This window comes from Streptomyces sp. NPDC047042 (assembly GCF_040644035.1).
Classification (GTDB): Bacteria; Actinomycetota; Actinomycetes; order Streptomycetales; family Streptomycetaceae; genus Streptomyces.
Genome location: NZ_JBEYVP010000019.1, coordinates 169542 through 219073, shown reverse-complemented (window position 1 = coordinate 219073; position 49532 = coordinate 169542). Strand labels below are relative to the sequence as shown.

Sequence of the window (49532 nt, the reverse complement as noted above, 5' to 3'; positions counted from 1 at the left end):
ACGCGTGTCGAGCAGCGCACCGACTTCGACAAGCTGATCGTCGACGTCGAGACCAAGCAGGCGATGCGTCCCCGTGACGCCATGGCCTCCGCCGGTAAGACGCTCGTCGAGCTGTTCGGGCTCGCCCGTGAGCTCAACGTCGACGCCGAGGGCATCGACATGGGCCCGTCCCCGACCGACGCCGCGCTGGCCGCTGATCTGGCGCTGCCGATCGAGGAGCTCGAGCTCACCGTCCGGTCGTACAACTGCCTCAAGCGCGAGGGCATCCACTCCGTGGGTGAGCTCGTGGCTCGTTCCGAGGCCGATCTGCTCGACATCCGCAACTTCGGTGCGAAGTCGATCGACGAGGTCAAGGCCAAGCTCGCGACGATGGGGCTTGCGCTCAAGGACTCGCCTCCCGGGTTCGACCCGACCGCCGCGGCGGACGCCTTTGGCGCCGACGATGATGTTGACGCCGGGTTCGTGGAGACCGAGCAGTACTAAGCATTTTTGAGTTTGGGTGCGGGTGCGCTGTGGCTTGTCGCGCAGTTCCCCGCGCCCCTTCCGGGAGCGCCCCTTCGGGGCTTTTCCCGGATCTCCGACGGGTGATCGCCCGCTCGGACACTGACTCTGGTACCTGATACGGCCGGGGCAGACAACAAGGAGAAAGATCATGCCGAAGCCCGCCAAGGGTGCCCGTCTGGGCGGCAGTGCCGCGCACGAGAAGCTGCTTCTCGCGAACCTCGCGAAGTCGCTCTTCGAGCACGGCAAGATCACGACCACCGAGGCGAAGGCGCGCCGGCTTCGTCCGTACGCCGAGCGTCTGGTCACCAAGGCGAAGAAGGGCGACCTTCACAACCGCCGTCAGGTGCTCCAGGTCATCACGGACAAGAGCGTCGTCCACACGCTCTTCACCGAGATCGGCCCGCGCTACGAGAACCGCCCGGGTGGTTACACCCGTATCACCAAGATCGGTAACCGTCGTGGCGACAACGCGCCCATGGCTGTCATCGAGCTGGTGGAGGCCCTGACCGTGGCCCAGCAGGCCACCGGTGAGGCCGAGGCGGCCACCAAGCGTGCCGTCAAGGAGGACACCCTCAAGAAGGACGCCCCGGTCGAGACCGAGGCTGCCGATGAGGTTGTCGAGGACGCCAAGCCGGCCGACGAGGCCGCCGAAGAGTCCAAGGACGCGTAAGCGTCCACGAAAAGCGGGTCCGTTCCTTTTCAGGTGCGGGCCCGCTTTTGTGTTGTTGAGAGGATCTCCCTGTGAGTGATGACGTAGAGCCCGGGTTCGTGCGGGTGCGGCTGGACCTTTCCTATGACGGCACCGCGTTCTCCGGGTGGGCCAAGCAGGCCGGGGGGCGGCGGACCGTGCAGGGGGAGATCGAGGACGCCCTGCGGACGGTGACGCGGTCCGGGGAGACCAGGTACGAGCTGACCGTGGCCGGGCGTACCGATGCCGGGGTGCACGCCCGGGGGCAGGTCGCCCATGTCGATCTGCCCGTCGGGGTGTGGGCGGAGCACCAGGAGAAGCTGCTCAAGCGGCTTGCCGGGCGGCTCAGCAAGGACGTGCGGGTGTGGCGGGTCGCCGAGGCGCCTGTCGGGTTCAACGCCCGGTTCGCCGCCCTGTGGCGGCGCTATGTGTACCGGGTCGGTGATCGGCCCGGTGGGGTGGATCCGCTGCTGCGCAACCATGTGCTCTGGCACGACTGGGAGTTGGACGTCGCCGCGATGGACGCCGCCGCCAAGTCCCTGGTCGGGGAGCACGACTTCGCCGCGTACGCGAAGAAGCGCGAGGGTGCTTCGACGGTTCGGGAGATTTTCGACTTCGGGGTGCGCCGCCGGCTGGACGGCATCGTCGAGATCGAGGTCCGCGCCGATGCCTTCTGCCACAACCAGGTGCGGTCCATGGTCGGCGCGCTGCTGTTCGTGGGGGACGGGCACCGGGGCGTGGAGTGGCCGAGGAAGGTGCTCGACGCCCGGGTGCGCGACAGCGCCGTGCATGTCGTACGGCCGTACGGGCTGACCTTGGAGGAGGTCGCCTATCCGGCGGACGAGTTGCTGGCCGACCGGCAGCTGCAGGCTCGGCGCGTGCGGGGCGAGGTGCACTGACGGGGGAAACCGGGGATGCGCGTATCAGTGGACGGTCGGGCAGGCGGCGGCCGTGGCGGTGATGCGTACGGCCCTGGCGGGGATGCGCAGGCCGCACGACAGCCGTAGCTGGGCGGGCAGTTCGTTCTGGGCGCCGATGTGGGTGTGGCAGCCGACCACGACCTCGCGCAGGGTCGATTCGCCGCCGATGGTGGAGTCGTGGTCCACCACGGAGCCGTGGATCCGGGCGCCGGCGCCCACGGAGACGTTCCCGCCGATGATGGAGTGGTCGACGACGGCGTGCGCGCCGATGACGGCGTGCGGGCCGATCGTAGAACCCCCGGTGACCAGGGCGGTGGGGTCGACCTCGGCCGTGGGGTGGATCAGGGCCTCGGCCGGCCGGTCCACCAGGGGAGAGGTGGCCCTGCCGGTGACCAGGTCGGCGGAGCCGCGGACGAAGGCCAGCGGGGTGCCGAGGTCACGCCAGTAGTCGGTGGTCGTACGGCCGAACACGCGCCGCCCCGCTGCGACGAGCTGCGGGAACGTCTCCTGTTCGACGGAGACCTCACGGTCGGCCGGGATGGCGTCGAGGACCGACCTGCGGAAGACGTAGCAGCCGGCGTTGATCTGGTCGGTGACGCACTCCTCGGCCGTCTTCGGCTTCTCCAGGAAGGACAGCACCCTGCCCGCGTCGTCGGTGGGGACCAGACCGAAGGCGCGCGGATCGGCGACCCGGGTGAGGTGCAGCGTCACGTCCGCCGCCCGGGACTCGTGGTGCGCCAGGAGGTCGCGCAGGTCGACGCCGGACAGGATGTCGCCGTTGAGGACGAGGACCGGTGCGTCCGGCGCGTCGCCGCGCAGCAGGCGCCCGGCGTTGCGGATCGCCCCGCCGGTGCCGAGCGGCACGTCCTCCACGGCGTAGGAGATCTCCAGGTCCTGGGAGAAGTCCTTGAACTCCGCCTCGAAGAGGCCGGCGAGATACGAGGTGGCGAACACGACGTGTTCCACACCGGCGTGCATCAGCTTGGCGATCTGGTGCCGGATGAAGGAGGAGCCCGCGACGCCCAGCAGCGGCTTCGGGGTGTGGTTGGTGAGCGGGCGCAGACGTGTTCCCTTGCCGCCCACGAGGATGATGGCTTCCTGCATGACTGCCTCGCTCGGTCAGCTCGGGGCGGTGGGCCGGTCGCTGATGCGAACTCGGCTGTGGATGGGCGTGGTTGTCGATGACATGCCGTGGGAAGCTCCCCGTGAGATCGGTAGTGCGTCGAGGCGGTACGGATCTCCGCCGGGCACGCCGAAGAGTGCCCTGTCAGGGGCGGTCCGGGTTCCTTGTTTCCCCAACGCCGTCTTTGGCTGCTTCGGCTGCGGCAAGGTTCAGAAGCCCCCGGGCATCCGGAACCGCAAGTCGAAGGAACGTGATCCTTGCATATGCGAAGGAATCAGGGAACGGTTGTGAGGGTCATGTGCCTAAAATTTAACCGATTCACCCCTTGGGGTTCACCGACGCCGAAATGGCCGACGATCAGTGATCGTCGGCCATTTCGGAGGGTTTGTGCCGCTACTGGCTGGCGGCCGAGGCCTGGGCCTCGCCGCGGCGCCTGATCTGGCGGAAGGCGAACTCGGCCAGGTCGTCGCCCGTGGTGAAGACCGCCGTGCTCTTCGTCGTCACGTCCTTGCCGTTGGTGAAACCGGCGATCGTGAAGTAGGCGTAGCGGCCGTAGGAGTTGGTCGTCGAGCGGCAGATCGCCGCGCGGCAGAAGGTGGGGACACCGCCGCCGGACAGGGACTCGACGATGCTCTTCTTGTCCACCGTGGCCTTGACCTTCGTGGCCTGCGCCTCGGTGTCGAAGACGGCCACGCCGACCGTCACCGCGACGCCGTCCTTGCTGTAGGTGACGCGCAGGAAGCGCGTGCACCTGTTGTCCTTGAGGATCTTCGAAAGGCTGTTCTTCGCGGCCGACGCACAGTTCGTCGTGTCCGCGGTGGGGCCCTTCTTGTAGAGGCGATCGCCCATCGTCAGCTGCGTACCCGGGAAGAGGTCGTCCGGGGCCAGGGGCGCCGTGTCCTTCTTCACATCGGATATGAAGTCCTTGGGGTCCAGCGGCGGCGGCGCGCTGGTCGGCGCGAACGACGGCGCCGCCGAGGAGGTGTCGCTGGGGATGTCCGCGGTGGCGGGCAGGCCGGAGGTCGGCCGGTTGGTGGCCTTGTCGCCGCCGTCCGCGTTGACCATGGCCATGGCCACTGCCGTGCCGACGCCGACGGTGGCCACTGCGGCCCCGACGATCAGCAGGAGTCTGCGGCGTCTGTTACGGGTCTCGGACGCCTCGGCGAGCGCGGCCCAGTCGGGAGCCTGGCCGCCGACCTGACCGCCCCACGGCTGCTGCGGAGCCCGGCCGGCCTGGTCGTCCCACGGCTGCTGCGGGGTATTCGGTTTCCAGGGATCCCACTGAGGTCCCCCCTGCCCAAAGCTCATGGGCGCATCTTAGACGCCGTGCAACCCGTGTGCCGATGCCTCTCAGGCCCGTATCACCGGCCCCGGGAGCAACAGGGTCGGGGTTCAGGGTGGTTTCTCACACGCCGGCCCGGACTGTCCTCCGCGTTCCCGCGCCCGGCGTTCCCCGGACTCGTTTTGACCCGTCCGGTGCGGCGCGGGTAGCCTGGACCCTTGTTATGCGTATCGGCTTGGTCGTTCTCACGCGAGAGGCCCTTACGTAGGTTCCCTGGAGCAGTTACCAGTGGGCGGCATACGGGCATCGGTCCCGGCGACTGTCGTCCCCAGCTGCACGATCGCTTCAGTGATGCCATGTGTCAGGACCATTCCACTGAAGAAGCGAAGGCTACGAAGTGCGTACGTTCAGCCCTAAGCCCGGCGACATCACTCGCCAGTGGTACGTCATCGACGCCCAGGATGTCGTCCTGGGCCGTCTGGCCACCACTGCCGCGAACATCCTGCGGGGCAAGCACAAGCCGATTTTCGCGCCTCACGTCGATGCCGGTGACTTCGTCATCATCATCAACGCCGACAAGGTGCACCTCTCCGGCAACAAGAAGACCCAGAAGATGGCGTACCGCCACTCCGGCTACCCGGGTGGTCTGCGTTCCGTCCGCTACGACGAGCTTCTGGCGAAGAACCCCGAGAAGGCCGTCGAGAAGGCCATCAAGGGCATGATCCCCAAGAACACCCTGGGCCGTCAGGTGCTCTCCAAGCTGAAGGTCTACTCGGGCGACCAGCACCCCCACGCTGCGCAGCAGCCGGTGCCGTTCGAGATCACCCAGGTCGCGCAGTAGTTCCGGCCACCCCCTAAGACGTAGAGAATTCTGAGGAGAATCGTGGCCGAGACCACTGTCGAGCAGCCGCTCGACGAGAACGCCGATGTCGAGTTCGAGAACGCCGACATCGAGAGCTACACCACCGAGTCCGAGGTGCCCGTCGAGGGCGAGTACACCTCCGAGTCGCTCGCGGGCCGCTTCGGCGACCCGCAGCCGGCGGCCGGCCTGGGCCGTCGCAAGAACGCCATCGCCCGCGTCCGGATCGTCCCGGGCACCGGCAAGTGGAAGATCAACGGTCGCACCCTTGAGGACTACTTCCCCAACAAGGTGCACCAGCAGGAAGTCAACGAGCCCTTCAAGGTGCTCGAGCTCGAGGGCCGCTACGACGTCCTCGCCCGCATCGCGGGTGGCGGTGTCTCCGGCCAGGCCGGCGCCCTGCGCCTCGGTGTGGCCCGCGCGCTGAACGAGGCCGACGTGGACAACAACCGCGGCGCCCTCAAGAAGGCCGGCTTCCTCCGTCGTGACGACCGTGCGGTCGAGCGCAAGAAGGCCGGTCTCAAGAAGGCCCGCAAGGCTCCGCAGTACAGCAAGCGTTAATCGCTCGGCTGTTCCCGGACGTTTCGCACGTCTTGTACGTATCGCCCCGGCGGCACTTCAGTGCCGCCGGGGCGGTTCGTTTACCGGGGACAATTGCGTAGCACAGCCTTACGGCACATGTTTGAGGAACGCTTCCCTACAGCCTGGAAACAGGCACAGGGGATATACGTAGCCAGGTCCGGCATGGACACTCGGCACGAGCCGCACAACCCCAGCACCTTCGGAGGACACCAGTGGGACGACTCTTCGGCACGGACGGCGTGCGCGGTGTCGCCAACGCGGACCTGACAGCCGAAATGGCTCTCGGCCTGTCCGTCGCGGCGGCCCACGTACTCGCCGAGGCGGGTTCGTTCGAGGGCCACCGGCCGGTCGCCGTGGTCGGACGAGACCCACGTGCGTCGGGAGAGTTCCTGGAGGCCGCCGTGGTCGCGGGCCTCGCCAGTGCGGGCGTCGACGTCCTGCTGGTCGGCGTGCTGCCCACCCCGGCCGTCGCCTTCCTCACCGCGGAACTGGGCGCCGACCTCGGCGTGATGCTCTCCGCCAGCCACAACGCTATGCCCGACAACGGCGTCAAGTTCCTGGCCCGCGGCGGCCACAAACTCGACGACGAGCTGGAGGACCGGATCGAGTCCGTCTACGAGGAGCACCGCACCGGCGCTCCCTGGGACCGTCCGACCGGCCGGGGCGTGGGCCGCGTCCGCTCGTACGACGAGGGCTTCGAGCAGTACGTCGCCCATCTCGTCGGTGTCCTGCCGAACCGGCTGGACGGGCTGAAGGTGGTCCTCGACGAGGCGCACGGCGCAGCCAGCCTGGTCTCGCCCGAGGTGTTCACCCGGGCCGGCGCCGAGATCGTCACCATCGGCGCGGAGCCGGACGGCCTCAACATCAACGACGGCTACGGGTCCACCCACCTCGGCAAGCTCCAGGCCGCCGTCATCGAGCACGGCGCCGACCTCGGTATCGCCCACGACGGCGACGCCGACCGCTGCCTCGCCGTCGACCACACCGGTGCGGAGGTGGACGGCGACCAGATCATGGCCGTACTCGCGCTGGCGATGCGGGAACGGGGCGTGCTGCGCGCCGACACCGTCGTGGCGACGGTGATGTCCAACCTGGGCTTCAAGCTGGCGATGGAGCGGGAGGGGCTGTCCCTGGTCCAGACGGCGGTCGGGGACCGGTACGTCCTGGAGGAGATGAAGGAGCACGGGTACGCGCTCGGCGGCGAGCAGTCCGGGCACGTGATCATCTGGGACCACGCGACGACGGGCGACGGGACGCTGACGGGGTTGTTGTTGGCGGCCCGGGTTGCGCAGACGGGTCGTACGCTGCGGGAGCTTGCGGGGGTGATGGAGCGGTTGCCGCAGGTGCTGGTGAATGTGCCTGATGTCGATCGGACGCGGGTGGGGTCGTCTGCTGAGCTGGCGGCGGCTGTTGCCGAGGCCGAGCGGGAACTTGGGGTTACTGGGCGGGTGTTGTTGCGGCCTTCCGGGACCGAGCCGTTGGTTCGGGTGATGGTGGAGGCGGCGGATATTGATCAGGCTCGGTCTGTGGCTGGGCGGTTGGCGGATGTTGTGAAGTCCGCGTTGGGGTAGTTGCGGGGCCGGGTTGGGGGTGGGGGTGCTGTGCGTGGCGGGGTGCGGGTGCGTTGTGGCTTGTCGCGCCCACGCGGCGGAGCCGCAAATGTCAGAGCCCCGCGCCCCTATAGGGGCGCGGATTTCCTCTGGGTGCTCCACAGCCATTTCTGGGCCAGTAGTGTCAGGGTGGCGGCCAGGAGGATGCCTGCCAGGTTCAGGAGTAGTTGGACTGTGGAGCCCCAGGTCTGGGTGGTGTCGCCGTAGCTCAGGGCCACTGCCGCGTTCGCGGCGGCCGGGACCGTCGTGACCGAGATGGCCACGCCCACCAGGGCGCCCGACTTCGACGACGTCAGGGAGAGGGTGCCCGCGGCGCCCGCCAGGACCGCCACGACGAACGAGAACCAGTCGTAGGCGTACACGAAACCGGTGTTGGGGCGGTCCGCTTCCAACTGGGCCTTGGTGAACAGGCCGACGGCGTCCATGAAGAAGCTGAAGCCGACCGTCACCAGCATCGCCACCGCGAAGCCCACCAGCAGGGCGATCAGCGAGCGGGCCGCCAGTCTTCGGTGGCGTTGGACCAGGGCTGTGCTGAGGCCCGCCAGGGGGCCGAACTCCGGGCCTACCGCCATCGCGCCCACGATCAGGATCGCGTTGTCGAGGACCACACCGCAGGCCGCGATCATCGTGGCGAGCGTGAGGAAGGCGACGTAGGTGATCGACAGCGTCGACTCCTCGTGCGTCGACTCGGCCAGGTGCTCCCACAGGACCGCGTCCGCGCCCTCGCCGGGTGCCTCCTCCTCCGCCTTGTCGGCGCGCTTGGAGAGTGACAGGTCGATGTTCTCCACGGCGATCGAACCGGTCGCGTCCAGGCCCAACCGCCGCAGCCCGGCGATGAGTTCGTCGCCGGCCTCGCGGGCCACGTCGCACATCACCACGTCCCCGACGGGGTTGCGGGCGGCGCCGGGCAGGACGACGAGGTGGGTGGTGCCGACCGTCTTCTCGATCAGCTGGACCACGGCGTTCGTCGTGGCGGCCGGGGTGATGAGGCGTAGGTGGAGCATGGGAGCAGCGTACGACTACAGCTTGCGCAGGCTGAGTCGCTGCACCTTGTGATCGGGACCCTTGCGGATGATCAGGGTCGCGCGGCCCCGGGTGGGGGCCACGTTCTCCAGGAGGTTCACCTTGTTGATGGTGCGCCAGGTGGTGCGGGCGTAGTCGAGGGCCTCGTCCTCCGAGACCTGCGTGTACTTGCGGAAGTACGAGGACGGGTTCTGGAACGCCGTCTCGCGCAGCCGGCGGAACCGGTTGAGGTACCAGCGCTCGATGTCCTCGGGGCGGGCATCGACGTACACGCTGAAGTCGAAGTAGTCGGCGAGGCCGACGCGGGTGCGGCCGTCGCTGCCGGGGAGGGCGGGCTGCAGGACGTTCAGGCCCTCGACGATGAGGATGTCGGGGCGGCGGACCGTCAGCTTCTCGCCGGGGACGATGTCGTAGATGAGGTGGGAGTAGACGGGGGCCGTGACCTCGTCCTTGCCCGCCTTGATGTCCGCCACGAAGCGGGTGAGGGCCCGGCGGTCGTACGACTCGGGGAAACCTTTCCGCGACATCAGGCCACGGGACGTCAGCTCCGCGGTGGGGAGCAGGAAGCCGTCGGTGGTCACCAGTTCCACGCGTGGGTGTTCGGGCCAGCGGGAGAGCAGAGCCTGGAGGAGACGGGCGACCGTCGACTTGCCTACGGCGACGGAGCCCGCGACTCCTATGACGAACGGTGTGCCGGTCTGGGCGGCCTGCTCGCCGAGGAAGGTGTTGAGGGCTCCTCTCAGCCCGTCCGTGGCGCCGATGTAGAGGTTGAGGAGGCGGGAGAGCGGAAGGTAGATGTCCCGCACCTCGTCCAGGTCGATGACATCGCCCAGGCCGCGCAGCTTCTCGACCTCCTCGGCGGTGAGGGGCAGCGGCGTCTTGTCGCGCAGCGCACTCCACTCGGAACGGGTGAGGTCGACGTAGGGAGTCGCCTCCGGCCGCTGCCGGTGGGCGCTCCGGGGCATCGAGGAGACCGGAGAGATCACAGTCCATTGTTACGGGAGTGTGGACGGGGTGGGGGGTGGAGTGCGTCACGCCGGGGCGAGCTACGTCATGTCACGAGTGGGTGTCGAATGCGGGTTCGAAGATTTTTCTGTGAGGTGCCTACGTAAAGTGCGTGCAAAGCAGGCATCGCGAAGATCCAAAACGCCCTGAAGAGAAAGAGCTTTCCCCCTTGAGGAACACCGTCGTCCGCCGTACCGCCCTCGCCGCATCCGTCGCAGCGCTCGCCCTTCTGGGCACTGCCTGCGGCAGCTCCCCCGAACCCGCCCCGGCCGCCGGCGACGGTGGTGACAAGTCCGGCAAGGCCGGTGAGCAGACGACCGCCGGCAAGGCGCTCGGCGCCGCCGAGCTGGCGAAGGTCGCCCTCACCCAGGCGGACGTCAAGAGCGGGACTCTCAACGAGAAGGTGCCGGCGAAGGACAACCTCGCGCAGGACAAGGTGACCTCGGACAAGGCGGAGTGCGCGCCGCTCGCCCACCTCCAGTCCGGAACCTACGCCGGCAAGCCCGCGGCCACCGTGAAGCGCCTGTGGAAGGGCGACGCCGCGAAGCCCGCCGCCGGGGCGAGCGACGAGGAGCAGTTCCTCGCCACGATGAACGTGCCGCAGGCCATTCTCACGCTGGCCAGCTACGAGGACGGCGGCGCCGAGCAGGTCATGAAGGACCTGAACAACGCCGTCGACAAGTGCGCCGCCGGCTTCGCCTTCAACGTGACCGGGGAAAAGAACAACGCCCTGAAGGTGACGAAGACCGCGGCACCCGAGGGCGCGGACGAGGCGCTGGCCGTGACGCTGATCGTGGACGCGGGCCGGAAGGTGCCGATGAAGTCCGTCGTCGTCCGCAAGGGCTCCACCGTCCTCTTCGCCCCGGTCATCAACATCGCCTCGCTCTCCACCGGCAAGGAATACGCCTACCCCACCGAGATAGTCGCAGCGCAGCTCGCCAAGCTCGGCTGAGCGGGTCCCGCCGCCGGCGGGAATTTCCGATATCGGGCACGCGCTGCCGGGGTGCGGCGCGTGTTCGATCGTAGGCTGCGCGGTATGTGCGGAATCGTGGGTTACGTGGGGTCGCAGTCGGCTCTGGATGTCGTGATGGCCGGGCTGAAGCGGCTGGAGTACCGGGGGTACGACTCCGCCGGTGTGGCTGTGCTGGCGGACGGTGGGCTGGCCGGCGCCAAGAAGGCCGGGAAGCTCGTCAACCTGGAGAAGGAGCTCGTGGAGCGGCCGTTGCCCACCGGCGGTACGGGCATCGGGCACACCCGCTGGGCCACGCACGGCGCGCCGACCGACGCCAACGCCCACCCGCATCTCGACAACGCCGGGCGCGTGGCCGTGGTCCACAACGGGATCATCGAGAACTTCGCCTGTCTGCGGGCGGAGTTGGCCGAGCGCGGGCATGAACTCGCCTCCGAGACCGACACCGAGGTCGTCGCCCATCTGCTCGCCGAGGAGTTCTCCTCCTGCGCCGACCTGGCCGAGGCCATGCGGCTGGTGTGCCGGCGGCTGGAGGGCGCGTTCACGCTGGTCGCGGTGCACGCCGACGAGCCGGACGTGGTGGTCGGGGCGCGGCGGAACTCGCCGCTGGTGGTGGGCGTTGGAGAGGGCGAGGCCTTTCTCGCCTCGGACGTCGCCGCGTTCATCGCCCACACGCGGTCGGCGATCGAGCTGGGTCAGGACCAGGTGGTGGAGCTGCGCCGGGACGGGGTCACGGTGACGGGCTTCGACGGCAGTGCGGGGGACGCGCGGGCGTATCACGTCGACTGGGATGTGTCGGCCGCGGAAAAGGGGGGCTATGACTACTTCATGCTCAAGGAGATCGCCGAGCAGCCCAAGGCTGTCGCCGATACCCTGCTGGGGCGAATCGACGCGGCCGGCTCACTGACGCTGGACGAGGTGCGGATCCCCGCGAGCGCGTTGCGGGAGGTCGAGAAGGTCGTCGTCGTTGCCTGCGGTACGGCCTTCCATGCCGGGCTGATCGCCAAGTACGCCATCGAGCACTGGACTCGCATTCCGTGCGAGGTGGAGTTGGCGAGCGAGTTCCGGTACCGGGATCCGATCCTTGACGCTCGTACTCTCGTCATCGCCATCTCCCAGTCCGGCGAGACCATGGACACCCTGATGGCGCTGCGGCACGCCCGCGAGCAGGGGGCCAAGGTGCTGGCCGTCTGCAACACCAACGGTTCGACGATCCCGCGCGAGTCGGACGCGGTGCTGTACACGCATGCGGGGCCCGAGGTCGCCGTCGCCTCGACCAAGGCCTTTCTCACGCAGTTGGTGGCCTGTTATCTGGTCGCGCTGTATCTGGGGCAGGTGCGCGGTACGAAGTGGGGAGACGAGATCCGGGCCGTCGTGCGGGACCTGGCGGAGATCTCCGGTGAGGTCGAACGGGTGCTGGAGACCATGGAGCCCGTGCGTGAGCTGGCACGGTCGCTCGCCGACAAGAACACGGTGCTGTTCCTGGGGCGGCACGTGGGGTATCCGGTGGCGCTGGAGGGTGCGCTCAAGCTGAAGGAACTTGCTTACATGCACGCCGAGGGCTTTGCCGCCGGTGAGCTGAAGCACGGGCCGATCGCGTTGATCGAGGACGATGTGCCGGTGGTCGTCGTGGTGCCTTCGGCTCGGTCGCGGTCTGTCCTCCACGACAAGATCGTGTCCAACATTCAGGAGATCCGGGCGAGGGGGGCGCGGACGATCGTTGTCGCGGAGGAGGGGGATGAGGCGGTGGTGCCGTACGCGGATCATCTGATCCGCATTCCTGCCACGCCGACGTTGCTGCAGCCGCTCGTTGCCACTGTGCCTTTGCAGGTGTTCGCCTGTGAGTTGGCTACGGCGCGGGGTAATGAGGTGGATCAGCCTCGGAATTTGGCGAAGTCGGTGACAGTGGAGTAGGCGGGGGCGGTGGTCTTGCGGGTGCGGGTCCGTGGGGGCTGGTCGCGCAGTTCCCCGCGCCCCTGGGGGTGGGTTGGGGTGCGGGGAGTTGGTAAGTGACCGGATTCCACGGTTCATGGTGCCGCTCGTGCCATTGTGCTCGCCCGTTCTGTCAGGCGGGGGGACAGTAGCGTCGACTCCGGGGTGGGGCCGGTGTTGTTCAGTTTTCTCATCAGTAGGTCCACTGCCCGGGTTCCCACCTCCGCCGATGGGATGGCGACCGACGTGACCGGGACGGGCAGGTTCTCGGCCACGTCGTCCGGGCAGATCGCGGCGATGGAGAGGTCGCCGGGGACGCGTAGGCCGAGTTGTTCGAAGGCGTCGATCAGCGGTTCGAGGATCGCCTCGTTGTGGACGACCACCCCAGTCAACGCCGGATGCTCGCGCAGGAGTTGCTCCGCCACCACCCTGGCTGCCGCCGGGGTCGCCTCGCACGGGTGGACCGAGGACGACAGGCCGCCCCGGTCCGCCGCCGCTGTGAACCCCTGGACCACGCGCTGGGCGAACGCGGTCCGGCGTACGTAGACCTCGGGCGGGGAGCCGACCAGGGCGATCACCCGGTGGCCCAGGCCCGCTAGCCGTTCCACGCACAGCTCGCCCGCCGCCTTGAAGTCCAGGTCGATACAGGTCAGGCCGGCCGGGTCCGAGGGGAAGCCGATCAGGACCGACGGCAGGTCCAGTGAGCGCAGCAACGGCAGCCGCGGGTCGTCGAGTTGGACGTCCATCACGATCAGCGCGTCCACGAGAGCGGTGTCCGCCACGCGGTGCAGGCTGGCCTCGCCCTCCTCCTGGGTGAGGAGCAGGACGTCGTGGTCGTGCCTGCGCGCGGCCGTCACCACCGACACCGCGAACTGCATCGCGACCGGGACATGGATGCCGGTCCGCAACGGGATGACCAGTGCCAGTACGTTGGCTCTGTGGCTGGCCAGGGCCCTCGCGCCCGCGTGCGGGCGGTAGCCGAGTTCCTTGATGGAGCGTTCGATGCGCTGCCTGGTCTCTTCGGAGATCGGGCGCTTGCCGCTGAGGGCGTACGAGACCGTGCTCGGGGAGACCCCGGCATGCCGTGCCACATCGGTGATCTTCACCATCACTCGCCTCCCGAACCGAGCGATCCTGCCTCCGTTGATCCAAGTTCCAGGGTCAGGAACCCGGTGCCCGCCTTCGCGCGGACCTCGCGGTTGCCCGCGGCCAGTCCCCACGGCGCCGACGGGTCGCTGCACGACGCCCGCAGTGTGTCGCCCTCGCGGACGACCGTGAACGTCAAGTCACCTACGGGTACCGTCACTTGGGCGCCGCGCTCCAGGCCGTACGCGTGCAGGGTGACGTCGTCGGCGTACGCGTAGTCGGGGCGGTCGTCCACCGCGCCCACCGGGATCACCGACCCGGGGCGCACCAGCAGCGGCACGCTGTCGAAGCCGTGGCGCTCGCGTGTCCAGCGCGGGCCGGTGACCGTGCGGCCGGTCAGGAAGTGGGTCCACTCGCCCTCGGGGACGTAGTAGGAGACCTCGCCCTCGTCGCTGAACACGGGCGCGACCAGCAGGTCCGGGCCGAGCATGAACTGCCGTTCCAGATGGGCGCATCCGGGGTCGTCCGGGAACTCCAGGACCATCGCGCGCATCATCGGGACGCCCTCGGTGTGGGCCGTGCGGGCAGCCTCGTAGAGGTAGGGCATGAGGCGCAGCTTCAGGCGGGTGAACAGCCGCAGTACGTCCACGGACTCCTCGTCGAACAGCCACGGCACCCGGTAGCTGGAACTGCCGTGCAGACGGCTGTGGGAGGAGAGGAGGCCGAAGGCGATCCACCGTTTGAAGAGGGCCGGGCTCGGGGTGCCCTCGAAGCCGCCGATGTCGTGGCTCCAGTAGCCGAAGCCGGAGAGCCCGAGGGAGAGTCCGCCGCGCAGCGACTCCGCCATCGACTCGTAGGTGGCCTCGCAGTCGCCGCCCCAGTGGACCGGGAACTGCTGGCTGCCGGCCGTCGCCGACCGGGCGAACACGACCGCCTCGCCTTCGCCGCGGTGCTTGCGCAGCACGTCGAAGACGGTCTTGTTGTAGAGGTAGGTGTAGTAGTTGTGCATCCGCTCCGGGTCCGAGCCGTCGGCGTACTCGACGTCCAGTGGGACCCGTTCACCGAAGTCGGTCTTGAAACAGTCCACGCCCTGCGCGAGCAGCGCTTCCAGTTTCGAGGCGTACCAGTCGCGGGCGGCCGGGCTGGTGAAGTCGACCAGGGCCATGCCCGGCTGCCACAGGTCCCACTGCCAGACGCTGCCGTCCGGCCTGCGCAGCAGATGGCCGAGTGCCTTGCCCTCTGCGAAGAGCGGCGAGCGCTGGGCGATGTACGGGTTGATCCAGACGCTGATGTGCAGGCCCTTCGCCTTCAGCCGCTGGAGCATGCCCTCGGGGTCGGGGAACACCCTCGGGTCCCACTGGAAGTCGCACCAGTTGAACTCGCGCATCCAGAAACAGTCGAAGTGGAAGACGGACAGCGGCAGTTGGCGCTCTCGCATGCCCTCGATGAACGACGTCACCGTCTCCTCGTCGTAGGAGGTGGTGAAGGACGTCGACAGCCACAGGCCGAACGACCACGGCGGCGGGAGTGCCGGGCGGCCGGTCAGGGCCGTGTACTTGCGGAGGATGTCCTTGGGGGTCGGGCCGTGGATGACGTAGTACGTCAACTGCTGTGTCTCGGCGCTGAACTGGACCCGGGACACCGCCTCCGAGCCGACCTCGAAGGACACCCGGCCGGGGTGGTCGACGAAGACCCCGTAGCCCGCGTCCGTGAGGTAGAACGGGACGTTCTTGTAGGCCTGTTCGGTGGCCGTGCCGCCGTCGGCGTTCCACATGTCGACGACCTGGCCGTTCTTGACGAGCGGCCCGAAGCGCTCGCCGAGGCCGTACACGCTCGTCCCCACGCCCAGACCGAGCTGCTCGCGCAGATAGTGGGCGCCGGTCGTCGCGTCCCGCATGATGCCCATGCCCTTGGGGCCGCTGCTGGTGAGGACGCGGCCGTTCGCGAGGAAGTCGACGTGCCAGGGGCTGGTGCGGCCGAACCGGACGGAGAGGGTGCCGGAGGTGAGGGTGGCGTACTCCTCGTCGTACTCGGTGTGGGCCGTCAGGTCCTCCTTGCGCACCTCGAACTGGGGGCTCTGCGGCTGCTCGCCCTGGAAGTGCGTGAACGTGACGCCGATGACGTCGGGCATCGGGGCGTGGGCGCTGATCGTCACGACCGGTCCCTTCAGCAGGTCGCCGCGGTGGCGGATGGGCTGGGTCGGCGCGTGGATGTCCAACGTGCCGTCGGCGTCCGTCACATCGAGGGCCGCGACCGGGTGGGCGGCGGTGACGCCCTCGCGCAGCAGCCAGTAGCCGTCGGTGAACTTCACGTGGGGGTCCTTACTTGACGGCACCCACGGCGATGCCGCGAGTGAGAGTTCGCTGGAAGACGAGGAAGAAGACGAGGGCGGGCAACACACCGAGCAGGGCGGCCGCGTTGGTCATCGTGGCGTCCATCAGTCGCTGGCCCTGGAGGACACCGAGGGCCACCGACACCGTCTGGTTGTCGTTGGAGATCAGCATCACCAGCGGGAGCAGGAACTCGTTCCAGGTCCAGATGAAGAAGAAGACGAGGAGCACGCCGAGGGTGGGGCGGCTGACCGGGACGACGATCCGCCACAGCACCTGCCACTTGTTCGCGCCGTCGATGCGGGCGGCCTCGATGATCTCCCGGGGGAACTGGCCGAGCACGGAGGAGAGGAGATACGTGCCGAAGGCCGCCTGGATCACCGTGAAGACGATGATCACGCTCAACCGGGTGTCGTACAGGCCGACTTCCTTGCTCAGGTAGTACACCGGGTAGACCAGCGCCTCCTGCGGCAGCATGTTCGCGAGGACGAAGAAGGCCAGCACCCAGGTGCGGCCCCTGATCCGGCCGATGCCGATCGCGTACGCGTTCAGTACGGACAGGACGGCCGCGAGGACCGCCACCGACCCGCTGATCAGCAGGGAGTTGACGAGTTTCCGCCCGAAGTCGACCCGCTCCCAGAAGTCCTTGACGCCGTCGAGGTAGAGGCCTTCGGGGAGGCTGAGCGGGCCGTTCGCGGAGTACTCGCCGGGCGACTTCACCGCGTTGACGGCGACGATCAGGAACGGCACGACCATGAACAGGGCCGCGAGGACGAGAGCGATGAGCACCGGGTAGCGGCGCAGGGCGGTCGTCATGCCCGTACCCCCTTCGGAGAGTCCTCGGCGTCCTCGGCCCGGGTCTGGAGCTTCAGGCCGACGAGCGAGACGGCGAGGATGACCACCGTGAGGACGGTGGAGACGGCGGCGCCGTAGCCGACCTGGGTCTTCTCGAAGAACGTGGTGAAGGAGAAGTAGGAGGGCACGTTGGTCGCGCCGCCGGGGCCGCCCTTCGTCAGGACGTACACCGCGCCGAACACCTTCAGCGCGGCGATCGTGCACCAGGTCAGGACCACATAGGTCTCGGGGCGGATCTGCGGGAGCGTGATGTGCCGGAAGCGGCGCCACCAGCCGGCGCCGTCCAGTTCGGCGGCCTCGTAGAGCTGCGGGTCGACGCGTTGCAGGCCCGCCATGAAGACGACCAGCGGGAAGCCGAGCTGCACCCAGACCATCACGCCCATCACGCTGTAGAGCGCGATGTCCGGGTCGCCGAGCCAGTCCTGCTGCCAGGAGCCGAGACCGACGGCCTTCAGCAGCTCGTTGAGCGAGCCGTTGTCGGGCGCGAGGATCCAGCTCCAGACAATGCCCGCGACCGCGATCGGCAGCACCTGGGGAAGGTAGAAGCAGGCGCGCAGTACGGCTGCCCAGCGACTGCCGAAGTGCTTGCCGACGAAGTCGAACAGGGCGGCGGCCAGGACGAGTCCGAGCACGGTGGGTACGGCCGCCATCGCCACCACCATGAACAGGCTGTGCCGGAACGACGCCCAGAACTCCGAATCGTCCAGCAGATCACGGTAGTTGGCGAGCCCCGCCCACTCCGGGGAGCCCACACCCCGCCAGTCGGTGAAGGACACCCCGGTGTTCATCAGGAACGGCACGACGATCACCGCGAGAAAGGCGAGCGCCCCGGGGAGGAGGAAGAGGGCGTACGAGTCCTTGCGCCGACGCCCCGAACCCCCCTCATTGCGTGCTGAGTTGGCGACCCGGCCCTGCCTTCCGGCTCGCTCGGCGGTGGCCGTCATGTCTTCGGTACGCCCTTGTCGTAGGCCTCCTGCAACGCGTCGAGGACCGCGTCCGGCTTCTCGCTGCCCGTGATCAGCTTCTGGACCTCGGAGACGAGGACGTCGTAGAAGCCGGGGGCCGGCCAGTCGGGGTAGAAGGCGAGCCCATCCCTGCCGGAGAGGGTGTTGAAGTCGGCGATCAGCGACTTGGCCTGGGGGTCGGTGATGGCGGCCGGGTCGGCGGCCACCGGGACCCCGCCCTTGTTGCCGAGGATGTTCTGGATCTTCTCCGACATGGTGATGTCGATGAAGTCGTAGGCGAGTTCCTTGTTCCTGGCGCCCTTGGGCACGACCCACAGGTTGCCGCCCGAGCCGAGCGTGAGGCCGCTGTCGCGCCACAGGAACGTGCCCCAGTCGAACTTCGCCTCGCTCTTGAAGCGGCCGTACCACCAGCTGCCGGAGAACAGGATCGGGCTCTTGCCCTGGATGAAGGAGACCCCCGCGTCCTCCGCCTTCAGACCGCTGGAGTTCTTGCCGAAGTACCCCTTCTTCACCCAGTCGGCGAAGGTCTCGGCACCATAGGTCCAGGCGGTGTCGTGGAAGTCCGTCTTCCCCTTGTACAGCTCGTACTTGTCGACCCAGGCGCGGTCCGCCTTCGACAGGGCGAGCTGGTACAGGTACTGCTGGGCCGGGTACTCGGCGCCCGCGCTGGCCAGCGGGGTGATGCCCTCGCCGACGAACTTGTCCATCGCGGCGGTGAGTTCGGCGAACGAGGTCGGCTCGGCGATCCCGTGCTTCTTGAAGAGGTCCTTGTTGTAGAACACCATCGTGTACTCGGCGTAGTTGGGCACCCCGTACCAACTGCCGGAACCCATCACGCCGTTGGTGTCGTACTGGCTGGTGGTGCGGACACCGGCGCCGACCTTCTTGTCCCAGCCCCGCTTCGTCACCTCGGCGGTCAGGTCGGTGAGCAGGCCCTGGGTGGAGAGCAGTCCGGCCGTCGCGTTGCCCTTGTTGTACTCCATCAGGTCGGGCGCGTCGGAGGAGTTGAGGACCATCGGGGCGGTCTTCTGGATCTGTTCGAAGCCCTTCTCCTCGAACTCCACCGTGACGCCCGGATGCGTCGCCTTGAACTCCTCGACAGCCGCCTTCCAGGCCAGCCCCATCGCGCTGTCGGGGCCCTCGTAGTGCCACAGGCGCAGGGTCTTCCCGTCGGACGTCCCGCTGTCCGAGCCCCCGCAGGAGGCCACGAGCAGGGCCCCGGTCAGGGCTCCCACCAGGGCTGTCGCCGTCTTCGTCCTACGCCTGCCGTACCTTCTTGCCGTCAACATCCAGTGCCTCCGGGGGAGTCGGATGGATCTCGGTCACCGGTCGCGCGCCGGGGTCGTCGAACGGTTCGACGCGGGTCGTCGAAGCGCTTCGACGGGCGAAGGTATGTGTGGTGTGTGAACGAGTCAATGGGGTGCGCGTGAATTGACCCGCCGGGCGGCGGTGAGCGACAGCAGCAGCGCGCTCGTCGCCGCCGCGACCGGGACGCCGTACCCCGCCGTGGCCGACACCCGTTCCGCCACCCAGCCGCCGGCCGCCGAACCGGCCGCTATGCCGCCGAGGAGGCCGGTCACCGCGAGGGTCATGCCCTCGTTCAGGCGGCCCTCAGGAGTCCGCTGCTGGACCAGGGTCATGTTCGTGATCATCGTGGGTGCGGTGGCCGTCCCGGCGATCAGCAGGGCGCCCGCGAGAACGAGGAGTGAGCCGGTCAGGGCGGCGGCGAGCAGGGGCAGCGTCATCAGGGCCGTCATCGCGGCCAGGCACCAGGGGTGGCGCCGCTCGGCGGACCCGGCCGGGCGCAGCGACCCGTACAGCAGACCGGCCGCGCAGGATCCGGCCGCCTGGAGGGCCAGTACGGCACCGGCGGCGGCCCGGTGCCCCCGCTCGTCGGCGAAGGCGATCGTGACGACCTCCATCGACCCGAACACGGCGCCGGTGGCCAGACATACGGCGAGCAGTGGACGCATGCCGGGGGTGCGCGGCAACGAGGTGCTCCGCATGGGGACACCTTGCGTGTGAAGCCCTTCGACGCGGTGGGGTCGGGCGGGCGGCTCGGTCGAGCGCTGGGCGGTGAAGAGGAGAACGCCGGTCATCAGCAGGACGACCCCGACCAGTGTGCCCGCCTCCGGGAACAACGCCCCGCACAGGAAGGCCGCCAGGACCGGGCCCAGCATGAAACAGAGCTCGTCGGCGGCCTGTTCGAAGGAGTTGGCGGTGTGCAGCGCCTTCTCGTCGCCGTCCAGGAGATGGGCCCAGCGGGCGCGTGACATACCGCCCGTGTTGGGGGTCGTGGCGGTGGCGGCGTACGCGGCGAAGAGGGTCCAGTCGGGGGCGCCGAAGTGCGCGCAGAGCAGCAGGGCGAGGGAGCCGAGGGCGGCAAGTGCCGTGGCCGGTACGGCGATTCGGGCCTGGCCGTGCCGGTCCACGAGCCGTGCGGTCCAGGGCGCGACCACGGCTGTCGCGGCGAGGCCGGTCGCGGTGACGGCACCGGCCAGGGCGTACGAGCCGCGCGACCCGGCGATCATGATGACCGCGCTCACGCTGAACATGCCCATGGGGAGCCGGGCGATCAGGTTCCCGACGGTGAAGGCGCGGGCGCCGGGGTGGGCGAAGAGGCGGCGGTAGGGGCCGGGTGGGTGTTGGCTGGCGGGGGTGTGCCTGCGGGGTCGGGGGAGGGTGAAGCGGCGGCGGCTGGAGCCGGGTGCGTGACGGTCGGTTGGGGTGTGCCTGCGGGCGCGGGTACGGGGGCTGAAGTCGGCGATGACCAGGGTGTCCTGGGTGACGGCGAACAATGGCTGGGAGCCCGCTCGGAGTGGTGGCTGCGGCATGCGTCCACCGTCGTCCGGAGTCGATCACCAGGTCCAACACCTGTTCCGTGCCGATTGACGCATCCCGGTTGTAAGTTCGCCGGATGTCTGCCCCGAAACACCTCGACCCCCGTCTGCTGCGCGCCTTCGTCGCCGTCGCCGAGGAGCTGCACTTCACCCGGGCCGCCGCCCGTCTCTATGTGGCCCAGCAGGCGCTGAGCCGCGATATCCGGCGGCTGGAACGGGAGTTGGGCGCCGACCTCTTCGTACGGTCGACCCGGCAGGTGGCCCTGTCGGCCGAAGGTGAGCGCCTGCTGCCGTACGCCTGGCGGGTGTTGGCGGCCCACGACGAGTTGCTTGCCGCGTTCGGGGAGGCCCGGCCCCTGCTGGTGGACCTCAACTCGCCGGGGCTCGCGACCGGGCGGCGGGTGCTGCATCGGGCACGTGAACTCGCCCCCGAGTACGAGCTGATGGCCCGGTTCGAGAGCGGACTCACCTACGCGGCGGGCGAGTTGCTCGCGGGCCGGCTCGACGCGTCGTTCGGACGGTTCGCGGGCCTGGACCCGGTGCTACGGGCACAGCTCGACCAACAGCCCGTGCGCTACGAGCCGATGGCGGTCGTCCTGCCCGAGGACCACCGCTTGGCCGCGCTGACCGAGGTGCCGTTGGCCGGCCTCGCGGGGGAGACAGTCTACGCGGGGGCCGGAAACCCTCGTACCCCGGAGTGGACCGATCTCGCGCGCCGGCTTTTCGACGGGCGGGGGATCGAGATCGCGCCACCCGCGCCGCTCGCTGTCGGCGACGAGGAGTTCCAAAGGATCATGGCCAGGACGCGGACCCCGGTCCTCGCTGTCGTGGACTTCCCCGCCCTGCCCGGAACGGTGGTTCGACCGCTGGTGGACCCGGTTCCGCTGTCCCTCGTGTCGTTGGTGTGGCGGAAGGGTCTGGTCCACCCGGGATTCGACGCTCTTCGACGGGCGGCAGCCCAACTCGCGGACGAGGAGGGGTGGCTGCGGAGGCCTGTCGAGGGGTGGATTTCAGCCGTCGAGCACAACATCATTCAAGCTCACAAGTAACACATGGCAAACACTCGACCTTCACGTGCGCTACATTCGACTTCCCGGGTGCAGTGTGACAAATGGGGGCGCTCGGATCGGATGGGGGTCCGGTTCGAACATAAGTAGTACGAAAATCCCGGAATCGTACGCGCGCCCGAAAGGTTCCCGTGGGGGGATGTGCGTGCGAGTGAAAAAGTGGCGAGAAGACGCCCAGTCGGAGTGGTCCGACAGTGGTAACGGTGTCGGTTCCGAAGTCGGGGCCGTGTCCGGAACCCAGCAGCTTCCAGGAGTAACCCCGGGTAGCACCGGACCGGTGCCCCGGCAGCGTCATGCCGGAGCACCGGCACGCCCCGGAGGCAGAGGCGCCCACGCCCAGCCGCGCTCGAGCAGAGGCGGAGCCCTGCCGTCACCCAGTGCCCCTTGGGAGAACGAGGCGGAGGCCGGTCACACCCACGACCCGCACGAGGTGACGGTCCAGCTCGACGGAGTGGGCAGGCAGTTGGACGATCTCCTCGTCCGGCAGGCCAAGGAGGGCCAGGACGCCGACGGCATGGGTGCCGGTGACGGCCCCGTCTTCGTCGACGAGACCGGCCGCCGCAGCCGCCGATACCGCAGGATCGGCATCGTCGTGGGCATCTCCTGCGCCGTGTACGCCGTCGTCATCGTCGCCACCCTCCTCTCCGGCAACTCGGACGCGCCCTGGCTGCCCGTCCCCGGCCAGCAGGACGAACAGCCCGCCGGCCAGGTCGAGACGAGCCCGCTGCCCTCCGAGTCGGCCGAGCCGACGGACACGGCCGAGGCCACGCCGGGGGCCCCGGAGGCCTCGGTGAGCGCGGGGGTCACTCCTTCGTCGAAGGGGACTCCTGCCGCCGGCGCCGCCGCCACGCCGGGTGCGTCGCCCAGCGCGTCGAAGCCGGGTACGTCCGCCGAGCCCCAGCCCTCGGTCAGCGCCAGCAAGCCGGAACCGGGGACCACCACGCCCGAGCCGGAACCCGAGCCGTCCGTGTCGGTGTCCTCTTCGCCGGAGCCGAGCCCCACGGAGAGCAGCGCTCCCTCGTCCGAGCCGTCTCCCTCGGTGTCCCCGGCCGGGGACGGCGGCACGGTCGCCGGCGGTCCCAGCGACCCGACCCCGATCGCCGAGGGCCCGGCCGAACCGAGCGCCACGCTCGCGAGCGGCGACGGCTACGGCGACGGAGGCGGCGACCCGGCCACCTCACCGACGTCGGCGACTTCGCCAACGACGACGACCGCGACGGCGTAGCGGGCGCCCGACGAGCGCAGGCCGAGGCCGACCCGCTCGCTGCGCCCAGCAGGGGCCCAGCGGAAACCACATCCAGCAGGACCACATCCAGCCGAACCACATCCAGCAGAACGCCGAGCAGATCACCGTCTGCCTCTGTCGACTCCCGACTCGACTCTCGGCCCTCGACCGTCGACTCTCGACTGTCGAGCGCCGGCTGTCGACTGTCGACCCCGTTCTGATCTCCTCGTCTCCGGAGAACAACCTCTGATGGCATCCCGCTCCCGCCGCCACGGCGCCTCGAACGGCGCCGGGGGCGCCGTCCGGCGCCGACGGCTGCCCATGCGTCTGCTGCTCCCCTCGCTCATCCTGCTCGCCCTGATGGCGATGCTGATGCTGCGCGGGTACGTGCACAGCGAAATCCTCGCCGACCACCGCATCCAGCCCGAGGCCTCCGCCGACCGGGTACCGGAGAAGATCCTGGAGGGCGGTCCGGTCATCGACACCAGAAGCGGCCGGACCACCAGCCTGAACGTCCCCGACCACCGGCTCGTCCTCACGTTCGACGACGGCCCGGACCCCGAGTGGACCCCCAAGGTCCTCGACGTCCTCAAGAAGCACCACGCGCACGCGGTCTTCTTCGTCACCGGGACCATGGCCTCGCGCTACCCGGATCTCGTACAGCGCATGGTCGAAGAGGGCCACGAGGTGGGGCTGCACACCTTCAACCACCCCGATCTCTCCTTCCAGTCGAAGAAACGAATCGACTGGGAGCTGTCCCAGAACCAGCTGGCGCTCGCCGGTGCGGCGGGCATCCGTACCTCGCTGTTCCGGCCGCCGTACTCCTCCTTCGCCGACGCCATGGACGACAAGTCGTGGCCGGTCACGGAGTACATCGGCAAGCGCGGCTACATCACCGTCGTCAACAACACGGACAGCGAGGACTGGCGCAAGCCCGGCGTCGACGCGATCATCCGCCAGGCCACCCCCAAGGGCGGCAAGGGCGCGATCGTCCTCATGCACGACTCCGGCGGCGACCGCCATCAGACGGTCGAGGCCCTCGACCGCTTCCTGCCCGACATGAAGAAGAAGGGGTACGCGTTCCGCAACCTCACCGAGGCCCTCGACGCGCCCAGCGCGCACACGCCGGTCGCCGGCGTCGAGCTGGCCAAGGGCAAGGCGTGGACGTTCCTGGTGCAGGCCTCCGACGAGATCACCGGCGCGCTGGTCGTCGGCCTCGCGATCATCGGCGTGCTGGTGTTCACCCGGTTCGGCCTGATGCTGCTGCTGTCGGTCCTGCACGCCCGCCGCACCCGCCGCGCCGACTTCAGCTGGGGCCCGCCGATCACCGAGCCGGTGTCGGTGCTGGTGCCGGCGTACAACGAGGCCAAGTGCATCGAGGCCACCGTGCGTTCACTGATGCGGAGCGAGCATCCCATCGAGGTGATCGTCATCGACGACGGGTCCAGCGACGGCACGGCCCGCATCGTGGAGAACATGGCCCTGCCGAACGTACGCGTCGTGCGCCAGCTCAACGCGGGCAAGCCCGCCGCCCTCAACAGGGGTGTGGCGAACGCCCGTTACAACCTGATCGTGATGATGGACGGCGACACGGTCTTCGAGCCCGGTACCGTCCGCGAACTCGTCCAGCCCTTCGGCGACCCGCGCGTGGGCGCCGTCGCCGGCAACGCCAAGGTCGGCAACAAGGACTCCCTGATCGGCGCCTGGCAGCACATCGAGTACGTGATGGGCTTCAACCTGGACCGCCGGATGTACGACGTCCTGGGCTGCATGCCCACCATCCCCGGCGCGGTCGGCGCGTTCCGGCGCTCCGCCCTGAAGCGGGTCGGCGGGATGAGCGACGACACGCTCGCCGAGGACACCGACATCACGATGGCCCTGCACCGCGACGGCTGGCGGGTCGTGTACGCGGAGAACGCGCGCGCCTGGACCGAGGCCCCGGAGTCCGTCCAGCAGCTGTGGTCCCAGCGCTACCGCTGGTCGTACGGCACCATGCAGGCGATCTGGAAGCACCGCCGCGCAGTCGTCGAACGGGGCCCGTCGGGCCGCTTCGGCCGCGTCGGCCTCCCCTTCGTGTCCCTGTTCATGGTCGTCGCGCCGCTCCTCGCGCCCCTGATCGACGTGTTCCTGCTCTACGGGCTGGTGTTCGGCCCGACCGGGAAGACCGTCCTCGCCTGGCTGGGCGTACTCGCCATCCAACTGATCTGCGCGGCCTACGCGTTCCGCCTCGACCGGGAAAAGATGACCCACCTGATCTCGCTGCCCCTGCAACAGATCCTCTACCGCCAGCTCATGTACGTCGTGCTGCTGCAGTCCTGGATCACCGCGCTCACCGGCGGCCGGCTGCGCTGGCAGAAGCTCCGGCGCACCGGGGTCGTCGGTTCGGCGCCGGACGCCGTACCGGCCGCCCGGCGGAGCGGCGACAGGAGGCCGGTGGCATGACCCAGCGCCCCACGTCGGCCACGACGCCGACCGACGACCCGACGACCACGCCGGCGTACGGCGTTCCGCGGCAACCGGCAGCCGACGAGCCGCCTGCCGTGCTCGAGACGCCCACCGAGCCCGTCGAGCCCGTCGCGCCCGAGGCGTCCAAGGGCGCGAAGCCGGGCCGCGACCGCTACCTCGACCTGCTCCGCAGCATCGCCCTGGTCAGGGTCGTGGTGTATCACCTGTTCGGGTGGGCATGGCTGACGGTCGTGTTCCCGTCCATGGGCGTGATGTTCGCGCTCGCGGGCTCGCTGATGGCCCGCTCCCTGAAACGCCCGGCACTCGGGGTGATCCGGGGCCGGATCCGGCGCCTGCTGCCCCCGCTGTGGGTGTTCAGCGTGGTGGCGTTGACGCTGATGTTCCTCGGCGGCTGGGATCCGGCCAAGGATCCCGACCACGGCGGCACGTTCGGTCTGGTCGAACTCCTCAACTACGTGATCCCGATCGGCGCCCCGCCGTACCCGTGGAGCATCGGCTCCAAGTCGGGGGTGCTGGAGAACACATGGGCGGTGCAGGCGGCGGGCCCGCTCTGGTATCTGCGGGCCTATCTGTGGTTCGTGATCGCCTCGCCGCTGCTGCTGTGGGCGTTCCGCCGGGTTCCGTGGGTGACGCTGCTGGCGCCGCTGGCCCTGACGGCGGTCGTCGGTACGGGAGTTGTCACCATCCCCGGTGAGACGGGCAACGCGGTGACCGACTTCGCGGTGTACGGGGGCTGCTGGGTGCTGGGGTTCGCCCACCACGAGGGTCTGCTGAAGAAGATCCCGCGCTATGTCTCCGTGTCCTGCGCGGCCATGCTCATGGCCTTCGGCATCTGGTGGGCCTCGGGCCACAAGGGCCCCGACGGCTGGGACCTGAACGACATCCCGCTGGCCCAGGCGGCCTGGTCGTTCGGCTTCGTGGTGATCCTGCTCCAGTACTCCCCGTCGTGGCAGGAACTCCCGGGACGCCTGGCGAAGTGGGACAGGCTGGTCACGCTCTCCAACAACAGGGCGGTCACGATCTATCTCTGGCACAACCTGCTGATCATGGCGACGGTGCCACTGATCGACCGCCTGTACGAACTCCCGTTCATGACCGAGGGAATGGTGTCCGCGCTGGACACGACGTACAACGTGTGGATGTTTGTCCTGGTCTGGCCCCTGATCGGCCTGATGATCCTGACCGTGGGGTGGGTCGAGGATGTCGCGGCGAAGAGGGGGGCTCGGTTTTGGCCGGACGGGGCGGGGTCGGGGGGCGGACGCCGGAAGGGGTGAGGGGGCCCTCCGGGCGGGGCGGGTGGGGGCGGCGGGGCTGGGTTGGGGGTAGTTGGGGTGAGTTGGGGTGACTTGGGCTGGGCGGGGTTTGGGGTGAGTTGGGGTGACTTGGGCTGGGCGGGGTTTGGGGTGAGTTGGGCTGGGCTGGCCCGGCGGGTCGGGAGTCGGCGAGGCCGGGACTGCGAGGCGGGCCGGGAGGCCGCGAGTCGGGTGGGCTGCGGGGCCATGGGTCTGTGGGGCCGCGGGTTCGTGAGGCCGCAGGGCCAAGGCGGGCCGCATGGGCGCTGAACCTCAGCCCAGGACCAGCAGCACCGCCAGTGCGATGAGCAGCGAGTCGATCCGGTCCAGTAGGCCGCCGGAGCCCGGCAGCCAGTTGCCGGCGTCCTTTGCCTGGGCGCCCCGCTTGACCATGGACTCCAGGAGGTCTCCGGCCGGGCCGCCTACCGCCACCGCGATCGCCATCGGCCAGCTCAGCGCCGACAGTACGGCGAGCACGCCGACGCCGGCCGTCGCCCCGGCCAGCGTCCCGCTCCACCGCTTGGCCGGTGACAGTGGCGACAGACGCGGGCCGCCCAGCCTCCGGCCGGCGAAGTACGCGACGATGTCGGCGATCGAGACGGCCACGAACAACGCGAGCGCACTCGCCCCCAGCGGCACCAGCGCGGCCAGCACACTCAGCCAGGCCAGCCCGAGCAGGCCGGCGCCGAGCCGACGGAGTCCATGGTCGGCGTCACCGGTCAGGAGAGGCGGTGCGGCCACCGCGAGCGCCCCGACCGCGACAACTCGTAGCACCTGCCCGGGCGCCAGCCACGCGGCCAGCACCACGCCCGACACCGTCGCGGCCAGCACCAGCCGGTCCACCAGGCCCAGCTGCATCAGCCCGCCGAACTCCATCACCGCGACCACCCCGACCACGACGGCCAGGGCCGCGGTGCCCGGGTGGCCCCACCAGAACGCACCGGTGACCAGCGGCACCCCGACCGCCCAGGCGCACCACCTGACCATCAGCTCACGGCGCCGCGAAGCCACCACCGCGACACCGCCGAGCGCCAGCGCCCCACCGAGGTAGGGCGCCAGCGAGGCAACAGTGATCACCGGGCGGATCCGGCGGCAGGAACAGGCTCAGGCAGGGAAGCGGGTGGCGAGGCCGACGCACGCGGCCTCAGTACGTCCAGGGCGGCCCGGAACGCGGCCACGATGCGCGCGTTCTCGGCGGTGTCCCGCACCGCGACGCGCACGGTGCGTCCCTCGTACTCCGGCGACAACGGCGACAGATCGCGCAGATAGACGTCAAGCGTGCGGCACTCGTTCACCACCTGCGCGGCGCTCGGCCCGCCGGGCGGCAGGGTCACGGAGAGGAAGTTCGCCACGCCCTCCTCGACGACCAGGGTCCCGTCCACCCCGGCCAGGTCGGCGGCCAGTCGCCGGCGCAGCTCGTGGGTGCGCAGCCAGCGGTCGCTGTAGTACGCCGGGTCGCGCAGGGCGGCCACGGCGGCCAGCTGCGCGGGGAGGCTGACGGGCCAGGGCGGCGTCCATCGGCGCAGCTGCGCCGCGGTGACCGGCTCGGCCACCAGGTACGCGGCCCGCATGCCGGAGAGCGCGTACATCTTGGAGAGCGAGGTGCAGACCACCACCCGCGGGTCCGTGGCGGCGAGGCCGGCGAGCGACTCGCCCAGGTCCACATAACCGAGGTAGGCCTCGTCGATCCACCAGCGGGTCCGGGCCGGAGCGGCGGCGATCACCGCACGCAGCTCGGCGGCCGGCGCGTGACGTCCGGTCGGGTTGTTGGGGTTGACCACCACCACGAGGTCGTAGTGCTCGGCCCCGACGACAGCTGCCAGCCGGGCCGGATCGATCCGCCAGCCGTCCTCCCGACGCAACCGGAACCGGTCCACCCGGCAGCCGATCACCCGCTCGGTGACGTGGGCGTACTCGCCGTAGCCCGGGTCCATCAGCAGCACCCTGCTCTCCGGGGTCAGCCACCGCCCGAACGCCCGGAAGATCAGGTCGGACGATCCGGCGCCGACCGCGAGGGTCTCCTCCGGCAGCCCCCGGGACGCGGCGATCTCCGCCAGCAGACCCTCGGCACCGGTCGGCGGCGAGGTACGGGCCGCCCAGCCCGGATCCTCCGTGAGCGCCGCCCGTACCCCGGGGGCAGGCGGGAACCAGGCGTCCAGCACATCGGCCGCGACCACCTCCCGACGCCGCCCCAGGCTGCGGAAGTCCGTACCGATGGCGGTGAACGAGGCACCGCCGTGCTCGCAGCCGTCCGGCCGGGGCGCGAACGGCATATCCAGCCGCCAGTCCACGGCGGACCGCAACCGCTCCAGCGTGGTCCGGTAACGCTCCATCGTGGCCCTGGTCAGCTCGGCCACGCTCCCGGTCAGCACCTCGAACGTCACCGCCCCACTGCGGACGGTACGGCCGACCGGACGCAGGCCGGCGGCCAGATACATGTCGAGCAACTCGGTACGCCCCATGGCCACCACCTGCCGACCACCCCGGGAGGCGATCCAGCGCAGCGCCGCGTACATCAGCAGCGGAGCCGCCGCGGAGGCCCGCCAGCGCGGCTCGACGGTGAGGATCCGCACCTCGAACAGACCGCTGTCGTTCAGCAGGGGCAACTCGTCGCGGGTCAGGTACTTGTCCAGCCCGTACCGCCCCAGCCAGGGCGGAGTCAGACTGACGAAGCCGACACGATCCGCCCCGCGCGCCGCGACCAGATAGACGTTGTCCCCGTCCAGCCCGTCCCGAAGACGCCCGCTCGGATCCGGCCCATGCTGGCCCAACTCCCGCGCGTACACCCGGTGACGCAGCTCGTGGACCCACTCAAGATCCTCCGGTGTGGCAACGCGCACCTGCAGATCACGACGCATGAGCACCTCTCTCGACACGAACAGGACGCCCCATCGTCCGCAACCCGGCCCGGGCCCGTCAGGGCCGAGCGACTCAGGGGGTCTGAGTACGCGTACTCATGAGAGGCGCCCCGCCCGAGGTGACCCAGGGCACCCCCTTGTCGTCCGGGCCGTGCCCTCCCCGTGACCTTCGTCTGCGTAACCTCTCATCCCATCTCCTCGCGGGGTGAGAGCAAAGTTCCCTTCCGGTCACCCACAGCCACAGGGCGGAAACGCGCTCTATCTACCTTCGGGACTCATCACCGCTCAGCACTGCTCAGCACCGCAAAAAGAACCACCCGAGCCCCGGACCACCGTGGAGGCGTCATGACAGCCCCTAGTTCAGCCCCCGCACCCGGCAGGGGAGGCCGCTGGATCGAGCACTGGGATCCCGAGGACGAGGCCTTCTGGAACGCGACCGGGGAGAAGGTTGCCCGTCGCAACCTGTTCTTCTCCGTCCTCTCCGAGCACATCGGTTTCTCCATCTGGACGCTGTGGTCCGTGATGGTGCTGTTCATGGGGCCGGAGTACGGGCTCACCCCGGCGGACAAGTTCTTCATCGTGTCGATGGCCACGGCCGTCGGCGCCGTCGTCCGCGTCCCCTACACCTTCGCCGTCGCCCTCTTCGGTGGCCGTAACTGGACGATCGTCTCCGCGTCGCTGCTGCTCATCCCCACGATCGCGGCGTTCATCGTCATGAAGCCGGGGACGTCGTTCAACACCTTCCTGGTGTGCGCCATGCTCGCCGGCATCGGCGGCGGCAACTTCGCCTCCAGCATGACCAACATCAACGCCTTCTTCCCGCTCAGGAAGAAGGGGTGGGCTCTCGGGCTCAACGCCGGTGGCGGCAACATCGGTGTCCCGGTCGTGCAGCTCGTCGGCCTCGCCGTCATCGGTGCGAGCGGCGGACCGCGTGTGCTCCTGGGGATCTACATCCCGCTCATCCTCATCGCCGCCATCCTCGCCGCCGTCTACATGGACAACATCTCGTCCCTGAAGAACGACACCGGCGCCGCCAAGGAGGCGGTCAAGGACGCGCACACCTGGATCATGTCCTTCCTCTACATCGGAACGTTCGGCTCGTTCATCGGCTACGGCTTCGCGTTCGGTCTGGTCCTGCAGACCCAGTTCGGCCGTACGCCCCTGCAGGCCGCGTACGTCACCTTCATCGGCCCGCTGCTGGGCTCGCTGATCCGGCCCGTGGGCGGCGCGCTCGCCGACCGCTTCGGCGGAGCGAAGATCTCGCTGTGGAACTACGTCGCCATGGCCGCCGCCACCGCCTTCATCGTCGTCGCGTCGATGCAGAAGTCGCTGCCGCTGTTCACCACGGCCTTCATCGTCCTGTTCATCCTCAGCGGCCTCGGCAACGGCTCGACGTTCAAGATGATCCCCGGCATCTTCCAGGCCAAGGCCTTCGCCAAGGGACTCGAGGGTGAGGAGGCCGCCGCGTACGGCCGCAGGCTCTCCGGCGCCTCCATGGGAATCATCGGTGCGGTGGGCGCCCTCGGCGGCCTCGGCATCAACCTCGCCCTGCGCCAGTCCTTCCTCTCGGTGGGCTCCGGCACCGGTGCCTTCGTCGCCTTCCTCGCCTTCTACGGGGTCTGCTTCCTGGTCACCTGGGCCGTATACCTTCGCCGCCCGGCGACCGCACAGGCGCCCGAAGCCACCGCCTCCGAAGCGAAGCCGCAGCTCAACTACGCCGAGGTGTGACCCTCGCCCGAAAGGGCTTATGTAACACCAGCGACATGAAGCCGAACCGAGCCTGTCACGCGCCGTTGACAGGCTCGTTCGGCACGCTTGTACAAGAAGATGTGACCCGACTGCGGGACGAGAGCCATGTACGACGAACAGCAGCGACCGGAACGACCGGAGCACGGCCCACCGGACCACGGCCCCCTCGCGGGGTTCACCGTGGGCGTCACGGCCGCGCGTCGGGCCGACGAACTCGGGACCCTCCTCCAGCGGCGGGGCGCCTCCGTCATACACGCCCCCGCCCTGCGGATCGTGCAGCTCGCCGACGACAGCGAGCTCCTCGCGGCCACCAAGCAGCTGATCTCACAGGCGCCGGACATCGTCGTCGCCACCACCGCCATCGGCTTCCGGGGCTGGATCGAGGCCGCCGACGGCTGGGGGCTCGGCTCCGACCTGCTCGCCTGCCTCGGCGGCGTGGAACTGCTGGCCCGCGGGCCCAAGGTCAAGGGCTCCGTCCGGGCCGCCGGGCTCACGGAGGACTGGTCACCGTCCTCCGAGTCGATGGCCGAGGTGCTCGACCGGCTTCTCGAGGAGGGTGTCGAGGGGCGCCGTATCGCCATCCAGCTGCACGGGGAGCCGCTGCCCGGCTTCGTGGAGTCGCTGCGGGCCGCGGGCGCGGAGGTCGTCGGTGTGCCCGTCTACCGGTGGATGCCGCCGGAGGACATCGGTCCCGTCGACCGGCTCCTCGACGCCACCGTCTCGCGCGGTCTGGACGCGCTCACCTTCACCAGCGCCCCCGCCGCCGCGTCCCTGCTCTCCCGCGCCGAGGAACGCGGCCAGCTGCCCGAACTGCTCGCCGCCCTCAACCACGACGTCCTGCCCGCGTGCGTCGGCCCGGTCACCGCGCTGCCGCTGCAGGCCCACGGCGTCGACACGGTGTCCCCGGAACGCTTCCGGCTCGGCCCCCTCGTACAGCTCCTCTGCCAGGAACTCCCGGCCCGCGCGCGGGCGTTGCCCATCGCGGGGCACCGGGTCGAGATCCGTGGGCACGCCGTCCTGGTCGACGGCGTCCTGCGTCCCGTACCGCCCGCCGGCATGTCCCTGCTGCGGGCACTGTCCCGACAGCCGGGCTGGGTCGTCGCCCGCGCCGAACTGCTGCGCGCACTGCCCGGAGCCGGCCGTGACGAACACGCGGTGGAAACAGCGATGGCCCGCCTGCGTACAGCCCTGGGCGCCCCCAAACTGATCCAGACGGTCGTCAAACGCGGCTACCGCCTGGCCCTGGACCCGGCAGCCGACGCCAAGTACTCCGACGCGTAGGCCTCCGGCGGTTCGGGCGGGTCGAACAACTCGGGGTCGGGCTGTCGCTGACGGCGCGCCCGAGCCGACGGGGATGGTCGTCGGACGTGGCCATCTGCCGGCCCCGGGCCCGTCGCCCGACCGCCGGCGCGAGTCGTCCGGCACCGCCCTGACCGTAGGCGCGACAGCGCCACGGTCAGGGGCGCGGGGAACTGCGCGCCCAGCCACAACGAACCGGCAGCCGGTCCGCCGGGAACGAGCCGTGTCTCTCGGGGCTCGGGGCTCGGGGCTCGCGCCTCGCGCCTCGCGGCTCGCGCCTCGCGGCACAGGGCGCCCGGGACAGCGCCCTGCACGCGCACGCGTGCGTGTACCCGGCCCCCGTTCACTCGGACCCCGTGAACAACCGGCGCGGAGCGTGTTCGACCCTGCGCGAGGGGTTCCGGCTGTGCCTGTGGGCGGGCACTGTAGAGGGAACGGTTCCCTCGGCTAGGCGGTGACAGGCGCATGGCATCGCAGACGACCGTGGCCACAGCCTCGTACTCGTACGAACTGCGTTTCGACGCCGGGCGGATCTGCCTGGACCTGCTGGCGACCGCCCATCCCGACGAGCGGCTCGGCGCCGTCGAGCCGCTTCGGGCGTGGATCGCCGCGTCAGGGCTCGTCCCCGGGGGGACGGCGCTGCGTCATGTCGACGGTTCCTGGGTTCCGCGCTTCCGTGAACTGCGGGCGCTGACCGGCCGGTTGACCGGACAGCTGGTGCACAACCCGCCGGCCGCCGACCCCCGTTCCCTGGACCAGGCCCTGACCCGCCTCAACGAACTCGCCCGCCCCGCGCCCCCGGCGACCCGCGCCGTACGCGCCCCGGACGGCACGCTCGTACGGGAGTTGCACGGCCCGCCCGAGTGCGCGGCGCTGCTCGGCGCGGTCGCCCGGGACGCCGTGGAGCTGCTCACCGACCCCGACGCGCGCGCGTGCCTGCGTCAGTGCGAGGGTGACAACTGCCCGATCGTCTATCTCGACACCTCCCGGGGCAGGCGGCGCAGATGGTGTTCGAGCGAGATCTGCGGCAACCGGGAGCGGGTCGCGAGGCACCGGCGGCGGGCCGCACTGGCCCGCGCGTAGCGGTCGATGACCGTTCGCAGAGCGCGCATAGCGGGCCTGTGCGGCGGAATCGGGCGTATCAAGTGCCGTGGGTTCCAGTGACGTTGGTTACACGTGTGTTTCCCGTTTAATGGTTTCGGGCATCGGGCCGAACTTGCCAATGTGGCGGAAATGTAAAGCACTTGCGGCAGGAATGTGCTCTCTTGTCCCTCGCGTCGCGTCAAGCTAAAGAAAGTTGTGGTCGCGCCGTTGAACATCCCGCACACCGCTTCCGTACCTCGGGGGGAGCGACCGGCCGGGGGAACCCGGGACAGCGGAGGTGGGCGTGCGCAAGTATTCCGTCGTGGCCAATGAACAAGCACCGAGGGCCCGACATCGCATGTCCCAGCCCTCGGAACCCGACGAGGACCTGATGCGTGCGCTGTACCGAGAGCACGCGGGGCCCCTTCTGGCATACGTCCTCAGGCTGGTCGCGGGAGACCGGCAACGCGCCGAGGACGTCGTGCAGGAGACACTCATCCGTGCCTGGAAGAACGCCGGTCAGCTCAATCGAGCAACCGGTTCGGTACGCCCCTGGCTGGTGACGGTCGCCCGGCGCATCGTCATCGACGGTCACCGCAGCCGGCAGGCCCGGCCGCAGGAGGTGGACCCGTCGCCGCTGGAGGTCATCCCCGCGGAGGACGAGATCGACAAGGCGTTGTGGCTGATGACGTTGTCGGACGCGCTCGACGACCTGACCCCCGCCCACCGGGAGGTCCTGGTCGAGACCTACTTCAAGGGGCGTACCGTGAACGAAGCGGCCGAGACGCTGGGCATACCCAGCGGCACGGTGCGCTCACGGGTCTTCTATGCCCTGCGTTCGATGAAGCTCGCACTGGAGGAGCGGGGGGTGACGGCATGAGCATTTACGGGGGTTTCGGAGCGGGTAGTCCTGGTTCCATGCGAGGAATGCAGGGTTCCCAGGGTCCGAACGAACACGAAACCGTAGGCGCCTACGCCCTCGGCATCCTCGACGACGCGGAGGCCACGGCCTTCGAGGCACACCTCGCCGGCTGCGAGTGGTGCGCCCAGCAGCTCGACGAGCTGGCCGGGATGGAACCGATGCTGGCCGCCCTCGCGGACCTGCCCGGTGCCCAGGGAACTCCCGCCATCGGCGAGTCGCTGTCCGCCCGCCCGAGCCCACAGCTCGCGACGCGGCTGGTCGACGAGGTCGCGGAAAAGCGCGCGAGCAGGCGCCGGCGCAGCTTCTACATGGTGGCCGCCGCGGCAGCCCTCATCATCGGCGGCCCGACCGCGGTGTTCGCCACGACGGGCGGCGACACCACCAGCGAGGCCAAGCCCTCGCCGGCGGTGACGGTCAAGTCCGCGGGCAACGCCAAGGACGACTTCGCCACCATGACCGACCGGGTCTCCGCCACCGACCCCACCACCAAGGTCACCGCGACCGTGGCGATGGCGCCGAAGGCGTGGGGTGTCAGCGCGGTCCTGGAGCTGGGCGGCGTCAAGGGCCCGCTCAAGTGCTCCCTGATCGTCGTCGGCAAGGACGGCTCGCGCGAGACCATGTCCAACTGGTCCGTCCCGACGGCCGGTTACGGCATCAAGGACGCCGCGACCGAAGCGGCCCGCAACCCGCTCTACATCCACGGCGGGACGGCCTTCAACGCCGACCAGATCGACCACTACGAGGTGGTCGACTCCACCGGCAAGCGGCTCGTCGAGGTCGACGCCTGACCGACCCGCACCATCGCTCCACGACAACTCTGCGACCGCTCTGCGACAGCTCTGCGACCGCTCCAGAATCGTTCCTCCGCCGCTCCGTGACCGCCCCGGGACGCCTTGTACGAAGACTCGTACGGTGTCCCGGGGCGGACTCGTAGCATCACGGCCTCCTTTTCGCGTACGGTTGACGGCTGCCCAGCACGTCAGAAGGGGGCCCGGTGGCCGCTCAGGCTCAGCAGGAAACGGCGCTCGTTCCGGTCGAGGACTCCTCAGTTCAGGACTCCGTCCGCGACCGCGAGATCAGCGTCGAACAGGAACACCTGGACCGGGTGTACCGGCGTCTCGAGGAGAAGATCGACGAGGCCGAGTTCCTCATGCAGGACGCGGCCAAGCGCGGCCAGGTCGGCACCCCCGGCGCGCTCGCCGAACGGGACGCCCAGGTGTTCCGGGCCGGCATCCACCTCAACAGGCTGAACAACGAGTTCGAGGACTTCCTCTTCGGCCGTATCGACCTGCTGCGGGGCAAGGACGGCAAGAAGGGCCCCGACGGCGCCTACACGGCCGTGGAGGCCGCGGAGGGCGCCGTACGCCCGGACGGCACAGCCGAGATCGCGGAGACCCTCCACATCGGCCGTATCGGCGTCCTCGACGCGGACTACGCGCCCCTCGTCATCGACTGGCGCGCCCCGGCCGCCGCGCCCTTCTACCGCTCGACCCCGGTCGACCCCGGCCGGGTGGTCCGGCGGCGCGTCATCCGCTCCAAGGGCCGGCGGGTCCTCGGCGTCGAGGACGACCTGATGCGCCCCGAGCTGACGGCGTCCCTCGACGGGCGCGAGCTCGCCGTGATCGGCGACGGCGCCCTGATGGCGGCCCTCGGCCAGGCCCGCAGCCACACCATGCGGGACATCGTGTCGTCCATCCAGGCCGAACAGGACCTGGTCATCCGCGCCCCCGCCGCCTCCGTGACGTACGTCGAGGGCGGCCCGGGGACAGGAAAGACGGCTGTCGCGCTGCACCGCGCCGCCTACCTCCTCTATCAGGACCGGCGCCGGTACGCGGGCGGCATCCTGATCGTCTCCCCGACCCCGCTGCTGGTCGCCTACACCGAGGGCGTCCTGCCGTCCCTCGGTGAGGAGGGCCAGGTCGCCATCCGCGCGATCGGCTCCCTCGTCGACGGCGCCGAGGCCACCCTGTACGACGCCCCGGCCGTGGCCCGCGCCAAGGGCTCGTACCGCATGCTCAAGGTGCTGCGGAAGGCCGCGCGAGGCGCCCTGGAGCAGTACGACTCGCCGACGGTGACCAGCCGGCTGAGGGTCGTCGCCTTCGGCCGCCGGATCGAACTCGAGGCGCCCGAGCTGGCCCGCATCCGTGAGTCGGCGCTCAGCGGCACGGCCCCGGTCAACCTGCTGCGCCCGCGCGCCCGCCGGCTCCTCCTGGACGCCCTGTGGGCCCGCTCGGGCGCCCAGGGCCGCCACACGGACCCGGAACTCGCCGCCGAGCTGCGCTCCTCCTTCGACGAGGACGTCACCACCGAGGACGACTTCATCGCGTTCCTCGACGCCTGGTGGCCGGAACTGACCCCCGCGTCGGTCCTCGCCGCCATGTCCGACGAGCGTCGCCTGGGCCGCTGGGCCCGCCGCATCCTCAACCCCGGCGAGGTCCGCCGGGTCGCCCGCGCCCTCAAGCGCGACGGCCTCTCGGTCCACGACGTGGCCATGCTGGACGAGCTGAACGCGATCCTCGGCACCCCGGCCCGCCCCCGCAAGCGGCGCGACCTGGACCCCCTGGACCAGCTCAGCGGCCTGGAGGAGCTGATGCCGGTACGGGAGGAGTCGCAGCGCGAACGGGCCGAGCGGCTCGCCCAGGAGCGCACCGAGTACGCCCACGTCATCGTCGACGAGGCGCAGGACCTCACGCCGATGCAGTGGCGCATGGTCGGCCGCCGCGGCCGGCACGCCACCTGGACGGTCGTCGGCGACCCGGCCCAGTCCTCCTGGTCCGACCCCGACGAGGCCGCCGAGGCCCGCGACGAGGCCCTGGGCACCCGCCCGCGCCGCCGCTTCACCCTCACCGTCAACTACCGCAACCCGGCCGAGATCGCCGAACTGGCCGCCAAGGTCCTGGCCCTCGCGATGCCGGGCTCGGAGTCCCCGAGGGCGGTCCGCTCGACCGGCGTGGAGCCCCGATTCGTCGCCGTACGGGGCTCCCTGGCCCAGTCGGTCCGCGAGGAGGCCGCCCGCCTCCTCGACCTCGTGGACGGCACGGTCGGCGTCGTCGTGGCGATGAACCGCCGCGAGGAGGCGGCCCGCTGGCTGGCTGGCCTGGGCGACCGCGTGGTGGCCCTGGGCAGCCTGGAGGCCAAGGGCCTGGAGTACGACGCCACCGTGGTCGTCTCCCCGGCGGAGATCGCCGACGAGAGCCCCGCCGGCCTGCGGGTCCTGTACGTCGCCCTGACCCGCGCCACCCAGCAGCTCACGGTCGTCTCGGCGGACCGCGACGAGCCCGACGCACGAGGGGTGCCCGACCTTCTCCGGGACTGAGGAAAAGACAGTGGCCGATGGGAATTGCCTTACGGGGATCGTTTGTTACCGTTGACGTGGCACCGGCTCGATCCAAGCCCCCGGGCCCAACCTTCGTCGCTACGAGCGACCACTTGCCGCGAGGCGAGCATGGCGGGTCGGTGCCACTGAACGTCGAGAGGTCCACGCCACCTGGTGGCGTGGACCTCTCTGTGTTGCCCCTGTTGTGAACAAAACGTTCTCAATCGAGCCCCCGCTACCAGCTACTCAACGGTAGGTGCGACGATCGGACGGCAAACCAAGCATCAGGGTGAAATCCAGAAGGAAGTCGGCCATGGCAACGGCGCCCAGCGTCTCCTACTCGATCACGGTCCGGTTGGAGGTGCCCGCGAGCGGAACCGCGGTCTCCCAGATCACCACCGCCGTGGAGTCCTCCGGAGGCTCGGTGACCGGCCTCGACGTCACCGCTTCCGGCCACGAACTGCTCCGGATCGACGTCACGATCGCGGCGACCTCGACCGCGCACGCCGACGAGATCGTGCAGAAGCTCCGCGGCATCGAGGGCGTCAGCCTCGGCAAGGTCTCGGACCGTACGTTCCTCATGCACCTCGGCGGCAAGATCGAGATGGCGTCCAAGCACCCCATCCGCAACCGTGACGACCTCTCCATGATCTACACCCCGGGCGTGGCCCGCGTGTGCATGGCGATCGCCGAGAACCCCGAGGACGCCCGCCGCCTCACCATCAAGCGCAACACCGTCGCGGTCGTGACGGACGGCTCGGCCGTCCTGGGCCTCGGCAACATCGGCCCGATGGCCGCCATGCCGGTCATGGAGGGCAAGGCGGCCCTCTTCAAGCGCTTCGCCGACATCGACGCCTGGCCGCTGTGCCTGGACACCCAGGACACCGACGAGATCGTCGCCATCGTCAAGGCGATCGCCCCCGGCTTCGCCGGCATCAACCTCGAGGACATCTCGGCCCCGCGCTGCTTCGAGATCGAGGCCCGTCTGCGCGAGGCCCTCGACATCCCCGTCTTCCACGACGACCAGCACGGCACCGCGATCGTCGTCCTCGCCGCCCTCACCAACGCCCTGCGTGTCACGGGCAAGTCGATCGGTGAGATCCGCGTCGTCATGTCGGGCGCCGGCGCGGCCGGTACGGCCATCCTCAAGCTGCTCATCGCCGCCGGCGTCAAGACCGCCGTCGTCGCCGACATCCAGGGCGTCGTCCACGCGGACCGCGCGGACCTGGTGAACGCGGCCCCCGACTCCCCGCTGCGCTGGATCGCCGACAACACCAACCTCGAGGGCCTCACCGGCACCCTCAAGGAGGCCGTGCGCGGCGCCGACGTCTTCATCGGCGTCTCCGCCCCGGACGTCCTCGACGGCGACGACGTGGCCGCGATGGCGGACGGCGCGATCGTCTTCGCGCTCGCGAATCCCGACCCCGAGGTCGACCCGACGATCGCCCGCCAGACGGCCGCGGTCGTGGCCACCGGCCGCTCGGACTTCCCGAACCAGATCAACAACGTGCTGGTCTTCCCGGGTGTCTTCCGCGGCCTGCTGGACGCGCAGTCCCGCACGGTCAACACCGAGATGATGCTCGCGGCGGCCACCGCACTCGCGAACGTCGTCACCGAGGACGAGCTCAACCCGAACTACATCGTGCCGAGCGTCTTCAACGACAAGGTCGCCGGCGCGGTGGCGGGTGCGGTGCGGGAAGCGGCGAAGGCGGCGGGCGCCGCCGAATAGGCGTCCGCACCGGCCGGGCACACCCCGCGTGTGACGGTTGCCACGGGCCCCCGTACCGGCGCGTCGGGGGCGCCGCGCCCCCGGGCGCCTCTAGGGTGGCGGCCAGGTTCAGCCTGTCGGCCCCGGCCGGTGACGCTTTCCGGGTGACTTCCAAGGGTGTTCGTCTGACTCCCCAGGGGTGCCGGATTGGCTTTCCCGCCGCAGGTGGGGGCAGGATGCGTCTTCGGGCGTGAGGGTCCGACGGCGGACCCGGGTCCGGGGACCCACCGAGGACCCTGGCAGCATCGGCTTCGCTGTGCCCCCCATGCGGCTCCGCCGTGGGGCACGCCTCAACAGCAAGAAGAACACGGGAGTAACAACATGAACCGCAGTGAGCTGGTGGCCGCCCTGGCCGACCGCGCCGAGGTCACCCGCAAGGACGCCGACGCCGTTCTGGCCGCGTTCGCCGAGACCGTCGGTGAGATCGTCGCCAAGGGCGACGAGAAGGTCACCATCCCCGGCTTCCTGACCTTCGAGCGCACCCACCGTGCCGCTCGCACCGCGCGGAACCCGCAGACCGGCGACCCGATCGACATCCCCGCCGGGTTCAGCGTCAAGGTCTCCGCGGGCTCCAAGCTCAAGGAAGCGGCCAAGGGTAAGTAGGGGCGCCTATTCGCCGTTGCGGCTTTGCGCCGTGGGCGACTGCGGGGCCGCTGTGGCTGGTCGCGCAGTTCCCCGCGCCCCTTCAGGGCGCTGCGGCTGACGCCGATGGGGCGGTCACCCGGATTCGGGTGACCGCCCCATCGGCGTTCGTACGACTGCCTTGTCAGCGGTGAGGCGGAGCGGTTATCCGAGCGCCTTGCCCGGGAGTTCGACCTTCGCGCCAAGCTCGACGAGCTTCTCCATGAAGTTTTCGTAGCCGCGGTTGATCAGGTCGATGCCGTGGACCCTGGACGTGCCCTGGGCGGCCAGGGCAGCGATGAGGTACGAGAAGCCGCCCCGGAGGTCCGGGATGACCAGGTCGGCGCCCTGGAGGCGTGTGGGGCCCGACACGACCGCCGAGTGGAGGAAGTTGCGCTGCCCGAAGCGGCAGTGGGAGCCGCCGAGGCACTCGCGGTAGAGCTGGATGTGCGCGCCCATCTGGTTGAGCGCGGAGGTGAAGCCGAGGCGGGACTCGTACACCGTCTCGTGGACGATGGACAGGCCGGTGGCCTGGGTCAGGGCGACCACCAGGGGCTGCTGCCAGTCCGTCTGGAAGCCCGGGTGCACGTCCGTCTCCAGCGCGATCGACTTCAGCTGGCCGCCGGGGTGCCAGAAGCGGATGCCCTCGTCGTCGATCTCGAAGGCACCGCCCACCTTCCGGTAGGTGTTCAGGAACGTCATCATCGACCGCTGCTGGGCGCCGCGGACATAGATGTTGCCCTCGGTCGCCAGCGCCGCCGACGCCCATGACGCGGCCTCCAGGCGGTCCGGGAGGGCCGCGTGGGTGTAACCGCCGAGCGAGTCGACACCGGTGACACGGATGGTGCGGTCGGTGTCCATGGCGATGATCGCGCCCATCTTCTGCAGTACGCAGATGAGGTCCTCGATCTCGGGCTCCACGGCCGCGTTGGACAGCTCCGTGACGCCCTCCGCCAGCACCGCCGTCAACAGGACCTGCTCGGTCGCGCCCACGGACGGGTAGGGCAGCTTGATCTTCGTGCCGCGCAGCCGCTGCGGAGCCTCCAGGTACTGCCCGTCGGCGCGCTTCTCGATCGTCGCGCCGAACTGCCGCAGCACCTCGAAGTGGAAGTCGATGGGCCGGCCGCCGATGTCGCAGCCGCCGAGACCCGGGATGAACGCGTGCCCGAGGCGGTGCAGCAGCGGCCCGCAGAGGAGGATCGGGATACGGCTCGAACCCGCGTGCGCGTCGATGTCGGCGACGTTGGCGCTCTCCACGTGCGACGGGTCCATGATCAGCTCGCCGGGCTCCTCGCCCGGACGGACCGTCACCCCGTGCAGCTGGAGCAGCCCGCGCACAACACGGACGTCACGGATGTCGGGGACATTGCGCAGTCGACTTGGCGCACTGCCCAGCAGGGCCGCGACCATGGCCTTCGGTACGAGGTTCTTCGCACCGCGGACACGGATCTCGCCCTCCAGCGGGGTGCCGCCGTGGACAATCAGTACGTCGTCTGTGCCGTTGACCGTCATGTATCTCGCGTTCCGATGAGTGGGCGGGTGTTGGCGGGCCCGTCGTGCAGGACGCGGTCGAACAGGCCGCGGTCGTCAAGGCACGCGCAGGAGCCGAAGAGCAAGGGTAATCGCCGAACACCCCCCTTCTGTAAGCCCAGGCACGGCCCAGCCGTGTCATAGCTTTGCCACAACACGAACCGTTCGCCGCCGGGCACATGCGGTCACCGGCGCGCTCGCGCGCCCGTCCCGCTCCGGTACGCCCTGACCTGCCTTCACCCCGGTACTCCGATTGGCTCCCCGCACAGGGGGAAGATGCGGGATCATGTCTGGCATGACCGAGGTGTCCTCGCTCACAGGGCGGCTGCTCGTGGCCACGCCCGCCCTGGCGGACCCCAACTTCGACCGCGCGGTGGTGCTTCTTCTCGACCACGACGAGAAGGGCTCCCTCGGTGTCGTCCTCAACCGGCCGACCCCGGTGGACGTCGGGGACATCCTGGAGGGCTGGGCCGAACTCGCCGGCGACCCGGGGGTCGTCTTCCAGGGCGGCCCGGTCGCCCTCGACTCGGCGCTCGGCGTCGCGGTCATCCCCGGCGGCGGTACGGGGTCCGGTGAGCGCGCACCACTCGGCTGGCGGCGCGTGCACGGCGCGATCGGCGTCGTCGACCTGGAGGCGCCGCCGGAGCTGCTGGCCAAGGCGCTCGGGTCGCTGCGCATCTTCGCCGGGTACGCGGGGTGGGGCCCGGGGCAACTGGAGGACGAGCTGACGGACGGCGCCTGGTACGTCGTCGAGTCGGAGCCGGGAGACGTCTCCTCGCCGTCCCCGGAGCGCCTGTGGCGCGAGGTTCTCCGGCGCCAGCGCAGCGAGCTGGCGATGGTCGCGACGTACGCGGACGACCCTTCGCTGAACTGACCGCTGTGACCTTCAGTACCCTTGCCGTTATGAGCACTCTTGAGCCTGAGACCCAGCCCCAGCGCGGGACTGGTACGGGGACCCTCGTCGAACCGGCGCCGCAGACCTCGCACGGCGACGGCGACCACGAGCGCTTCGCCCACTACGTCCAGAAGGACAAGATCATGGCGAGCGCCCTCGACGGGACTCCCGTCGTCGCGCTCTGCGGCAAGGTCTGGGTGCCGGGCCGCGACCCGAAGAAGTACCCCGTCTGTCCCATGTGCAAGGAGATCTACGAGTCCATGGGCTCCGGCGGCGACGAGGGCAAGGGCGACGGCAAGAAGTAGGCCGCCCCGGCCGGTCGTCCGGTATCGGTAGCGGTCCCCAGAGGTTTCCGGAGCTCCCCAGAGGTCCCCAGGTGCGTTTTGCGCGCCCTGGGGACCTTTGTGCTGTCTGTCGTTGCACGGGATGCGGCGGCCGGTCACAGAGTGGTGGAGAGGTGGTCAAGACCTCTTGTCGCCGTGTCCCCGCAGTCCCTAGCCTCCGTGATGTTGTGCAGAGCGAAACATCCATTGCGTATGTTGCAACGCTTTCACCGGAGGAAACGCCAGATGAAGCTCTCTGTCCCAGCTGCCCGACTGGTCGCCTCCGTGGCCGCCCTGACCCTAGCCGGGCTCACTGCCACCGCTTGTGCCCCCGAAACTTCGGACAACTCCTCCTCCGGCAAGGACGAGCAGACCGGCACGCTGCGCGTGTGGCTCTTCCAGGAGGTCGGCAACGCCCCGAAGGAGAAGGTCGTCACCTCGGTCGTCGACGCCTTCGAGAAGGCCCACAAGGGCGCCGACGTCAAGGTCGAGTACATCCCCGTCGAGACCCGCGCCCAGCGCATCAAGGCCGCCTTCAACGACCCGAAGAGCGCCCCCGACGTCATCGAGTACGGCAACACGGACACCGCCGGATACGTCCACGACGGCGGACTCCTCGACATCACCAAGGAGTTCGCGGCCTGGGACGAGGCGAAGGACACCGACCCCACGGCCCGCCAGTCCGTCACCGTCGACAACAAGGTCTACGGCGCCCCCTTCTTCGTGGGCGTCCGCGCCCTCTACTACCGCACCGACATCTTCAAGGAACTCGGCCTCGAAGTGCCGAAGACCATGGCCGAGTTGGCCTCGACCGCGCACGCGATCCGCGCGGCCAGGCCCGACCTCTACGGCATCGCGGTCGGCGGCGCCTTCACCTATGGCGCGATGCCGTTCATCTGGGCCAACGGCGGCGAACTCGCCACCGGCCGAGGCGGTTCGTACGCCTCCGCCATCGACAGCGCCGCCGCCCAGAAGGGCATCAAGGCCTACACCTCCCTCTTCGGCGACGACAACTGTCCCGCCGCCAAGTGCGCGGGCATGGGCGGCAACGACACCATCACCGCCTTCGCCGCGGGCAAGGCCGGCATGGCGATCGGCGGCGACTTCAACCACGCTGCCGTCGAGGCCGGCAAGGTCAAGGGTGACTACGCCGTCGTACCGCTGCCCGGTGTCGAGCCTGGCTCGGTGGCACCCGCGTTCGCGGGCGGGAACAACCTCGGTGTGCTGAACAGCACTTCGCACCGGACGCTCGCCGTCCAGCTGATGGAACAGCTCGCCTCCAAGCGGACGCAGACCGAACTCTTCGCTGCCATGGGCTTCTTGCCCACGTTCGCGGACACGCGTGCGGTCGTCGCCAAGAAGCAGGCGTATGTCGCGCCCTTCGTGAAGACGCTCGAGGCGGGGACGAAGTTCGTGCCGGCTTCGCCCGCGTGGTCCCAGATCGACTCCTCGCTGGTGCTGCCGACGATGTTCCAGTCGATCGTCAGTGGCAAGAAGGGGGTTGCGGCGGCCTCGGAGGAGGCGGCGCAGAAGATGGACGACGCGTTTGGCTCCGCCGGGTGAGGGGGGCTACCGGGGTGGGGGGTGCGGAGCGTCGGCGGGTGCGGGTGCGTTGGGGCTTGTCGCGCAGTTCCCCGCGCCCCTACATAGCTGCCCCCTGGATATATCTCGCCCCTGCTCTCCTTGTTCTTGGGGGGTTGCTGCTTTATCCCATCTATCAGCTTGGGTTGATTTCGGTTTTTCATTACACCCAGGCTCAGGTCAGTGGTGGGGAGCCCGTCACCTTTGAAGGGCTTGGCAACTATCGGGAGATCTTTTCCGATGCGGAGTTCTGGCGGGTGTTGCTGGCGACCGTCGTCTTCGCGGCTGCCTGTGTGGGGTCCACGCTTTCCGTCGGGTGTGCTCTTGCCGTGCTGCTGACCCGGGTGCGGGCCCTGCCCCGGCTGGCGTTGATGCTGGCGGCGCTCGGGGCGTGGGCGACCCCGGCGGTCACCGGGTCCACGGTCTGGCTGTTCCTCTTCGACCCCGACTTCGGGCCGGTCAACCGGGTCCTTGGCCTCGGCGACCACTCATGGACTTACGGCCGGTTCAGCGCCTTCTTCCTCGTTCTGCTCGAAGTGGTGTGGTGCTCCTTCCCGTTCGTGATGGTCACGGTGTACGCGGGTATCCGTGCCGTCCCCGCCGAGGTACTGGAGGCGGCGGCCCTGGACGGGGCCTCCCAGCTGCGGATCTGGCGGTCGGTGCTGGCGCCGATGCTCCGCCCGATCCTGGTGGTCGTCACCATCCAGTCGGTCATCTGGGACTTCAAGGTCTTCACCCAGATCTATGTGATGACGAACGGAGGCGGCATCGCCGGCCAGAACCTCACCCTCAACGTCTACGCCTACCAGCAGGCCTTCGCCTCCTCCCAGTACAGCCTCGGCTCGGCGATCGGAATCGTGATGCTGCTGATCCTGCTCGCCGTGACCCTCGGGTACCTGCGGCTGCTGCGTAGACAGGGGGAGGAGCTGTGACGTACGGCAACGTTGTCCGAGGGCGGCGGTTCGTGCGGCGGCCCTGGCGGCTGGCCGCCGAGGTGTCGGCGCTGCTGATCGCGGCCGTCGTCGCCTTCCCCCTCTACTGGATGGTGCTCAGCGCCTTCAAACCGGCCGGTGAGATCGAGTCGACCGAGCCGCGTCCCTGGACGACGGCCCCTTCCCTTGACTCCTTCCGGCGGGTCTTCGGGCAGCAGGAATTCGGCCGGTACTTTCTCAACAGCCTGGTGGTCGCCTGCTCCGTGGTCGTCGTCTCGGCGCTGATCGCCTTTCTCGCGGCGACCGCCGTGACACGATTCCGGTTCCGATTCCGGACCACACTGCTGATCATGTTCCTGGTGGCCCAGATGGTGCCCGTGGAGGCGCTCACGATCCCGCTGTTCTTCCTCATGCGGGACTTCGGGCAGCTGAACACCCTGGGTTCCCTGATCCTGCCGCACATCGCCTTCTCGCTGCCCTTCGCGATCTGGATGCTGCGGGGGTTCGTGAAGGCCGTTCCCGAGGCGCTGGAGGAGGCCGCGTACATCGACGGGGCCAGCCGTTCGAGATTCCTGTGGCAGATCCTTTTCCCGCTGGTCTTCCCGGGGCTGGTGGCCACCAGCGTGTTCTCCTTCATCTCGGCCTGGAACGACTTCCTGTTCGCCAAGTCGTTCATCATCAGCGACACCTCCCAGTCGACACTGCCGATGGCCCTGCTGGTCTTCTACAAACCCGACGACCCGGACTGGGGAGGCGTGATGGCCGCCTCCACGGTGATGACGATTCCGGTGCTGGTGTTCTTCGTACTCGTGCAGCGCCGACTCGTGTCGGGGCTCGGTGGAGCGGTTAAGGACTGAACCGACATGACTGAACTGATTCCGGCGCCCCGCAGCGCCGTCGCCGATTCCGGCGAGGTACGGCTGACGGCGCACTCCCGGTTCTACGCCGGCCCCGGAGTGGAGCGCGTCGGCAACTGGCTGCGCACAGCCCTCTGGCAGGCCACTGGCCTGCCGCTGCACGAGGGGCAGGAACTCGACGACACCGACGAGGACGGCATCGGCCTCCAACTCGACCCCGAGCTGGGCCCCGAGGAGTACCGCCTCGTCAGCGACTCGTCCGGCGTCCTCATCGAGGGCGGCAGCGCGGCCGGTGTCTTCTGGGGTGCCCAGACACTGCGGCAGCTGCTCGGCCCCGACGCGTACCGGCGGGCCCCGCTCGGTCGCGACCGGGTCTGGGCCGTGCCGCACGTCACCGTAGAGGACTCGCCTCGCTTCGGCTGGCGCGGCCTCATGCTCGACGTCTCCCGGCACTTCATGCCCAAGGACGGTGTCCTGCGCTACCTGGATCTCATGGCGGCGCACAAACTCAACGTCTTCCACTTCCACCTGACGGACGACCAGGGCTGGCGCATCGAGATCAAGCGGTACCCGAGGCTGACGGAGGTCGGCTCCTGGCGGGCCCGGACGAAATTCGGCCACCGAGCCTCACCGCTGTGGGAGGAGAAACCGCACGGGGGCTTCTACACCCAGGACGACATCCGCGAGATCGTCGCCTACGCCGCCGAGCGGCATATCCGGGTGGTCCCCGAAATCGACGTACCGGGGCACTCGCAGGCCGCCATCGCCGCGTATCCGGAACTCGGCAACACAGATGTCATCGACACGACCTCCCTCTCCGTCTGGGACAACTGGGGCGTCAGTCACAACGTACTCGCCCCCACTGACAACACCCTGCGCTTCTACGAGGGCGTCTTCGAGGAACTCCTCGACCTGTTTCCGGGTGAGTTCGTTCATGTCGGCGGTGACGAGTGCGCGAAGGAGCAGTGGCGGGAGTCACCCACCGCGCAGGCCCGTATCGAGGAACTCGGGGCCGGGGACGAGGACGGGCTGCAGTCCTGGTTCATCGCGCACTTCGACAAGTGGCTCTCCGCGCGCGGGCGCCGGCTCATCGGCTGGGACGAGATCCTGGAGGGCGGTCTCGCACCGGGCGCCGCGGTCTCCTCCTGGCGCGGTTACGCGGGCGGCATCACCGCCGCGCGCGCGGGACACGACGTCGTCATGTGCCCCGAGCAGTACGTCTACTTGGACCACCGTCAGCACGGCGGCACCGATGAACCCTTCCCCATCGGGTACGTCCGCACCCTTGAGGATGTCTTCCGTTTCGAGCCCATTCCCCCGGAGTTGGGCCCCGAGGAGGCGCGGCACGTCCTCGGCACCCAGGCCAATCTGTGGACCGAGGTGATGGAGGACGCCGGGCGCGTGGACTACCAGGCCTTCCCGCGACTGGCGGCCTTCGCCGAGGTCGCCTGGAGCGACCTGCCCGCGCCCGCCGAACGGGACTTCGTCGACTTCGAGCGCCGGATGACCGCCCATTACGGGCGACTTGATGCCCTCGGGGTCGGTTACCGGCCGCCCTCGGGGCCACGTCCGTGGCAGCGGCGGCCGGCCCCGGACGGCATGAAGGGCAGTCTCGGGCGGCCGATCGAGGGGGCGCCCCCGAACGCGTGACGCCTCACGCGTCCCCACGAACAAAAGTCCCCCAACGGTCTCCGATCGGTTCGAATCAGAGCTGATCGGAGATGTCGTACGAAAACGGACCATGCCGCCGGTGAGAGGGGCGAATGCCTCCTGGCGGACCCCCGCGTTCGGGTCTCGCGAGAATGTGCCAGAGTTGCCACGTCCGCCCTGTCAGCACGTACCGTACGGCAACACAGGTGGGACCAGGTGGGGCAGCGGGAAGGGGCAGCCGGTTTGACCACGCACGCACCGCAGGCGGCGCAGGCCGTGACGCTGCCCGCCTCGCTGGACGAGGCCGTCGCGGCACTCGCCGCCATGCCGACCGCCGTTCCCGTGGCGGGCGGCACCGACCTCATGGCCACCGTCAACTCGGGGCAGCTCAGGCCCGCCGCGCTCGTCGGCCTCGGCCGGATCAGCGAGATCCGCGGCTGGCAGTACCAGGACGGCCACGCCCTGCTCGGCGCGGGCCTCACCCACGCGCGGATGGGCCGCCCCGACTTCGCCGCCCTGATCCCGGCCCTGGCCGCCAGCGCGCGTGCCGCCGGCCCGCCGCAGATCCGCAACGCGGGCACCCTGGGCGGCAACATCGCGACGGCCGCCCCCACGGGGGACGCGCTGCCGGTGCTGGCCGCCCTGGAGGCGACGCTCATCATCGCGGGCCCCGGCGGCGCCCGCCGTGAGATCCCCGTGTCGCACCTGCTGGCCGGAGTGGAGATGCTGCGCGCCGGTGAACTCATCGGCTTCGTGCGCGTGCCCCTGCTGCACGCCCCGCAGGTCTTCCTGAAGGCGACCGGCCGGACCGGCCCCGGGCGCGCCCTCGCGTCCGTCGCGCTCGTCCTCGACCCTGCCCGGCGCGGAGTCAGGTGCGCCGTCGGCGCCATAGCGCCGATGCCGCTGCGCCCCCTGGACGCCGAGCAGTGGGTCGCCCGGCTCATCGACTGGGACAACAACCGCACGATCGTCCCGGAGGCACTGGGTGCCTTCGGCGAGTACGTCGCCGCGGCCTGCATTCCCGACCCGGCCCCGGCCGAGGACGGCTCCGTACCACCGCTTCCGCCCGCTGTGATGCATCTGCGGCGCACTGTCGCCGCGCTGGCCCGGCGAGCACTGGGGAGGGCACTGTCGTGACCGACGACCCGTACGGCGACGACCGGTACGAGGACCCGCGCGCAGGCCGGCAGCCGGAGCGGCGCGAAGACGGCGTGCCCCCTGGCGCGGGCCGCTGGGACCCGCTGCCCCAGGGCGACTACGACGACGGCGCCACCGCGTTCGTGAAGCTCCCCGAAGGCGGCATCGACGCGCTGCTGACCTCCGTGGACAGCCCGCTGGCCGCGCCCGGCCACGGGTACGTGCCCCCGCGCATAGAGGCGGCGCCGGGCGCGCAACCCGAGGACGGCTCCACCGGTGCGCCGGGTGCGCCGGGCGCGTGGGGGGCTCCGCCCGCGCCCCCCGGCGGCGCCCAGTGGCCGGACCCGAACGCCGTGCCCCAGGAGGCCGCGCGGCACGACGGGTTCG

At 69.7% G+C, this 49532-nt stretch carries 41 protein-coding genes (1 of these 41 only partly in view); 28 read left to right on the top strand and 13 right to left on the bottom strand.

Features of this window, described 5'->3' with window-relative positions:
* The 3 genes from ABZ855_RS23670 to truA all read left to right on the top strand — a co-directional run.
* On the top strand, positions 1-483 hold a 483-nt coding region (locus tag ABZ855_RS23670), incomplete at its 5' end, for a DNA-directed RNA polymerase subunit alpha C-terminal domain-containing protein (RefSeq protein ID WP_360809809.1).
* 169 nt (positions 484-652) lie between these two features.
* Positions 653-1174, top strand: a complete 522-nt coding sequence (rplQ, locus tag ABZ855_RS23665; protein ID WP_319206680.1) for a 50S ribosomal protein L17 — start codon at positions 653-655, stop codon at positions 1172-1174.
* Between the two features lie 71 nt (positions 1175-1245).
* Positions 1246-2091, top strand: coding sequence for a tRNA pseudouridine(38-40) synthase TruA (gene truA, locus ABZ855_RS23660; protein WP_360809807.1), 846 nt, complete (start codon positions 1246-1248; stop codon positions 2089-2091).
* Positions 2092-2115: 24 nt separating this feature from the next.
* On the opposite strand, the gene ABZ855_RS23655 is transcribed toward truA, so the two are convergent.
* Positions 2116-3216 (bottom strand): NDP-sugar synthase, encoded by a 1101-nt coding sequence (locus tag ABZ855_RS23655; RefSeq protein WP_360809805.1) that lies wholly within the window; start codon positions 3214-3216, stop codon positions 2116-2118.
* Between the two features lie 412 nt (positions 3217-3628).
* Positions 3629-4543: a hypothetical protein gene (locus ABZ855_RS23650; RefSeq protein ID WP_360809803.1), complete on the bottom strand. Its 915-nt coding sequence runs from the start codon at positions 4541-4543 to the stop codon at positions 3629-3631.
* Between the two features lie 371 nt (positions 4544-4914).
* Between ABZ855_RS23650 and rplM the strand changes: the two genes are divergently transcribed.
* The 3 genes from rplM to glmM all read left to right on the top strand — a co-directional run bounded on the left by rplM (position 4915) and on the right by glmM (position 7529).
* Complete coding sequence (gene rplM, locus ABZ855_RS23645) at positions 4915-5358, top strand: 50S ribosomal protein L13 (RefSeq protein ID WP_319206688.1); 444 nt, start codon at positions 4915-4917, stop codon at positions 5356-5358.
* A 42-nt stretch (positions 5359-5400) separates the two neighbouring features.
* A complete protein-coding gene (gene rpsI / locus ABZ855_RS23640; protein ID WP_360809801.1) occupies positions 5401-5937 on the top strand; it encodes a 30S ribosomal protein S9 in 537 nt (178 codons plus the stop codon).
* A 233-nt stretch (positions 5938-6170) separates the two neighbouring features.
* Positions 6171-7529, top strand: coding sequence for a phosphoglucosamine mutase (glmM, locus tag ABZ855_RS23635; RefSeq protein WP_360809799.1), 1359 nt, complete (start codon positions 6171-6173; stop codon positions 7527-7529).
* 107 nt (positions 7530-7636) lie between these two features.
* On the opposite strand, the gene ABZ855_RS23630 is transcribed toward glmM, so the two are convergent.
* Together ABZ855_RS23630 and coaA are read right to left on the bottom strand one after the other, a co-directional pair.
* The gene (locus tag ABZ855_RS23630; RefSeq protein WP_360809797.1) at positions 7637-8572 is read right to left on the bottom strand and encodes a DUF389 domain-containing protein; all 936 of its coding nucleotides are present in this window, start codon (positions 8570-8572) and stop codon (positions 7637-7639) included.
* 15 nt (positions 8573-8587) lie between these two features.
* A complete protein-coding gene (gene coaA / locus ABZ855_RS23625; RefSeq protein WP_360809795.1) occupies positions 8588-9577 on the bottom strand; it encodes a type I pantothenate kinase in 990 nt (329 codons plus the stop codon).
* Positions 9578-9765: 188 nt separating this feature from the next.
* On the opposite strand from coaA, the gene ABZ855_RS23620 reads away from it, so the two are divergent.
* On the top strand, positions 9766-10548 hold the full coding sequence (locus ABZ855_RS23620) for a hypothetical protein (protein ID WP_360809793.1): 783 nt from the start codon (positions 9766-9768) through the stop codon (positions 10546-10548).
* 84 nt (positions 10549-10632) lie between these two features.
* Positions 10633-12480 (top strand): glutamine--fructose-6-phosphate transaminase (isomerizing), encoded by a 1848-nt coding sequence (gene glmS / locus ABZ855_RS23615; RefSeq protein WP_360809826.1) that lies wholly within the window; start codon positions 10633-10635, stop codon positions 12478-12480.
* 113 nt (positions 12481-12593) lie between these two features.
* Here the strand turns inward: glmS and ABZ855_RS23610 are convergent, their stop codons facing one another.
* The 6 genes from ABZ855_RS23610 to ABZ855_RS23585 form a co-directional block, all read right to left on the bottom strand.
* Entirely contained in the window at positions 12594-13607 is a 1014-nt protein-coding gene (locus tag ABZ855_RS23610; protein ID WP_360809791.1) for a LacI family DNA-binding transcriptional regulator, read from the bottom strand.
* Entirely contained in the window at positions 13607-15895 is a 2289-nt protein-coding gene (gene yicI / locus ABZ855_RS23605) for an alpha-xylosidase (RefSeq protein ID WP_360809789.1), read from the bottom strand. The genes ABZ855_RS23610 and yicI overlap by 1 nt, the downstream gene beginning before the upstream one ends.
* 10 nt (positions 15896-15905) lie before the next feature.
* Positions 15906-16730 carry a carbohydrate ABC transporter permease gene (locus tag ABZ855_RS23600; protein WP_360809787.1) on the bottom strand — a complete coding sequence of 275 codons (825 nt, stop codon included), beginning with the start codon at positions 16728-16730 and terminating at the stop codon, positions 15906-15908.
* Positions 16727-17713: a sugar ABC transporter permease gene (locus tag ABZ855_RS23595; RefSeq protein ID WP_360809785.1), complete on the bottom strand. Its 987-nt coding sequence runs from the start codon at positions 17711-17713 to the stop codon at positions 16727-16729. Before ABZ855_RS23595 ends, ABZ855_RS23600 begins: the two co-directional genes overlap by 4 nt.
* Positions 17710-19023 carry an extracellular solute-binding protein gene (locus ABZ855_RS23590; protein WP_360809783.1) on the bottom strand — a complete coding sequence of 438 codons (1314 nt, stop codon included), beginning with the start codon at positions 19021-19023 and terminating at the stop codon, positions 17710-17712. Before ABZ855_RS23590 ends, ABZ855_RS23595 begins: the two co-directional genes overlap by 4 nt.
* A gap of 123 nt (positions 19024-19146) precedes the next feature.
* On the bottom strand, positions 19147-20568 hold the full coding sequence (locus tag ABZ855_RS23585) for an MFS transporter (RefSeq protein WP_360809781.1): 1422 nt from the start codon (positions 20566-20568) through the stop codon (positions 19147-19149).
* Between the two features lie 83 nt (positions 20569-20651).
* Between ABZ855_RS23585 and ABZ855_RS23580 the strand changes: the two genes are divergently transcribed.
* The 4 genes from ABZ855_RS23580 (at position 20652) to ABZ855_RS23565 (ending at position 26606) form a co-directional block, all read left to right on the top strand.
* Positions 20652-21623 carry a LysR family transcriptional regulator gene (locus ABZ855_RS23580; protein ID WP_360809779.1) on the top strand — a complete coding sequence of 324 codons (972 nt, stop codon included), beginning with the start codon at positions 20652-20654 and terminating at the stop codon, positions 21621-21623.
* A gap of 295 nt (positions 21624-21918) precedes the next feature.
* Positions 21919-22866: a hypothetical protein gene (locus ABZ855_RS23575; protein ID WP_360809777.1), complete on the top strand. Its 948-nt coding sequence runs from the start codon at positions 21919-21921 to the stop codon at positions 22864-22866.
* Positions 22867-23115: 249 nt separating this feature from the next.
* Positions 23116-25308 (top strand): glycosyltransferase, encoded by a 2193-nt coding sequence (locus tag ABZ855_RS23570; protein WP_360809775.1) that lies wholly within the window; start codon positions 23116-23118, stop codon positions 25306-25308.
* Positions 25305-26606 (top strand): acyltransferase, encoded by a 1302-nt coding sequence (locus ABZ855_RS23565; RefSeq protein WP_360809773.1) that lies wholly within the window; start codon positions 25305-25307, stop codon positions 26604-26606. The genes ABZ855_RS23570 and ABZ855_RS23565 overlap by 4 nt, the downstream gene beginning before the upstream one ends.
* Before the next feature lie 291 nt (positions 26607-26897).
* Here ABZ855_RS23565 and ABZ855_RS23560 read toward each other — a convergent pair whose 3' ends face one another.
* Both ABZ855_RS23560 and ABZ855_RS23555 read right to left on the bottom strand, forming a co-directional pair.
* The gene (locus ABZ855_RS23560) at positions 26898-27701 is read right to left on the bottom strand and encodes a phosphatidate cytidylyltransferase (RefSeq protein ID WP_360809771.1); all 804 of its coding nucleotides are present in this window, start codon (positions 27699-27701) and stop codon (positions 26898-26900) included.
* The gene (locus tag ABZ855_RS23555) at positions 27698-29482 is read right to left on the bottom strand and encodes a histidinol-phosphate transaminase (RefSeq protein WP_360809769.1); all 1785 of its coding nucleotides are present in this window, start codon (positions 29480-29482) and stop codon (positions 27698-27700) included. The genes ABZ855_RS23560 and ABZ855_RS23555 overlap by 4 nt, the downstream gene beginning before the upstream one ends.
* Before the next feature lie 345 nt (positions 29483-29827).
* Between ABZ855_RS23555 and ABZ855_RS23550 the strand changes: the two genes are divergently transcribed.
* From ABZ855_RS23550 to ABZ855_RS23515, 8 genes are all read left to right on the top strand, one after another.
* Positions 29828-31210, top strand: coding sequence for a nitrate/nitrite transporter (locus ABZ855_RS23550; protein ID WP_360809764.1), 1383 nt, complete (start codon positions 29828-29830; stop codon positions 31208-31210).
* A 126-nt stretch (positions 31211-31336) separates the two neighbouring features.
* Positions 31337-32512, top strand: coding sequence for a uroporphyrinogen-III synthase (locus ABZ855_RS23545; RefSeq protein ID WP_360809762.1), 1176 nt, complete (start codon positions 31337-31339; stop codon positions 32510-32512).
* 483 nt (positions 32513-32995) lie between these two features.
* On the top strand, positions 32996-33613 hold the full coding sequence (locus ABZ855_RS23540; protein ID WP_360809760.1) for a CGNR zinc finger domain-containing protein: 618 nt from the start codon (positions 32996-32998) through the stop codon (positions 33611-33613).
* Positions 33614-33971: 358 nt separating this feature from the next.
* The gene (locus ABZ855_RS23535) at positions 33972-34493 is read left to right on the top strand and encodes a sigma-70 family RNA polymerase sigma factor (protein ID WP_044471680.1); all 522 of its coding nucleotides are present in this window, start codon (positions 33972-33974) and stop codon (positions 34491-34493) included.
* 47 nt (positions 34494-34540) lie between these two features.
* Positions 34541-35323, top strand: coding sequence for a zf-HC2 domain-containing protein (locus ABZ855_RS23530; protein WP_319206742.1), 783 nt, complete (start codon positions 34541-34543; stop codon positions 35321-35323).
* A 206-nt stretch (positions 35324-35529) separates the two neighbouring features.
* Positions 35530-37851: a UvrD-helicase domain-containing protein gene (locus tag ABZ855_RS23525; protein WP_360809757.1), complete on the top strand. Its 2322-nt coding sequence runs from the start codon at positions 35530-35532 to the stop codon at positions 37849-37851.
* Positions 37852-38164: 313 nt separating this feature from the next.
* Positions 38165-39580: an NAD-dependent malic enzyme gene (locus ABZ855_RS23520; RefSeq protein WP_360809755.1), complete on the top strand. Its 1416-nt coding sequence runs from the start codon at positions 38165-38167 to the stop codon at positions 39578-39580.
* Positions 39581-39940: 360 nt separating this feature from the next.
* Positions 39941-40222, top strand: a complete 282-nt coding sequence (locus tag ABZ855_RS23515) for an HU family DNA-binding protein (protein WP_053741618.1) — start codon at positions 39941-39943, stop codon at positions 40220-40222.
* A gap of 183 nt (positions 40223-40405) precedes the next feature.
* On the opposite strand, the gene murA is transcribed toward ABZ855_RS23515, so the two are convergent.
* Positions 40406-41752, bottom strand: a complete 1347-nt coding sequence (gene murA / locus ABZ855_RS23510; RefSeq protein WP_055534747.1) for a UDP-N-acetylglucosamine 1-carboxyvinyltransferase — start codon at positions 41750-41752, stop codon at positions 40406-40408.
* A gap of 313 nt (positions 41753-42065) precedes the next feature.
* On the opposite strand from murA, the gene ABZ855_RS23505 reads away from it, so the two are divergent.
* From ABZ855_RS23505 to ABZ855_RS23470, 8 genes are all read left to right on the top strand, one after another.
* A complete protein-coding gene (locus ABZ855_RS23505; protein WP_319206750.1) occupies positions 42066-42644 on the top strand; it encodes a YqgE/AlgH family protein in 579 nt (192 codons plus the stop codon).
* A 29-nt stretch (positions 42645-42673) separates the two neighbouring features.
* Positions 42674-42970 carry a DUF3039 domain-containing protein gene (locus ABZ855_RS23500; RefSeq protein WP_053741615.1) on the top strand — a complete coding sequence of 99 codons (297 nt, stop codon included), beginning with the start codon at positions 42674-42676 and terminating at the stop codon, positions 42968-42970.
* A gap of 264 nt (positions 42971-43234) precedes the next feature.
* Complete coding sequence (locus ABZ855_RS23495; protein ID WP_360809751.1) at positions 43235-44551, top strand: extracellular solute-binding protein; 1317 nt, start codon at positions 43235-43237, stop codon at positions 44549-44551.
* 38 nt (positions 44552-44589) lie between these two features.
* Positions 44590-45501, top strand: coding sequence for a sugar ABC transporter permease (locus tag ABZ855_RS23490; RefSeq protein ID WP_360809749.1), 912 nt, complete (start codon positions 44590-44592; stop codon positions 45499-45501).
* Positions 45498-46358 (top strand): carbohydrate ABC transporter permease, encoded by an 861-nt coding sequence (locus ABZ855_RS23485; protein ID WP_360809747.1) that lies wholly within the window; start codon positions 45498-45500, stop codon positions 46356-46358. Before ABZ855_RS23490 ends, ABZ855_RS23485 begins: the two co-directional genes overlap by 4 nt.
* A 6-nt stretch (positions 46359-46364) precedes the next feature.
* A complete protein-coding gene (locus tag ABZ855_RS23480) occupies positions 46365-48008 on the top strand; it encodes a beta-N-acetylhexosaminidase (protein WP_360809745.1) in 1644 nt (547 codons plus the stop codon).
* Positions 48009-48251: 243 nt separating this feature from the next.
* A complete protein-coding gene (locus ABZ855_RS23475; protein ID WP_319206758.1) occupies positions 48252-49145 on the top strand; it encodes an FAD binding domain-containing protein in 894 nt (297 codons plus the stop codon).
* Between the two features lie 74 nt (positions 49146-49219).
* Positions 49220-49532: the beginning of a 2Fe-2S iron-sulfur cluster-binding protein gene (locus ABZ855_RS23470; protein ID WP_360809824.1), read on the top strand. Its footprint extends 1343 nt past the window's final position; the window shows 313 of its 1656 coding nt (coding positions 1-313); it begins with the start codon at positions 49220-49222; the stop codon falls past the right edge of the window.

Excerpts from the sequence above, each read along its gene's own strand:
- rplQ (WP_319206680.1), top strand. The coding sequence starts at position 653 with ATGCCGAAGCCCGCCAAGGGTGCCCGTCTGGGCGGCAGTGCCGCGCAC.
- ABZ855_RS23655 (WP_360809805.1), bottom strand. The coding sequence starts at position 3,216 with ATGCAGGAAGCCATCATCCTCGTGGGCGGCAAGGGAACACGTCTGCGC.
- ABZ855_RS23650 (WP_360809803.1), bottom strand. The coding sequence starts at position 4,543 with ATGAGCTTTGGGCAGGGGGGACCTCAGTGGGATCCCTGGAAACCGAAT.
- ABZ855_RS23630 (WP_360809797.1), bottom strand. The coding sequence starts at position 8,572 with ATGCTCCACCTACGCCTCATCACCCCGGCCGCCACGACGAACGCCGTG.
- glmS (WP_360809826.1), top strand. The coding sequence starts at position 10,633 with ATGTGCGGAATCGTGGGTTACGTGGGGTCGCAGTCGGCTCTGGATGTC.
- ABZ855_RS23610 (WP_360809791.1), bottom strand. The coding sequence starts at position 13,607 with ATGGTGAAGATCACCGATGTGGCACGGCATGCCGGGGTCTCCCCGAGC.
- ABZ855_RS23600 (WP_360809787.1), bottom strand. The coding sequence starts at position 16,730 with ATGACGACCGCCCTGCGCCGCTACCCGGTGCTCATCGCTCTCGTCCTC.
- ABZ855_RS23595 (WP_360809785.1), bottom strand. The coding sequence starts at position 17,713 with ATGACGGCCACCGCCGAGCGAGCCGGAAGGCAGGGCCGGGTCGCCAAC.
- ABZ855_RS23590 (WP_360809783.1), bottom strand. The coding sequence starts at position 19,023 with ATGTTGACGGCAAGAAGGTACGGCAGGCGTAGGACGAAGACGGCGACA.
- ABZ855_RS23585 (WP_360809781.1), bottom strand. The coding sequence starts at position 20,568 with ATGCCGCAGCCACCACTCCGAGCGGGCTCCCAGCCATTGTTCGCCGTC.
- ABZ855_RS23580 (WP_360809779.1), top strand. The coding sequence starts at position 20,652 with ATGTCTGCCCCGAAACACCTCGACCCCCGTCTGCTGCGCGCCTTCGTC.
- ABZ855_RS23570 (WP_360809775.1), top strand. The coding sequence starts at position 23,116 with ATGGCATCCCGCTCCCGCCGCCACGGCGCCTCGAACGGCGCCGGGGGC.
- ABZ855_RS23565 (WP_360809773.1), top strand. The coding sequence starts at position 25,305 with ATGACCCAGCGCCCCACGTCGGCCACGACGCCGACCGACGACCCGACG.
- ABZ855_RS23555 (WP_360809769.1), bottom strand. The coding sequence starts at position 29,482 with ATGCGTCGTGATCTGCAGGTGCGCGTTGCCACACCGGAGGATCTTGAG.
- ABZ855_RS23550 (WP_360809764.1), top strand. The coding sequence starts at position 29,828 with ATGACAGCCCCTAGTTCAGCCCCCGCACCCGGCAGGGGAGGCCGCTGG.
- ABZ855_RS23545 (WP_360809762.1), top strand. The coding sequence starts at position 31,337 with ATGTACGACGAACAGCAGCGACCGGAACGACCGGAGCACGGCCCACCG.
- ABZ855_RS23540 (WP_360809760.1), top strand. The coding sequence starts at position 32,996 with ATGGCATCGCAGACGACCGTGGCCACAGCCTCGTACTCGTACGAACTG.
- ABZ855_RS23535 (WP_044471680.1), top strand. The coding sequence starts at position 33,972 with ATGTCCCAGCCCTCGGAACCCGACGAGGACCTGATGCGTGCGCTGTAC.
- ABZ855_RS23530 (WP_319206742.1), top strand. The coding sequence starts at position 34,541 with ATGCAGGGTTCCCAGGGTCCGAACGAACACGAAACCGTAGGCGCCTAC.
- ABZ855_RS23520 (WP_360809755.1), top strand. The coding sequence starts at position 38,165 with ATGGCAACGGCGCCCAGCGTCTCCTACTCGATCACGGTCCGGTTGGAG.
- ABZ855_RS23515 (WP_053741618.1), top strand. The coding sequence starts at position 39,941 with ATGAACCGCAGTGAGCTGGTGGCCGCCCTGGCCGACCGCGCCGAGGTC.
- murA (WP_055534747.1), bottom strand. The coding sequence starts at position 41,752 with ATGACGGTCAACGGCACAGACGACGTACTGATTGTCCACGGCGGCACC.
- ABZ855_RS23505 (WP_319206750.1), top strand. The coding sequence starts at position 42,066 with ATGACCGAGGTGTCCTCGCTCACAGGGCGGCTGCTCGTGGCCACGCCC.
- ABZ855_RS23500 (WP_053741615.1), top strand. The coding sequence starts at position 42,674 with ATGAGCACTCTTGAGCCTGAGACCCAGCCCCAGCGCGGGACTGGTACG.
- ABZ855_RS23495 (WP_360809751.1), top strand. The coding sequence starts at position 43,235 with ATGAAGCTCTCTGTCCCAGCTGCCCGACTGGTCGCCTCCGTGGCCGCC.
- ABZ855_RS23480 (WP_360809745.1), top strand. The coding sequence starts at position 46,365 with ATGACTGAACTGATTCCGGCGCCCCGCAGCGCCGTCGCCGATTCCGGC.